At 52.9% G+C, this 57,671-nt stretch carries 40 protein-coding genes, 3 tRNA genes and 1 riboswitch (1 of these 44 cut by a window edge); of the genes, 24 read left to right on the top strand and 19 right to left on the bottom strand.

Features of this window, described 5'->3' with window-relative positions; genetic code table 11:
* The 3 genes from Q31b_RS14645 to Q31b_RS14635 form a co-directional block, all read left to right on the top strand.
* Window positions 1–1,371 carry the 3' portion of an ammonium transporter gene (locus tag Q31b_RS14645; RefSeq protein WP_146600495.1) on the top strand. The gene continues 42 nt to the left of window position 1, outside the view, so the window shows 1,371 of its 1,413 coding nt (coding positions 43–1,413); the start codon falls outside the window, past its left edge; the stop codon is at window positions 1,369–1,371.
* Window positions 1,372–2,030: 659 nt separating this feature from the next.
* Window positions 2,031–2,369: a P-II family nitrogen regulator gene (locus Q31b_RS14640; RefSeq protein ID WP_146600399.1), complete on the top strand. Its 339-nt coding sequence runs from the start codon at window positions 2,031–2,033 to the stop codon at window positions 2,367–2,369.
* A gap of 209 nt (window positions 2,370–2,578) precedes the next feature.
* Entirely contained in the window at window positions 2,579–3,856 is a 1,278-nt protein-coding gene (locus Q31b_RS14635; protein ID WP_231617579.1) for a DUF481 domain-containing protein, read from the top strand.
* 126 nt (window positions 3,857–3,982) lie between these two features.
* Here Q31b_RS14635 and Q31b_RS14630 read toward each other — a convergent pair whose 3' ends face one another.
* The 4 genes from Q31b_RS14630 to Q31b_RS14615 all read right to left on the bottom strand — a co-directional run bounded on the left by Q31b_RS14630 (window position 3,983) and on the right by Q31b_RS14615 (window position 11,187).
* Window positions 3,983–5,440, bottom strand: a complete 1,458-nt coding sequence (locus Q31b_RS14630) for a sigma-54-dependent transcriptional regulator (RefSeq protein WP_146600398.1) — start codon at window positions 5,438–5,440, stop codon at window positions 3,983–3,985.
* A 105-nt stretch (window positions 5,441–5,545) separates the two neighbouring features.
* Window positions 5,546–8,794: a carbamoyl-phosphate synthase large subunit gene (gene carB / locus Q31b_RS14625; protein WP_146600397.1), complete on the bottom strand. Its 3,249-nt coding sequence runs from the start codon at window positions 8,792–8,794 to the stop codon at window positions 5,546–5,548.
* Window positions 8,795–8,876: 82 nt separating this feature from the next.
* Window positions 8,877–10,541: a peptidase U32 family protein gene (locus tag Q31b_RS14620; RefSeq protein ID WP_146600396.1), complete on the bottom strand. Its 1,665-nt coding sequence runs from the start codon at window positions 10,539–10,541 to the stop codon at window positions 8,877–8,879.
* A gap of 563 nt (window positions 10,542–11,104) precedes the next feature.
* A tRNA-Ser gene (locus Q31b_RS14615) sits at window positions 11,105–11,187 on the bottom strand.
* Window positions 11,188–11,701: 514 nt separating this feature from the next.
* On the opposite strand from Q31b_RS14615, the gene polX reads away from it, so the two are divergent.
* Entirely contained in the window at window positions 11,702–13,408 is a 1,707-nt protein-coding gene (gene polX / locus Q31b_RS14610) for a DNA polymerase/3'-5' exonuclease PolX (protein ID WP_146600395.1), read from the top strand.
* A gap of 2 nt (window positions 13,409–13,410) precedes the next feature.
* Here polX and Q31b_RS14605 read toward each other — a convergent pair whose 3' ends face one another.
* From Q31b_RS14605 to Q31b_RS14595, 3 genes are read right to left on the bottom strand one after another with little or no spacing between them, the layout of a single operon-like run.
* Window positions 13,411–15,000, bottom strand: coding sequence for an aldehyde dehydrogenase (NADP(+)) (locus tag Q31b_RS14605; RefSeq protein WP_146600394.1), 1,590 nt, complete (start codon window positions 14,998–15,000; stop codon window positions 13,411–13,413).
* Between the two features lie 38 nt (window positions 15,001–15,038).
* Entirely contained in the window at window positions 15,039–16,364 is a 1,326-nt protein-coding gene (locus tag Q31b_RS14600; protein ID WP_146600393.1) for a dihydroorotase, read from the bottom strand.
* Window position 16,365: 1 nt separating this feature from the next.
* On the bottom strand, window positions 16,366–17,394 hold the full coding sequence (locus Q31b_RS14595; RefSeq protein WP_146600392.1) for an aspartate carbamoyltransferase catalytic subunit: 1,029 nt from the start codon (window positions 17,392–17,394) through the stop codon (window positions 16,366–16,368).
* Between the two features lie 375 nt (window positions 17,395–17,769).
* Between Q31b_RS14595 and Q31b_RS14590 the strand changes: the two genes are divergently transcribed.
* The 6 genes from Q31b_RS14590 (at window position 17,770) to Q31b_RS14565 (ending at window position 22,822) form a co-directional block, all read left to right on the top strand.
* A tRNA-Ile gene (locus Q31b_RS14590) sits at window positions 17,770–17,843 on the top strand.
* An 85-nt stretch (window positions 17,844–17,928) separates the two neighbouring features.
* Window positions 17,929–18,001 (top strand) — tRNA-Ala (locus Q31b_RS14585).
* A gap of 701 nt (window positions 18,002–18,702) precedes the next feature.
* Complete coding sequence (locus tag Q31b_RS14580) at window positions 18,703–18,894, top strand: hypothetical protein (RefSeq protein ID WP_146600391.1); 192 nt, start codon at window positions 18,703–18,705, stop codon at window positions 18,892–18,894.
* A gap of 187 nt (window positions 18,895–19,081) precedes the next feature.
* On the top strand, window positions 19,082–20,128 hold the full coding sequence (locus Q31b_RS14575) for a hypothetical protein (protein WP_146600390.1): 1,047 nt from the start codon (window positions 19,082–19,084) through the stop codon (window positions 20,126–20,128).
* Between the two features lie 1,358 nt (window positions 20,129–21,486).
* The gene (locus tag Q31b_RS14570; protein ID WP_146600389.1) at window positions 21,487–21,723 is read left to right on the top strand and encodes a hypothetical protein; all 237 of its coding nucleotides are present in this window, start codon (window positions 21,487–21,489) and stop codon (window positions 21,721–21,723) included.
* 202 nt (window positions 21,724–21,925) lie between these two features.
* The gene (locus Q31b_RS14565; RefSeq protein ID WP_146600388.1) at window positions 21,926–22,822 is read left to right on the top strand and encodes a metallophosphoesterase; all 897 of its coding nucleotides are present in this window, start codon (window positions 21,926–21,928) and stop codon (window positions 22,820–22,822) included.
* Between the two features lie 272 nt (window positions 22,823–23,094).
* Here Q31b_RS14565 and Q31b_RS14560 read toward each other — a convergent pair whose 3' ends face one another.
* The 4 genes from Q31b_RS14560 to Q31b_RS14545 form a co-directional block, all read right to left on the bottom strand.
* The gene (locus Q31b_RS14560; protein WP_146600387.1) at window positions 23,095–24,711 is read right to left on the bottom strand and encodes an Hsp70 family protein; all 1,617 of its coding nucleotides are present in this window, start codon (window positions 24,709–24,711) and stop codon (window positions 23,095–23,097) included.
* Window positions 24,708–25,520 (bottom strand): hypothetical protein, encoded by an 813-nt coding sequence (locus Q31b_RS14555; RefSeq protein ID WP_146600386.1) that lies wholly within the window; start codon window positions 25,518–25,520, stop codon window positions 24,708–24,710. Before Q31b_RS14555 ends, Q31b_RS14560 begins: the two co-directional genes overlap by 4 nt.
* Window positions 25,521–25,723: 203 nt before the next feature.
* Entirely contained in the window at window positions 25,724–26,140 is a 417-nt protein-coding gene (locus tag Q31b_RS14550; RefSeq protein WP_146600385.1) for a DUF2780 domain-containing protein, read from the bottom strand.
* A 667-nt stretch (window positions 26,141–26,807) separates the two neighbouring features.
* On the bottom strand, window positions 26,808–29,918 hold the full coding sequence (locus tag Q31b_RS14545) for a histone H1-like repetitive region-containing protein (protein WP_146600384.1): 3,111 nt from the start codon (window positions 29,916–29,918) through the stop codon (window positions 26,808–26,810).
* Window positions 29,919–30,072: 154 nt separating this feature from the next.
* On the opposite strand from Q31b_RS14545, the gene Q31b_RS14540 reads away from it, so the two are divergent.
* The 6 genes from Q31b_RS14540 (at window position 30,073) to ruvX (ending at window position 34,657) form a co-directional block, all read left to right on the top strand.
* Window positions 30,073–30,399, top strand: coding sequence for a tetratricopeptide repeat protein (locus Q31b_RS14540; protein ID WP_231617578.1), 327 nt, complete (start codon window positions 30,073–30,075; stop codon window positions 30,397–30,399).
* Between the two features lie 258 nt (window positions 30,400–30,657).
* Window positions 30,658–31,455: a DNA repair protein RecO gene (gene recO, locus Q31b_RS14535; RefSeq protein WP_231617577.1), complete on the top strand. Its 798-nt coding sequence runs from the start codon at window positions 30,658–30,660 to the stop codon at window positions 31,453–31,455.
* Complete coding sequence (locus Q31b_RS14530; RefSeq protein ID WP_231617576.1) at window positions 31,452–32,735, top strand: tetratricopeptide repeat protein; 1,284 nt, start codon at window positions 31,452–31,454, stop codon at window positions 32,733–32,735. The genes recO and Q31b_RS14530 overlap by 4 nt, the downstream gene beginning before the upstream one ends.
* A complete protein-coding gene (gene lptE / locus Q31b_RS14525) occupies window positions 32,732–33,289 on the top strand; it encodes an LPS assembly lipoprotein LptE (protein ID WP_146600383.1) in 558 nt (185 codons plus the stop codon). Before Q31b_RS14530 ends, lptE begins: the two co-directional genes overlap by 4 nt.
* On the top strand, window positions 33,286–34,140 hold the full coding sequence (gene folP, locus Q31b_RS14520; RefSeq protein ID WP_449289929.1) for a dihydropteroate synthase: 855 nt from the start codon (window positions 33,286–33,288) through the stop codon (window positions 34,138–34,140). The genes lptE and folP overlap by 4 nt, the downstream gene beginning before the upstream one ends.
* A 1-nt stretch (window position 34,141) precedes the next feature.
* Complete coding sequence (gene ruvX / locus Q31b_RS14515) at window positions 34,142–34,657, top strand: Holliday junction resolvase RuvX (protein ID WP_146600382.1); 516 nt, start codon at window positions 34,142–34,144, stop codon at window positions 34,655–34,657.
* Window positions 34,658–34,659: 2 nt separating this feature from the next.
* On the opposite strand, the gene Q31b_RS14510 is transcribed toward ruvX, so the two are convergent.
* Window positions 34,660–34,878, bottom strand: coding sequence for a hypothetical protein (locus Q31b_RS14510; RefSeq protein ID WP_146600381.1), 219 nt, complete (start codon window positions 34,876–34,878; stop codon window positions 34,660–34,662).
* Between the two features lie 260 nt (window positions 34,879–35,138).
* Window positions 35,139–35,528 carry a hypothetical protein gene (locus Q31b_RS14505; RefSeq protein WP_146600380.1) on the bottom strand — a complete coding sequence of 130 codons (390 nt, stop codon included), beginning with the start codon at window positions 35,526–35,528 and terminating at the stop codon, window positions 35,139–35,141.
* A 117-nt stretch (window positions 35,529–35,645) separates the two neighbouring features.
* Here Q31b_RS14505 and recG point away from each other — a divergent pair, with 117 nt between their 5' ends.
* Complete coding sequence (recG, locus tag Q31b_RS14500; protein ID WP_261343860.1) at window positions 35,646–37,829, top strand: ATP-dependent DNA helicase RecG; 2,184 nt, start codon at window positions 35,646–35,648, stop codon at window positions 37,827–37,829.
* Window positions 37,830–38,148: 319 nt separating this feature from the next.
* Window positions 38,149–39,144 carry an adenosine kinase gene (locus tag Q31b_RS14495; protein ID WP_146600378.1) on the top strand — a complete coding sequence of 332 codons (996 nt, stop codon included), beginning with the start codon at window positions 38,149–38,151 and terminating at the stop codon, window positions 39,142–39,144.
* 353 nt (window positions 39,145–39,497) lie between these two features.
* Here Q31b_RS14495 and Q31b_RS14490 read toward each other — a convergent pair whose 3' ends face one another.
* Complete coding sequence (locus tag Q31b_RS14490) at window positions 39,498–42,020, bottom strand: dockerin type I domain-containing protein (protein WP_197171535.1); 2,523 nt, start codon at window positions 42,018–42,020, stop codon at window positions 39,498–39,500.
* A 757-nt stretch (window positions 42,021–42,777) separates the two neighbouring features.
* A complete protein-coding gene (locus Q31b_RS14485) occupies window positions 42,778–43,674 on the bottom strand; it encodes an HDOD domain-containing protein (protein ID WP_146600376.1) in 897 nt (298 codons plus the stop codon).
* A gap of 315 nt (window positions 43,675–43,989) precedes the next feature.
* Between Q31b_RS14485 and Q31b_RS14480 the strand changes: the two genes are divergently transcribed.
* Window positions 43,990–44,454 (top strand): hypothetical protein, encoded by a 465-nt coding sequence (locus Q31b_RS14480; RefSeq protein WP_146600375.1) that lies wholly within the window; start codon window positions 43,990–43,992, stop codon window positions 44,452–44,454.
* Here Q31b_RS14480 and Q31b_RS14475 read toward each other — a convergent pair.
* The gene (locus Q31b_RS14475) at window positions 44,448–45,410 is read right to left on the bottom strand and encodes a cation diffusion facilitator family transporter (RefSeq protein ID WP_146600374.1); all 963 of its coding nucleotides are present in this window, start codon (window positions 45,408–45,410) and stop codon (window positions 44,448–44,450) included. The genes Q31b_RS14480 and Q31b_RS14475 overlap by 7 nt on opposite strands.
* Before the next feature lie 753 nt (window positions 45,411–46,163).
* Here Q31b_RS14475 and Q31b_RS14470 point away from each other — a divergent pair.
* From Q31b_RS14470 to dnaB, 3 genes are all read left to right on the top strand, one after another.
* Window positions 46,164–47,240: a GNAT family N-acetyltransferase gene (locus Q31b_RS14470; RefSeq protein ID WP_146600373.1), complete on the top strand. Its 1,077-nt coding sequence runs from the start codon at window positions 46,164–46,166 to the stop codon at window positions 47,238–47,240.
* A 355-nt stretch (window positions 47,241–47,595) separates the two neighbouring features.
* Complete coding sequence (locus tag Q31b_RS14465; RefSeq protein ID WP_146600372.1) at window positions 47,596–49,329, top strand: DnaA/Hda family protein; 1,734 nt, start codon at window positions 47,596–47,598, stop codon at window positions 49,327–49,329.
* 138 nt (window positions 49,330–49,467) lie between these two features.
* Window positions 49,468–50,910, top strand: coding sequence for a replicative DNA helicase (dnaB, locus tag Q31b_RS14460; protein WP_146600371.1), 1,443 nt, complete (start codon window positions 49,468–49,470; stop codon window positions 50,908–50,910).
* Between the two features lie 201 nt (window positions 50,911–51,111).
* On the opposite strand, the gene Q31b_RS14455 is transcribed toward dnaB, so the two are convergent.
* Window positions 51,112–52,536 (bottom strand): class II fumarate hydratase, encoded by a 1,425-nt coding sequence (locus Q31b_RS14455; protein WP_146600370.1) that lies wholly within the window; start codon window positions 52,534–52,536, stop codon window positions 51,112–51,114.
* A gap of 82 nt (window positions 52,537–52,618) precedes the next feature.
* Entirely contained in the window at window positions 52,619–53,896 is a 1,278-nt protein-coding gene (locus Q31b_RS14450) for an HD-GYP domain-containing protein (RefSeq protein ID WP_146600369.1), read from the bottom strand.
* Window positions 53,897–54,179: 283 nt separating this feature from the next.
* On the opposite strand from Q31b_RS14450, the gene Q31b_RS14445 reads away from it, so the two are divergent.
* Both Q31b_RS14445 and Q31b_RS14440 read left to right on the top strand, forming a co-directional pair.
* The gene (locus Q31b_RS14445) at window positions 54,180–55,241 is read left to right on the top strand and encodes an ABC transporter ATP-binding protein (protein ID WP_231617574.1); all 1,062 of its coding nucleotides are present in this window, start codon (window positions 54,180–54,182) and stop codon (window positions 55,239–55,241) included.
* Between the two features lie 326 nt (window positions 55,242–55,567).
* On the top strand, window positions 55,568–56,446 hold the full coding sequence (locus Q31b_RS14440) for a universal stress protein (protein WP_197171533.1): 879 nt from the start codon (window positions 55,568–55,570) through the stop codon (window positions 56,444–56,446).
* Between the two features lie 63 nt (window positions 56,447–56,509).
* Here Q31b_RS14440 and Q31b_RS14435 read toward each other — a convergent pair whose 3' ends face one another.
* Window positions 56,510–57,028: a DUF6580 family putative transport protein gene (locus Q31b_RS14435; RefSeq protein ID WP_146600366.1), complete on the bottom strand. Its 519-nt coding sequence runs from the start codon at window positions 57,026–57,028 to the stop codon at window positions 56,510–56,512.
* A 130-nt stretch (window positions 57,029–57,158) separates the two neighbouring features.
* A riboswitch (cobalamin riboswitch) is annotated at window positions 57,159–57,445 on the bottom strand.
* Between the last annotated feature and the right edge of the window lie 226 nt (window positions 57,446–57,671).

Below are 57,671 nucleotides of genomic sequence, written 5' to 3'. Positions count from 1 at the left end.
CAGGATGAGCCAGTTGCAGTTTCCATGGATGTTGAAGTCGCTACCGACGCGGGCGCAGTCGATGCCGCCGTTGAAGAGGCCGCACCGGTTACCGAAGGTGCCTCGCTCGACTATACCATCAATACGTTGATCATGTTTCTCTGTGCCGTCTTGGTCCTGTTTATGCAAGCAGGTTTCGCGATGGTGGAAGTCGGTTTGAACTCCGCCAAAAACACGGTCAACATCTTGGCCAAAAATGTAATGGATTTGGGGGTCGGGGTGATCCTGTTCCTCTTTGTCGGTTGGGGGATCATGTATCCAGGCGACTTCAATATTATCGGCGATGGGATCCTCGGCTATGCGGGTCCTTGGGTTGATCGTGATGTGACACCCAACTTGGAGTACGGTTTCAGCCATAGTGCCGACTTCTTATTCCAGGTAGCGTTTGCTGCCACCGCGGCGACAATCGTTTCGGGTGCCGTTGCGGGACGGATGAAGTTTGGTGCGTATCTGATTTACAGTGCGTTTCTGACGGGATTGATCTATCCGATCAGTGGTGGTTGGAAATGGGGCGGCGGTTTCTTGGATGCGATGGGCTTCCAAGACTTCGCAGGAAGTGTCGTTGTTCACGCGGTCGGCGGCTTCGCAGGATTGGCTGGTGCGATCGCTTTAGGGCCTAGGCTCGGACGTTACACATCGGATGGGAAAAGCGTACCGCTTCCTGGGCACAACATTGCCTTCGCTGCACTTGGTGTCTTCATCCTTTGGGTGGGTTGGTATGGCTTTAATCCTGGTAGCCAATTGACTTACTCGGGTGCTGCCAATGCGGAAGCGACAACCTATATCGCACTCACAACGACTTTAGCTGCAGCTGCGGGTGCAGTGACAGCACTGGTTACTGGCTGGGCATTGTTCGGCAAGCCCGATCTGACGATGGCACTCAATGGTGTACTCGGCGGTTTGGTTGCGATCACAGCGAACTGCGATCGCGTTAGCCAGGGTGAATCACTTCTTATCGGTGCCATCGGCGGTGCCTTGGTCGTACTCGGTATTGTGCTGCTTGATAAGGTCAAGATTGATGACCCCGTCGGTGCATGGCCTGTTCACGGTTTGTGCGGTGTTTGGGGTGGCTTGGCGACCGGCTTGTTCGGCGAGCTGCCGGAAGTAAACGATGTCTTGCTGAGCCGTGGTGAGTTCATCTGGGTTCAGTGCTTATCGACGGGCGTCATCGTTGTATGGGCCTTTGCGACGATGGCTATTCTGTTCTTCGCACTCAAGGCAATCGGATTCTTACGAGTCTCTGCAGAGCACGAAGCGGCTGGCTTGGATATTTCCGAACACGGAATGCATGCCTACCCATCAGACGTGATCGCCGGCGGTGCGGTCAACTAGTAGCAGCGTCTCTCCAAGACGCTAAAAAAGCGGCAAGCCAGTAGCAGCGTCTCTCCGAGACGCTAAAAAAATTGCGAGCTAGTAGCAGCGTCTCTCCGAGACGCTGAAAAAGCTGCGAGCTAGTAGCAGCGTCTCTCCGAGACGCTAAAAAAATTGCGAGTCAGTAGCAGCGTCTCTCCGAGACGCTAAAAAAATTGCGAGTCTCGGAGAGACTCGCCTACGAAATAAAGCTGCGAGTCTCGGAGAGACTCGCCTACGAGAAAATACGGTGAGTCTCGGAGAGACTCGCTTAAAACCTACCCACCGCAGCTCCGTCGGCTTCACACGAGATAGGATCTCACAGGTGTGACCGGCGGAGCAGCCCGGTGTGGAAGCCAATGCTTCCAGGGTTCAGATAATCTATTCATTAAACGCAACTTCTTGGCTCTTGCCTGGGCCAGAAGGAGCCCCAATGGCTCGTGGCGAATGTCCGCCTCATTCGTCCGAGCCGGGGTTTTTTCACCCTTGTCTTCCAAGAATTTTGTGATTAGCCGGTTCGCCTGCAAAGGCGAACCGGTTTTTTGTTAGGTGTTTTTTCGCTTTCCGCTAGGGCTACAGAAAAACGATGCGAATGGCTATCATTGAATTTTACCGAATACTAGGTCACAAGTGAATTTATCGTGAAACTGATCATCGCCATCATTCAGCCCACTAGGCTTGAAGCGGTCAAGGAAGCGTTAACCAGGGTGGACGTTTACCGTTTGACGGTAATGGATTGCCAAGGATTTGGTCGCCAGAAAGGACAAACAGGAATTTATCGTGGTCACGAAGTCAGCGTGAATCTGCTCCGCAAAGTTCAGCTTCAAATCGCGGTCAATGAAGAGTTCGTCAAACCGACGGTCGATGCAATTTTAGAAGCAGGCCAAACTGGCGAGATAGGTGACGGTAAGATTTTTGTTTTGCCAATGGATGATTGCATCCGCATCCGCACCGGTGAACGTGGTAGCGAAGCCATTTGACGCGATGCCGACGAACTTCTTCAAGGTGTGTCGGCACACCAGCTATCTGCTCGACAGATGCGCATTCACATACGACCAACCCTAATTGTTTTCTATTGACGTTGCACTCGAGAGATCCAGAAAAATCGATGGTGACAGCCTCCACGGCTTTCTGATAAACAGAAGTTTGCTCAATGAAATGATCTCCCTTTTTTATCAGGTGTTCCTCCGTGACAAACGCTCGCCAAGAGAATCGAGCCATTGGTATTGCTTGTCTTGTCTGGACCGTTTTCCTGGCGGTATCCAGTCTATCGACCTCCGTTTCGGTAGCTGCCCAACCACCCAGTGAGGTCGACGGCAATTCGATCGCGGAAATACCGCTCTGGCAGCAAGGTGTCTCGACCTGGAATGGCTCTCGGTATGCCGAACCGACCCCAATTGCTGATTCGCCAATTGCACAGGTTTCGGTGGAGGCTCCGACTTCAACCGCACCCTATACCGTCCCCTTTGATCCTTCCATGCAAGCGATTGGAATCGGGGCTACCAATGACAGTACGCGGATTGCCAGAACGGGGATGCCACCCGAATTGGTTGGTCCGTCAGTGAATGATTTCGAGATGCTCGGGGAACCGAAAGCAATCTATTGGGACGATTCGGCACCAATTGGCCAGGGATTAGCACCGCCGGTGGTCTCGAACGGGGCCTCCAATGGCGTTCCAGATTTAAACATGGAGGACAACGAGTCGACCTTCACCCCGCCTCGCGAAACCGATTTTGAATCGGAACCGATCGTTATTGAAACTCCTCCATTGCAAGAAGAGGTATTGCGTTGGTATCAGTATCCAATTCGATGGATGAAGGGCTGGGATAGCAATGCCGAATTCGGACTTGATGGTAGTAGTGGAAACGCGGAAACGCTGGCGTTACAAACCGGCTTGGAACTCAAACGCAAAACCGACCTCTATACTTTCTCCATCGATACCGATTATCGGATCGCAACAAGCCGTCGCGTGACGACCGAAGACAATGGACGATTCAACATTGACTATGACCGCATGTTTAGCGAATCGGCTTGGTCATTGTTCGGGAAGTATGGGATGGAATGGGACGCATTCAAGGCGTTTGACTTAAGGCTCAACCTTAACGGAGGTATTGGGTATCATTGGTTCCGCACCGACGATACGACTTTGGTAACTCGCTTTGGTGCCGGTGCATCGCGAGAAATCGGAGCACCGATTGACGAGTGGACTCCTGAAGGCGTTTTCGGAATTGAAGGCGAACGACAAATCACCAGTCGCCAAAAAGTGAAGGCCAAGATCGATTACTTCCCCTCTTGGGAGGACTTTACCGACTATCGTCTGGTCAGCGATGTGTCGTGGGAAATTTTACTCGACGGCAGCGATAACTTGAGTCTGAAGTTAGCGGCGACCGATCGCTATGACAGCACCCCGCAAGGAGCCAAGCGAAACGACGTCTACTACTCGTTGCTATTGCTCTACAAGTTTTAAAAAGGCAGCCAAATGACGGGTATAACGCATGCACCGGCGATTAGATAACGAGGGTGGAAGTCAGCGATCTCGTTAAAGATCCTCATGTGTCAGGATCTTTAACAAGCTCCGCTACCGATGTCGTGGCTATTTCTTTTCCTTGCTATACTGATCCAAACGTCGATACAAGGTACGCGGTGCGATGCCGAGTTGCTTGGCGGTTTCTTCTCGATTGCCACCTGTCATTTTGAGTTTTTCTTCGATCACCCAACGCTCGATCTCAGCAAGTGTCTTGTCCATCAAGTTGGACGGACCTCCCATGTCAGCCACTTGCTCGGCAGCTTGCTCTGCTGATTCTTCGAGTAACTCAGGTGGCAAATCATCGAGGTCGAGCGATTTGTCATTGTCCAAAACGATCATTGTTTCGACAAAGTTGCGCAATTGTCTGACGTTGCCAGGCCAATCGTAGGCATAAAAACGCTTCGTCACAGCGGGTGTGAAATGAGCCGATGGTTTATCATGTCGGCGCAGAAACATTTTTCGAAAATGATCCATCAGCGTGATCACGTCATCTCGGCGTTCTCGCAATGGCGGCAATTCGATCGTGACCACTTTTAAACGGAAGTACAAATCGTTGCGAAACACACCCGACTCGACCATCTCTTCAAGTGGTCGATTGGTTGCGGAAATCAACCGTACGTTGACTTTGATCGTCTTGTTGTCACCGACACGCGAGATTTGGTTTTCCTCTAAGACGCGGAGCAACTTGATCTGCGTGTTCATCGGCATGTCCCCGACTTCGTCGAGGAATAAAGTACCGCCGTTGGCGTACTCAAAGGCACCGACGCGATCGGCAACCGCATCGGTGAATGATCCCTTGACGTGACCAAACAACTCACTCTCGACAAGATTTTCCGAAATCGCCCGCGTGTTAAGCGAACGCATTCGCTTGTTTCGTCTCGGACTATTCTGGTGGATCGCCTGTGCAATCATCTCCTTGCCCGTCCCGCTTTCACCGGTAATCAACACCGTGGCGTCGGTTGCCGCAATTCGCCGCACGCGGTCGATCACGTCTTGCATCTTGTTGCTGGTGTAGATGATGCCCTCGAACCCAAATCGCTCATCGAGCCGCTGCATTAATTCGGTGTTTTTGCGTTTTAATGCAACAGCATCCGCTGCTTTTTCGACGACTGCGCGTAGTCGATTAGGGGTAATCGGCTTCTCGAGAAAGTTAAAGGCACCTTGCTGCATCGCTTCGACGGCGATCGGAACCGTCGCATGTCCGGTCACCATGACGACTTCACAATCCGGCAATTGCTTGTTTGCCAGCGCCAAGATCTTCATGCCATCGACATCGTTCATTACCATATCGGTAATGACGATATCGAATGTTTCTCGTTCAATAATCTTTGCCGCCTCTGGGCCGCTGGTGGCGACGTCACAACGATAGCCAACCTTTTCCAGACTTTCAGTCATTGCGCGAGCATGCGCGGCTTCGTTATCGACTACCAACAAACGCAAATCGCCAGGCGAGTAGCTCTTGTCAGCCTCAGGGGAGGCGTTTGCTGTTGGCTTTGCTCCATCCGCTTTCAATTCGTCTTTCATACGTCTTGGCTAACTCGGGGCTATTCGATCGATCGATGACAGGAAACCAGGTGAGGACATATTTCACTGTTACACAGGCCGGAGGCCGAAACATAAGACCTATGCTTAAGAATTGGCATAGCGGTTTTGAAGGGATTCGACTTCGAGCGATCCTTCTTTGACAGCTACCATTGCACGGATGGCGGCGTCCGCTGCATCGACGGTGGTGATACATGGAACACCTGCTTGCACCGCTGCGGCACGAATCTTTCCTTCATCCGTTCTCGCTCCTTTGCCACTCGGCGTGTTGACAACCAATTGGACGTCACCATTCTTCAAGTAGTCGATCAGGTTGGGATGGCCCTCGGCAATCTTTTTGACTTGCGTGACCTTTACGCCGGCCTCTCTCAATTTGGCTGCTGTGCCGCTGGTCGCCAACAATTCAAAGCCGAGGTCGCATAATTCTTTGCCGAGCGATCCAACCGCATCCTTATGCCGCGGTGCCAAGCTGATGAACACCTTGCCGCTATCGGGCAGTACCGAACCCGCTGCAATTTGACTCTTTGCAAATGCCAGCGAGAACTTTTCGCTAATTCCCATCACTTCGCCGGTGCTTCGCATTTCAGGCCCGAGCACGATGTCAACGCCAGCGAATTTGCGGAACGGGAAGACGCTTTCTTTGATCGACACGTGGCGTGGAATCGGCTCTGACGTAATACCTAGCTCCTTCAACTTCTTACCCGTCATGACCTTGGTTGCAATGTTGGCAACAGGCACGCCGGTCGCCTTGGCGACAAACGGTACCGTACGACTCGCGCGCGGATTGACTTCCAAGATATACAACGTCGGAGTTCCATCCTGCATCTTGATTGCATATTGAATATTCATCAAACCAACCACGTTAAGCTTCATCGCCAACTTGTTGGTCGCTTCGCGAATTTCCGCCAAAATGGGCTGAGTTAAACTGTAGGGCGGAATCGCGCAAGCTGAATCACCGGAGTGGACGCCGGCTTCCTCGATATGCTCCATAATGCCCATAATGACACAATCGGTTCCATCGGAAATCGCGTCGACATCAACTTCCGTGGCATCTTCCAAGAAGTGATCGATGAGTACCGGTTGGCCGTCCGCGACGATGAACGCTTCGGCAACGTATCGTTCGAACTGAATGGCGTCGTAGCAGATTTCCATCGCCCGTCCGCCCAACACAAAGCTGGGACGTACCAGAGCAGGAAAACCAATCTTTTTCACTTCTTGACGGGCCTCGTCCATGTTGCGGGCGATTCCGCTCGGCGGTTGCCGCAGCCCCAATTCCTCGATCAGCTTTTGGAACAATTCACGATCTTCGGCAGCTTCGATCGTCTCGACACTCGTTCCGATGATCGGGACGCCCGCATCCTTCAATCCACGAGCCAAATTGAGTGGCGTTTGACCACCAAATTGTACAATCACTCCATCGGGCTGGACCGCATCACAGATGTTCAAGACATCTTCGATGGTCAGCGGTTCAAAAAACAGGATGTCGGACGTATCATAATCGGTACTGACGGTCTCAGGATTGCTGTTCACCATGATGCTTTCAATGCCGATTTCGCGAAGCGCGAAACTGGCGTGACAGCAGCAATAGTCGAACTCAATCCCCTGCCCAATTCGGTTGGGACCACCACCTAAAATGATAATTCGTTTCTTGTCCGCCTTGGGTGGTAACTCGTCTTCCTTTTCATAGGCACTGTAGTAGTACGGCGTGTAGGCTTCGAATTCGGCAGCGCAGGTATCGACGCTTTTGAAGACTGGCTTTACTCCTAAACTCAATCGTTTGTCGCGAACCTTCAATTCCGTACTGGACAACAATTTTGCCAATTGCCGATCGGAGAAGCCGTTCCGTTTTGCCTGCCACATGTCGTCAAAGGTCATTGCCGACAGTGAACCGATCGCTATCAAGCGATCTTCTTCTTCCACGATTTGGAACAAGTGGTCGAGGAACCAACGATCGATATTCGTCAATTCAAAGATCTCGTCCATCGACAAACCCGCTTTGATGGCATAGCGGAGATAGAAAATACGTTCGGCACCAGCCGTGCTGAGTTTTGCTCGGATGGTATCCCCGTCCGGTTGAGCATCCGTGCCCCACAAATCCTTGTTGTCACAACCAAATCCAAACGCACCGACTTCCAGGCCCCGAAGCGCCTTTTGCATCGACTCTTTAAATGTGCGTCCGATCGCCATCGTTTCGCCGACACTTTTCATTTGAGTCGTCAACGTTGCATCGGCTTCGGGAAATTTCTCGAAAGCAAAACGAGGCATCTTGGTGACGACGTAATCGATTGTCGGTTCGAAGCAAGCCTTGGTCTTCTTGGTGATATCGTTTGGCAATTCCCAAAGTCTGTAGCCGACGGCCAACTTGGCAGCGACTTTGGCGATTGGGTATCCGGTCGCCTTACTGGCCAACGCACTCGACCGACTGACTCGAGGGTTCATCTCGATCACAATCATTCGGCCCGTATTCGGCTCGATCGCAAATTGGATATTGCTGCCGCCTGTTTCCACTCCGATTTCACGGATGACTGCCAATGAAGCATCACGCATCCGCTGGTACTCTTTATCGGTCAGCGTTTGGGCGGGCGCGACCGTGATCGAATCACCTGTATGAACCCCCATGGCATCAAAGTTTTCGATGCTACAAATGATGACCACATTGTCGTCGCGATCGCGAACGACCTCCATTTCATATTCTTTCCAGCCAATAATCGATTCTTCGATCAAGACCTCGCTCACCGGTGATTGATCAAGTCCCGATTGTACGAGTGAGTCGAACTCGTCGCGGTTGTAAGCGATGGCGGAACCCGATCCCCCCATTGTAAAACTGGGACGAACGACGGCGGGCAAGCCGACTTCCGCAAGCACTTGGCGGGCTTCGGCCAGCGTGGTGATCGTTCGACCCGTACAAACGTCGAGCCCAATCTTTTCCATTGCCTCTTTAAATTGGTCCCGTTCTTCCGCTTTCGCGATCACTTGAGCATCGGCGGCGATCATTTCGACGCCGTATTTCTTAAGCACTCCGTTGGCTTCCAGGTCCATCGCCAAATTCAGGCCCGTTTGACCACCTAAGGTTGGAAGTAGGGCGTCAGGACGTTCCTTGGCAATGATTTTTTCCACGATTTGCCAAGTCAATGGCTCGATATATGTCGCATCGGCAGTTCCTGGATCGGTCATGATGGTCGCAGGGTTACTGTTGACCAACACGACTTCATAGCCTTCTTCACGCAACGCTTTACAGGCCTGGGTTCCTGAATAATCGAATTCACAGGCTTGACCAATAACGATGGGACCGCTGCCAATAAGCAGTATTTTTTTGATGTCGTCTCGACGAGGCACGGAGTCTGTTCCGGTAAAGTGAGGAAGTAAATTTCAAATTACCAAACAGAATAGCAAACAAACCCGACTTTCCGAAGTGGTCTCACTTCAATCGTTCACCGAGCTTTTTCGATTTCATCAATTCTCGTCCTTTTTCGTAAGCAGGATCTTGCCAAAAAACGAGGCAGCCATTGCAGCCCTTTCCGCAGCAGCCCTTATTCCCCATGCGAATAAATCTTGGTTCACGGCGAGTCGCCTCGTTTTGTCGAGCCTCTTTTAGCTCGATTTGGTGCACTTGATAAAGCTCTTGGTCGCGGCTCGATTTGCCGTCACCCATTTCATGACGACCCGTTTCAAGGCGACGGGCAGCTCGGTCCATCTTGACGCGGGCATACTCTGATTCGGTGAGCGGTTTCTCTTTGCGAATCACCGTATGAATGGGCAACCGATCCAAGATGGTTGCAAGGTCTTCTTGGTCAAAAAGGGAAAGAGCAATCCGTAGCCGTAATCCTTGCCCTGGATGCACCGTATCGGCTCGATTGGATCGACCCACAATTTCAAACTCGTAAAGTCGCAGCCGTATGACTTCCGCATCCGACGGCGGAACAAACTCCAGCACTTCTCCGGCATCGAGGCGATTGCGAACATCGACGATAATGGCCTCCCCCCCTTGATTGCGTTCGTGGTCGACGATGTAGCCTGCGAAAGCCACATCGGCGACTTGCCCGGTGTGCTGGTAGCCGTGAGCCAAGTGGGTTAGACGCCCATCGTGAAAGGCGAGCGTGTAGCCGCGGCTGGGCACTCGATCAAGTTCCGCAATAAAGGGGGCGGGCGTCCAGTTTTCTGGATCTCGCGACCACGCATCGATCGCCATCCGGTAGGCCCGCGTAACGACGGCTACGTAGTACATGCTTTTACCACGACCCTCGACCTTGAGCGAATCGATTCCCAAATGTAAATACTGATCCAGTTTTGGCAACAGACAAAGATCTTTGCTGTTCAAAATGTACGATCCACGCTCGTCTTCGACGATTGGCATCAAATCGCCTGGCCTTACTTCTTCTTCCAGCAAATACTCGAACAACTCACGATTCGAATCGTCGACGACGAGCTCTTCGATTGTTCCGTCTTTGAGCCTCAGGTGCAACTTGTAGTTCCAGCGACAACTATTTGCACAATTCCCTTGGTTCGCCCCACGCTCGCACATAAAGTTCGACAGCAAGCAGCGTCCCGAATAGGTCATGCACATCGCTCCATGCACGAACGCCTCCAGTTTGATGTCGGGGCAATCGCGACGAATCTCGGATAGTTCTTCGAATGAGACTTCACGTGCCAGCACCACCAGCTCGGCTCCCTGCGATTTCCAAAACTTGACGCCGAGCGACGAACACACATTCGCTTGCGTGGAAACGTGTAGCGGTAGATCCGGTGCTCGGCTGCGAACATATTGAAACACGCCCGGATCGGCCACGATTAACCCATCAGGCGCCACCGTACGAACGGTGGCGATGAAGGTGTCGAGTTTCCTGACGTCCTTGTTGTGGGCAAATAGATTGAGTGTCAAATAGACGCGAACGCCATATCGATGAGCAAACCGGACTCCTTCGACAACATCTTCAAGTGTGAAATCCGATTTTGTACGTAAGCTCATGTCCGGCGTGCCCAGATAGACGGCGTCGGCTCCGTAAAGAACGGCAACCTTCAGTTTTTCAAGCGAACCGGCAGGGATGAGTAGTTCGGATTTGCAGGGGGGGCGTCGTGAAGACATACTTCTATCTGATTCAGATGCGAGAGGAAAATGTTCTCTGGTGCTTTGTCACCGCTTGATTTTGGGCATGGCATAAAGAGAGGCTGGGGAATCTTGCCCCCAGTAAGCTGCGGCTGGAAGCCACAGCCACAAAAAAAATCTTACTTTATCGGCCTTGTCGGAATGTGCTTCTACCGCGACAAACGCTGCGACGATTGGACCTCTGGCAGGCTAGATGGACGAGTGCGGCGAGCCTTTGCTGGCATCACCTCGCTCAATAAGAAGGCTACCACAACGACCCGATTTGGGCCACACTTGCCAAGACAAAGAATAAAAGCGAACTGACGCCACCGAATCCAAGTGGTCAGTCAGAAGTCGTGATTCCAACTGAAATTTCTGGCACCTCGACCGCGAAATCATCGCGAATGATCATGAACGCTGCTACTCGAGAACGTGCGACAAGGTTCGTTTCGATTTGGCCTCCCACCCATGAGCGACGGGGAGGATCGAGTTACTTAAAACGAAAAACGACGTGAATCCCAAAAAAATAGCTACTTGCCGCAATGCGACAAGTAGCTAAGTAGCGGAGGGCACGAGACTCGAACTCGCAGCCCCTTACGGGGTACCTCAGTTCCAATGAGGCCGCTCACCAATTCGCTTACCCTCCGAATTGACCATGGGGCCTATTCTGTGCGAAATCGCCGAAGTCTGCAACGGGACATCCTGACCGAAAACGATTGCGGGTGAAAGACGCAAAAAACGGGCCCAACCGACAACGCGTACACCCTGTATGGTCTTCGTGCGACTGGATGCTCGCTGCTCAATGCTTACCTTCAAAAAAAGGTTGGGCTATACTCTCGACGACCTTTCGCAATGGGGGATCGATTTCGTGATCGCCGTTGTTCGCTCCGCCATCGTTCGCGACCAGGCGTTGATTCGAGTAGTAGCCGCGTCTCTCCGAGACGCGGAATTCCATGTCTCGGAGAGGCGCGGCTACGTGATGGTGCGGAATTTCGTGTCTCGGAGAGACACGGCTACGTGATGGTGCGGAATTTCGTGTCTCGGAGAGACACGGCTACGTGATGGTGAATTGTTTCACCGCTTGGGAGCGAGTGGTGAAAATGCTTTTGGTGAATCGTACTGAATCGATATCCTGTAAACGGCAGATGGAAATAGAATCGATGGAAAACACAACGATTGCAGATCTTTTTGATGAGATGGCGGATTTGATGGAATTTCGCAGCGAGAATCCGTTTCGAATTCGGGCTTACCGAGGCGGTGCCCAGGCGATTCGCGATCTCGATGAGCCGATTGCGGCAATCGCAGACGATCCCAATCGAGAGCTTGCCGACTTGCCCGGTATCGGCAAAACGCTTGCTGAAAAAACAATGCGATTGCTCGAGTCGGGCACCTTCCCACAACTTGAAGAACTGCGTGAAGCCATTCCTCCCATCGTCATTCAAATATCGCGGATTCCTGGATTGGGGGCCAAAAAGGCGGCTAAACTCTACGAATTACTCGACATCGAATCACTCGACGACCTTAAGCGAGCATGCCAGGAAGGTTTGGTCAGCAAGCTAAAGGGCTTTGGTGCGAAAACCGAGACCATGATTTTGGACGGCTTGCAAATTGCCAAACAAGCCTCCGAACGTATCTACTGGGCCACCGGCGATGAACTTGCTACCACCATCGGCGACTACATGAAAACATGCACGGCAATCGAGATGATTGAGTGGGCAGGTAGCTATCGCCGAGGTCGCGAAACGATCGGCGATTTGGATTTGTTAGTCGTTGCCAGCGACCGAACCGCTGCAATGGACTTCTTTGAATCGTTCTCGGGCCGTTCAGGGACGATCATGCGTGGCGATACAAAAATCTCGATTCGAGTCGCCAAAGCCTTTCAAGTCGATATGCGTTTGGTCGATGCAGACCAATTTGGAGCGGCGCTACAATACTTCACCGGTTCCCAAGCTCACAACATTCATCTCCGCAAGCTCGCCAAAGAACGCGACTTGAAAATCAATGAGTATGGCGTATTCCGCAATGATGACGGTTCGAAGGTTGCCGGCGATACCGAACAAAGTGTTTATCAGTCCGTTGGATTACCATGGATTGCACCCGAGCTTCGTGAAGACCGAGATGAATTCGAGTGGGCACGCAATGATGCCTTGCCCGAGCTAATCGAACTCTCCGATATCGTCGGCGATCTGCATATGCATACCACGGCGACGGACGGGAATGCCTCGATTCGCGAGATGGCGGATGCGGCGATCAAGCGAGGACTTCAATACATCGCAATTACCGACCACAGTAAACGAGTGACGATGGCGTCCGGCTTGGACGCCGAGCGACTGCGTCAACAATGGTTGGCAATCGATGAGATCCGCAAAGAGTACGATGGACGCTTGCAAATTTTAAAAGGAATCGAGTGCGACATTTTAGAAAAAGGGGGCATGGATCTTCCGGACGATTGCTTGGCAGAGGCCGATTGGGTTTTGGCAAGCGTGCATTACGGGCAAAAGCAATCGCGTGAGCAAATATCGGAGCGGATTCTTGGAGCGATCGAAAACCCGCACGTTGACTGCATTGCCCACCCCACCGGACGACTAATCAACCGCCGGCCCGCCTATGATGCCGACATGGAAGCGATCATGAAGTCGGCAAAGTCGCATAACAAATGGCTGGAACTAAACGCCAACCCGGCCCGTTTGGATTTAAACGACATTCATTTAGCCGCCGCCCGGCGGCATGGTATTCCCATCGTCATCAATACCGACGCTCATTCCGTCGATGGATTGAACGTGATGAAGTATGGAATCAAGCAAGCTCGCCGAGGCGGTTTGACAAAGAGAGATGTTGCCAACACAAAGTCTTGGATCGATTGGTGATTCTATGCCAGATCGGCTTGAGTCCAGTCGCCGTCGACCAGTCGCCATGTTTTGCCAGTCGGGTTTTTATCTCGTAGCAACTCGGGTAAGCGATTGCCGCGAATGTTATCGAACGAGGTCAATTTGGCAAAGCGAACCAGTGACGCGGGAACACCGACAGCGGTGAAACCGGGATGTCCGGTCGCAGGATAGGGGCCGCCATGGTTCATCGCGGGGCTAACGGCTACGCCAGTCGGCATCTTGTCATTGAGCAGACGTCCAACCTTTGGTTTGAGTTCAAATTCGATCGCCTGATAAGCGTCCTCGTCGGCGTCGCCGGACTCGGTGTAGATCGAACCGGTCAAATTACCTTCCAATTGCCGAATGACTTGAGTTAATTCGTCCAAATCATCAGCGACGACCAATAGCGTCGCGTTGCCGAACGCCTCCGTTTGATAACCTTCGGGATCCTTTAGGAAATCGGCGCCATCGGCACGAAGTAACGTGTTTGCATAGGCACAGCGATCAGCAGCCGGATCGCCACCACCGGTAACCAGTGTTGCTCCAATTCCGCACAGTTTTTTGACACTTGCGGACAAGCTATTCGCCACAGCGGGCGACAAGAGCGTTCCGCTACCTGCAGCCTCGAACCGCTCTTTGACCGCATCGATAAAGTCTTCCGACTCGTCGCAATCGATCAGCAAAATCATCCCGGGGTTGGTGCAAAATTGGCCTGACCCCATTAGCACGCTACCAACAAATTCTTCCGCTAACGCATCGCCACGTTCTTTGAGAGCCGCCGGGGTGATCGCAACGGGATTTACGCTGGAAAGTTCCAGGTAGATTTGTTTGCCAGCAGTTTCCGCAGCGGCTTTCAGTTTTAGCCCCGCGGATCGGCTTCCCGTGTATCCCGTTGCGCTGAGTCGCGGGTCTGCGACGAGTCGTTCGCCATCCGCATGGGAACTGCGATAGATCAATTGAACGGTTGCAAGCGGAAGCCCCGTTTGCTTGAGGGCTTCGAGTGCGATTTCTGCGAACAAACGAGTGGTTTCGGGATGGGAGCTATTGGCTTTGCCGATGACCGGATTCCCCGCTGCAATCGCAGCTGCGAAATCGCCTCCCGAAACGCTTCCAAATGCAAATGGAAAATTATTGGGTCCAAATACGCAAACGGGACCGAGTGATTCGAAACAGGATCGAATTCCGGCCTTCGTATCAATCGTCGCCATCGCCCAGTCACCGCTTTGGCAGGCAGCGGCCGCGGCCCGCAATTGATTACTCGTGCGCGGCAACTCGACGTCTGCCAAGCGAGGTGACTTGGCTAACCCGGTCTCTGCGAATGCTGCTTCGACAAGCGATTCTTTCGCTGCATCGATTCGGTCGGCATAAGCATTCAAGAATTCGGCTATCTTCGCAGAAGGTAGCTTTCGCAGTTCGATCGCGGCTGCCGCAGCGGCATCGAGAGCCGCATCACAGTCCGACCAATTGCTAATCGGAAACGTTTGATCGAGCAATTCATTCTTATTCGGATCGGTAGCTTGAAACGTCTTGTCGTGATCCGATGAACGCCATTGGCCAGCAATCAATACGGGTTGAATCGTTGAAGATGTCATGGTTGATAACTTTGTGAGTTTTGTAGAGGTAAGGATTGTTACGATTGGTCAGAACAGTTGGCGATCCGATTCAGGTCCGGAACCAATTGAAAACGGACAACGCCGCCAACAATGGTGTGGGTCACTCTCGCCTTCAGATCATGTCCGTCGAGTGGACTACTGATACAGTGGGATCGAAAAAGTGACGGATCGACCGTCCATTGTTTGCTGGGATCGATGATCACGATATCGGCAGCAGACCCCACGGATAGCGTACCGCCAGGCACCGAAGCGATTCTTGCAGGCGAACACGAAAGCCGATCGATCGCAGTCGACCAGTCAATGACGTTTTCTTCGACCATAAATGTCGCTATGGTCGAGAGTGTCGTTTCGAGCGCGGCAGCACCAAACGGCGCGGTATTCAGGTCATTCATCTTCTTTTCGCGGCTCCGCGGCATATGCCCGCTTTGAATCGCATCGATCGTGCCGTCGGCAACCGCTTCTTTGAGCGTTTGCACGTGCCGCGGACTTCTAAGTGGTGGGTGGACCTTAAATCGCGAATCGAACGATTCCAGCATGCGATCGTTCAGACACAAATTGTGAGGACAAACGGACGCGGTCACTTTGATCTCACGCGACTTGACGCGACGAATCATATCGACCGCACCCATCGTGCTGACGGGGCCTACGTGCAGTCGACCATCGGTGGCTTCGGCAAGCCGCACATCTCGGGCAACAGCCAAATCTTCGGCCTCAGTCGGTAAGCCCTTTAATCCGAGCACCAATGAAACCTGGCCATCGTGCATCACTCCGCATTCCGCCAATTCAGGGACTTCCGGCCGATCGATGATCAAGAGTTTGAGCATTCGGCAATAATCAAGCGACCGTTTTAGGAGCGCATCGTTGACCATTGGTTTGGGAGCATCGCTAATCGCGACCGCACCGGCACCCGCGATCAGACGAAGCTCGGCCATTTGGTCGCCTTCTTGGTTGCGGCTTAAGCATCCGATGACATAAAAACGCACACCATTCGCCAAAGCGGCTTTCTGACGCACATACTCAACGGCTCCAGGCGAATCAACAACCGGTGTCGTACTGGCGTTACACAAAATCGACGTATAACCACCTGCTAAAGCAGCATCGCTGGCCGATTGAATCGTCTCGTCCTCTTCAAAGCCGGGTTCGCGAATCTCGACCCCAAGATCGACTAACCCCGGTGCCACAAGGAGTCCCGAGGCGTCAATCGTAGGACACCCCCTTGGGATCACTTCATCCTCCGGGTCGATCGCAGCGACGATACCAGCGCGGATCAGCAAGCGAGCTTGGCGATCAATTCCTTGGCTCGGATCGATTAAACGGCCGTTTTCAATCAACAAGTCGGACATGCTATGACCAAGGTTTTTCAGGATGAGTTGGGGGTTCGTTGAAGCGAGCGGATTGTCCGGCAGCGGCTTGTCGATCCGATGCACCGGCCAGTAACCAAAGGGCGGCCATTCGAACCGCGATGCCATTGGTCACCTGCTCGAGAATCACCGATTGAGGACCATCGGCGACTTCAGGTGTGATTTCGACACCTCGATTGATCGGCCCCGGTGCCATAATCAAAATGTCGTCTTTTGCCCTCCGCATTCGCTCGGCTGTCATCGCATACAGAGCCGCGTATTCATGAACGCTGGGGAAATAACGTGCTTGTTGTCGCTCGAATTGAATTCTCAGCAAGTTCAAAACATCGCATCGAGGCAGGATCTCGTCCAGGCTATGAGCAACCTCGAACCCGATTTCCCCCCACCGTGGACTGACCAAAGTCGGAGGACCGCAAACGATCACGTGGGCACCTAATTTACTCAAACCCCAAAGATTGCTGCGGGCGGTCCGGCTATGGGCAATATCGCCGACCAAAGCGACGGTCAACCCGTCGAGTCGACCGCGATGCTGACGAATCGTCAGCATATCCAGTAATCCTTGCGTCGGATGTTCGTGAGCCCCATCGCCAGCATTGAGCACGCTGCATTCAAGTTCTCGCGACAACAAGTGAGGTGTCCCAGGAGTATTGTGGCGAGTGACGACCCAATCGACACCCATCGCTTGGATCGTTTTGGCCGTATCGACAAACGTTTCACCTTTGGCAACGCTGCTACCCGTACTGCTGAACTCGAGCGTGTCGGCCCCGAGTCGTTTCGCCGCCAAGGAAAAACTCGACCGCGTCCGCGTGCTGTTCTCAAAAAATAAATTGGCACACGTTTTCCCCTCTAAAAGAGATAGCTTTTTACGGCCACCCTCCGTTCGATCCTTCATCGACTGGGCCGTGTCGAGCAAGATCTGAATCTCATAGGGCTCGAGGCATTGAAGTTCCAGCAGATCACGGCGATGCCAATCGGCAGGAAAAGGGAAGTCGCAAGTACCCGTATCAGGCATCTTCTTTGATCTTCTTTTAGGGCGTGAAGGTTACAGAAGCATCTCGAACGGTTACGTTACGAAATCTGACATGTTTTTGCGAGGACCCCAAACACGTTTTTCGCTAAGATCGTTGGTGGCAAGCAGATTCAGGTTTCCGATCAGCCTATGTTGCTGAAATAATTGAAGTGATGACGCACCTTCAGCCGAAAAGATATATTCGCAAGAACTGGTTTTAAGGGTTGAATCGAGGCTATAGGCCGAAAAGAGTCGAGAAAACGTGAAATTCGAGGTCACTTCCCTTTGACAGGCTAACCAGTTTGCGTAAACTTTGGCCGTGACAAAAGAATCGCCAACCCGAAAGTCGATTCGAGACAGATTGTCACAGAGAAATTCGGGCGTATAGCTCAGTTGGTTAGAGCGCGTCGCTGATAACGACGAGGTCCCAGATTCGAGTTCTGGTACGCCCACTTGGGAAGTTTGAAGAAAGAAGAGTGAAGGGTGAAAAGCCCAATTGACATTTCACCCTTCACTCTTCAAACTTCTCACTTCTTCGGGGGTATAGCTCAGTTGGGAGAGCGCCTGCTTTGCACGCAGGAGGCCGTCGGTTCAAGTCCGTCTACCTCCACCTTTTTAAACCCGTAAAACACGTCGGAAACGTCATTTCCACTGTGTTTTGCGGGTTTTTCTTTGCGCTTTGCGGAAGTTTGCGTGTTCCTTGCTGCGCCGGATTCTGCGCCACTTTTCGTCGTTTCCGAGGTCAACTGCGCCGGATTCTGCGCCGCCTTGGCGAAGTCTTCCTCGGTCACAAGCAGCTAATTTTTCATGGCGACCGCTTCACTGTTGCCAATCCACGCACAAACAACATGCCTCGGGAAATCGCGTTCGAGCTCAGTCTGACGACTTGCTCGCATGGAATGGAACCACCTCGCCTTCAGTTAGGGACAGAGCATTCAGTTAGGGACAGAGCATGATTCTGGTGTCAGTTAGGGACAGAGCATGATTCTGGTGAGCATTCAGTTAGGGACAGAGCATGATTCTGGTGAGCATTCAGTTAGGGACAGAGCATGATTCTGGTGAGCATTCAGTTAGGGACAGAGCATGATTCTGGTGTCAGTTAGGTGTCAGTTAGGGACAGAGCATGATTCTGGTGGATTTGCCTTTTCCCTAACCGAGGTATACGATTTCTGGTGATTCTGCTGACGCTTTTCTCTCGGGAGGTGTGTTCAGTTAGGGACAGAGCATGATTCTGGTGGATTTGCCTTTTCCCTAACCGAGGTATACGATTCCTGGTGATTCTGCTGACGCTTTTCTCTCGGGAGGTGTGTGATGGTTCGGTTGGCACGTAGCGAAGTGTTTGATCCGCAAGAGGTCGTTATCGCCCATCTCTACAATCGGACATGCCGACGCTGTTTCCTGATGGGAAATGACCAAGTGTCCGGCAAAGGTGGTCAGTTAGGGACAGAGCATGATTCTGGTGGATTTGCCTTTTCCCTAACCGAGGTATACGATTCCTGGTGATTCTGCTGATGCTTTTCTCTCGGGAGGTGTGTGATGGTTCGGTTGGCACGAGGGACAGTTAGGGACAGAGCATGATTCTGGTGGTCAGTTAGGGACAGAGCATGATTCTGGTGGATTTGCCTTTTCCCTAACCGAGGTATACGATTCCTGGTGATTCTGCTGACGCTTTTCTCTCGGGAGGTGTGTGATGGTTCGGTTGGCACGTAGCGAGGTGTTTGATCCGCATGAGGTCGTTGTCGCCCATCTCTACAATCGGACCTGCCGACGCTGTTTCCTGATGGGAAATGACCAAGTGTCCGGCAAAAACTTCGACCACCGGAAAATCTGGATCGAAAAGTATCTGCAACAGTTTGCCAAATGCTTTTCTGTAGATTTGCTAGCTTTTTCAATACTAGACAACCACCTCCACTTGATCCTAAGATCGCGGCCCGATCTGGTGGCGACCTGGAGCGATAGGGAGGTGGCTCGGCGCTGGTTGATGCTCTGTCCACACCGCCGCAAATCCGACGGGTCGCCTTTGCCGCCAAGCGAGCCAGAACTCAAATCGATCGCTGGTTGTCCAATCAAATGCCAAGAAATCCGCGAGCGGCTGAGCAGTTTCAGTTGGTGGATGCGGCTGTTGTGCCAACGCGTTGCGATGCGAGCGAATCGCGAGGAGCAGGAGTCGGGCCGGTTCTTCCAAGATCGCTACCGCGCAACTCGATTGACGGACGAAGCATCCCTGCTGGCCTGTGCCGCCTACGTGGATTTGAACTTGATTCGTGCCGCGATGGCGGAAACGCTGGAGCAGAGCGATCATACGTCGGTGCAAAAACGAATCGAGGCGATGAAAAGCGAGTCACCAAGCGAAGACAAGCCGGATGCTTTCTTGGCACCTCTGTCGATCGATGAGCAGCTTGATCCCGTAGGTCCCTGTGCTAGCGATAGCAGCAAGCGATGTAGTGATAAAGGCTTCTTACCGATTTCGCTCGTGGATTACTTGAAGCTACTCGATTGGACAGCTCGGCAGGTGGCGCCGGGCAAACGCGGAGTGACGCCTTCGGCTGCACCACCGATTTTGGTTCGGTTGGGACTCGAGCAAGCGACTTGGTGCGAACTGGTGAAGGACTTTGGGAAATTGTTCTGCAGCATTGCAGGACGCCCCGAGAGTGTCGATTCGATGCGTTGTCACCGTACGCACCGCCGCTACCATCTCCGCCGCCGCGCCCGCGAGCTATTGACGCTCCCGGACTGAGCGCCCCTTCTTCGATTTCCCTCCTTTTCGTGACGCTCTTTGAGCTGCCCCAGGAAGATGGTACGCACTCGTTGCGGCCATTTCGAGGTGAAAAGCCTATCTCACTGGCATGCATGCACGCTATTTGACGATCAGTTGCAATAGCAAGCAAAAATCCCGACAGCGTCCGTCTGGGGTGTCGCCTCATCACCTGAAATGATGCTCTGTCCCTAATGCCGTCCCCGACAGCGTCCGTCTGGGGTGTCGCTGTATCACCTGACATGATGCTCTGTCCCTAATGCCGTCCCTATGATGCTCTGTCCCTAATGCCGTCCCTAATGCCGTCCTGGGTGGCTTACACCACCGGCAAAGATGTGTCGGCCTCCGGCCTTGCGGCGACCCAAACGCCTTGGATTCGGTGGCTTACACCACCGGCAACGATGTGTCGGCCTCCGGCCTTGGGGGGGTATCGAGCTTGAGTCCGGTGGTTTACACCACCGGCAACGATGTGTCGGCCTCTGGCCTTAGGGGTATGAGAGTTTGATTCGGTGGGTTACACCACCGGCAAAGATGTGTCGGCCTCCGGCCTTGGGGGTATGGGAGTTTGAGTCGGTGGTTTACGCCACCGGCAACGATGTGTCGGCCTCTGGGCTTGGTGACCTGGGTGTTCTATTGGTGGCCTGCCCTCTATGCGGGCGGAAGCGATATGTCAGCTCCATGGCCAAGTTCTTATCGATTTGTTCGAGAGTCGTTGTTGTTTCAGCCCAGAGGGCGGCACATAAACTGCCGGGGTCGTCAGGCCCCGGAAACTTGCTAGTTTTTTTCCCTAGCCCAGAGGGCGACACATTTCCATCTTCAATTCTACCAGAGATCGTGCGGAACCCACTGACATCTTGATCGCGAAGAAACTGTTGATGCGAAGCCATAACGGAGTTCATTGGGAAATATGTGTCGGCCTCCGGCCTTGGGGGGTATTGGGGGCTTGAGTCCGGTGGTTTACACCACCGGCAAAGATGTGTCGGCCTCCGGCCTTAGGGGTATGGGAGCTTGAGTCCGGTGGTTTACACCACCGGCAAAGATGTGTCGGCCTCTGGCCTTAGGGTATGGGAGTTTGAGTCCGGTGGGTTACACCACCGGCAAAGATGTGTCGGCCTCTGGGCTTGGGGGTATGGGAGTTTGAGTCCGGTGGGTTACACCACCGGCAACGATGTGTCGGCCTCTGGCCTTGGGGGTATGGGAGTTTGAGTCCGGTGGTTTACACCACCGGCAACGATGTGTCGGCCTCTGGCCTCAGGGTATGGGAGTTTGAGTCGGTGGCTTACACCACCGGCAAAGATGTGTCGGCCTCCGGCTGAAAACCATGCGACATCGGTCGAGAAATGATGGATGATGTTCACGAATCGGCCCGTCGTCGGAACCGAAGAAAGAGGCAGAAGGAAGAGTCCAATATCGCGTACAGTCGCCGCCGTCATTTCGGCGAAACACCGTTCCCGGTCATCAAGGTGATGTTCGATCTGCCTCACTTCTTGCTCCGAGGCATCGAGGGAGTCGAGCAAGCGTGGCAATGGGTATCGCGACTGCCATGCCCCAAAAAAACTTCCGCAACTTCCTTTTAACCCACAAATTCTTTGGAAGAGCCATGGTTTAAGATTTGCATAAGTGGTGAAAAATATTGGCGGATGCACGGTGGCCATCCTTGTCGCTAGAATGCATCACAATCCCGAATCTCGGAGCTTCGTGCTTCGGAATTGCCATTCAGGGTTGTTTGCCGTACTCTATCTCGCGAAACACGGTAGGCCAACGAAAAACAGTTGACAAATGGGAGTCAGGCAAACTTATCCAAGTGGGTATTTTCTATGTTCTGAGGATTGCGGTTCGGGTCCAAGGATTCTAGCCTTTCGGATCATTGTGATAGAAAACGGTTCGTCCGTCGAACTTGCCCCCAACGCGGAAACTTACGACCTAGGAACCGACATGATTTATGAATGGCCCTCAAACCGCCGTATCGCCCAAGCTGTTTTCGTATCGGATCTTCATTTGATGAGCACCCGAAGCACCGCTGAGGAGCATGCGTTCTTGATTGAGCAGAGCGTCCAACAATCGGAGGTGGTTGTTTGGGGAGGTGATTTGTTTGATTTTCGCTGGAGCCGATTCAAGGCCGAACGGGATTCGGTTTCCTTCGCCATCGAGTACCTTCACGATTGGTTGATACGATTTCCGAACCAACAATTTGTATTTCTGCGAGGCAATCACGATGCGAGTCCTCTATTTTTGAATCAGCTCGACAGGTGGGCCGATCAGCACGATCGATTTACGATCGCGGGGGATATTCTTCGCATTGGAGACGTCGTGATGTTACACGGCGACCAGATTGAAGGCCGTGGTAAACAGGCTCGCTTTGACCAATATCGCCAAAAATGGGCAGAGAAAAAACGGGCCTCGATTTGGCGATTTTCACCCTATGATGCCATCGTCACCGCTCGTGCTCATAAGCTTGCCGCGGCGCTCGCTCATCGAAATCGCTTGACCGTCAAACGTTTGTCAAAATACTTGGCACTGCACGACCTTGGCTATGAACAAGGGGTACGCCGAGTTGTGTTCGGACATACCCACCGCGTCGTCGATGGGCATGAGCTTGGTGGACTTCGGTTTTACAGTGGCGGTGCAGCGATTCGGCACGTACGGTTCGAACCAATCGATATCCCGTTTGAGTAAAGCGGCATCGCCGCAATGTCGATCCGCTCGGAGTGCCGAGGGATTGTCAACGCGAAAATTGGCAAAAAAATCGTACTCGAAATCAATGAAATGGTGCTCGTACTGCTGTTCGGAAGCTCAGGACACTTTGAGTATGTGTGCGAGTGCGGGTGCGGGTGCGGGTGCGGGTGCGGGTGCGGGTGCGAAAAACACCTTTTTTCAGATGTTTACCAGCAATCGGCGGTGGCATTTACCGTGAAACGTCATTTTCTTGGTCTGTTTCCTGGGGCTGGCTAGTCCAAGCCGAGTGCTTCGAAAATGTCTTTTGATGCATCTTGCCAACCATCGATCTCATCGGCTGACAAACCCGCTTCTCGTTTGATTTCAATACGATTCTTTTTGCCCGTTGCGACGACGATCGCCTCTGCTTGAATGATTCCGTCGTTGTTGTAGCGAAGGATCACGTCGACGGGCGAACCTGCTGGTAATCCGTTCGGTAGGTCTCGCACCGAAAACGTTCCGATGGTGGTAGCGTTCTGACCTCGTAGATCGCCCCCTTCGATCACTTTAATGACAACGCTTTTTTGATTCGGCTTGGCGGTTTTGAATCGGGCCACATTCATTGCGGGGAGGGGGGTATTTTTGGGGATAATCACTTGCCCTTGCGGTCGCCCCGTTTTTAACTCGACACCCAGTACACCTAGGTGATGCGCATTGACATCGGTAATCCGCATCGACCCGTCATGGCCAGATTCCGTTGCCTCATCGAGATCAAAATCCAATTCGTCGCGTTCCGACAAGATTCGACCATAAACGGCTGCACCATAAGCAACCGCTTGGTCTGGAGAAACCGATTGGTCAAGAATACTCTTGGTTTCCTTCCGCAGCATCTCGATCACCTGCGGCATTCGTGTTGAGCCGCCGACAAGTAACACGCGTTCGATTTGGGGCCACTTTAGCTTGCTTTCCTCAAGTACTTTTCGGAGTGTAAAACGTGTTCGATCGAGCAAGTGTGCCGTGAGTGAATTGAAGAGAGCACGATTGATGTGGGTTTGCAAGACGTGTTCGTCAAGTCGAATCTTGACGGCCACCTTTTCTCGCGAGGTCAAGCTATGTTTGATCTCTTCGGCTTCCTTCAACAGAATGCCACGCGAGGTTTTGATTTGCTGGTCGGTCGCTTTGCACTGTGTCTTAAATTGTTCGGTAATCCACTGCAAAATGCATTCGTCCCAATCGATACCACCGAGTCGCGAATTGCCATCGACTGCGATTACATCGATCGACTCGCCCTTGATCTTCAAAACAGATACGTCAAACGTACCGCCACCGAGATCGTAGACTAAAATGGTTTGAGACTTTGCAAAGACACCGTCTTCGTTCATCAAGCCATGTTCAACACCATAAGCGAGTGCTGCGGCGGTCGGTTCGTTAATGACTGCTTTGACGTTGAGACCTGCCAACATACCGGCGTCCATTGTCGCCCGTCGTTTCGGTTCATTGAAGAAGGCGGGTACGGTGATGACTGCGTCTTGTATCGTTTCGCCGAAATGCCGCTCGGCATCGCGTCGAAGGCGTCCTAGAATGAACGATTCAATTAACTCCGCCGGATAGTCGACTCCATCAACCGATATAATGTATCGCTGGGTACCGATTTCTCGCTTCGCAAATTGGACGACACGATCGGGTGTAATGGCCAACGACTTGATTGCGTCTTTTCCAACCAAAACGGTGCCACCTTCAAACGCCACTGCACTCGGAGTCGTCATATCACCATCACCATTGATGATGGTTTGTGGGTAGCCATTGCCATCGATAAACGCTACGACGCTACGGGTGGTGCCCAAGTCGATGCCCACGGTTCGTGAGACAACAGGCGGTTTGGCAAAAGAGGATTTTGGGGAGATGTTCATTTGGTCGAAGTATTTGGTTCCGTTGAATTCAATGGCCGATCGTTCAACGGGCGTGTTTGCCCGTTGAACTGGCCCGTTTGCTCGTTCCAGCCATCATTGATATGAAAGGTTGCCTTGTTGGTCGCAAGCCAATCGATCGGTATCGCGAAAAGCAGAGCGGGTATCACCAATTGGATCAATAGCGTTAAGCACCCATACGAGGACGAACGACGGCGTTTTCTTGTTCGGATCACGACCGGCTGGTCCGTGTCCGTTTGTGGCTCCGTGACACCACGGTCTTCACTACCAGGATAATCCGATTGTTTTGTCGTAGGGTCTGGGCGATGCCGGCTGATTGACTCAAACAGAAAAGCGAACGTCCACTGGCTATCGGTGGACTTTGGATGCCAAAGTTCCGTTTGATCGGCGATCCGCCCCCATTCGGCTGCTTCGATAAGATCATCCAGTGAAAAGGGACCAAAGATTTCGTCGGGCGAATGTCGAAGGTACCAGCCTTCACGATCGAGTTCGTGATTGGATTCGGCTTCCACGGATGGCGTCAGCTGTGCTCGCAATTCGGCATCGTAGGCAGCTTTTTGCTCTGGATCGATTAATTGCAGTCGTACTCGAGACAACTGGTTAGCCAGTTGCTCGGCCTCTCGTCCATGTTCGCCGTTAGCGAAATGGTGCAGATAGGCAAGATGCTTGTCCGTTGCGGCATCGATGACATCGAGGTCCGATTCAAACAACGAAATGCCCAGCAATCGATAATGGTTTGGCGGTTGTTCGTCGGCAGGAATCCCAAGCCATTTGTGCAGTGGATCGAACATCGAGCTACGGGGTCTTTGGCTTTCTTTGTTTTCAGACGGGGTGATCACCGTTTCATTCTAGTCTTCGAAGGCCAACGATATGGTTGATCCGAAGTCACTTTACAAAAAAGCCTCGTCGGAAGCATCTGTGGGCGAAATTCGGAAAACCATACGCGGCCTATTTCCACCCACTCGTTCTTTCGAAGAGCCATAAGAAAAGGCGATTAGCCGACCAGTGTTTTTAGCATCGGAACTTTGGCTAGAATTTGCTCCAGCACTTCGTCGCCAAGTTTGTCCTTGATGAAGTCGATTAACGTTTGCGCAAAACCGCCCATTTGGTCGGAGTTGAGGCCAGCCGATTTTAGACTTGCACCAAGCTCCATTGCTTCGCCGGCGCCTCCGCCGAACATCTTCGATGCAGCCCCCGAGAGAGCTCCCATCATCCCACCGCTACTGCTAGTTGCTGCATCCTTTGCAGCTGACGCCGCGTTTTCGGCGCCAGGAATGGCGCCGGAAACTTTGCTAAACAAATCGTCGCCCACCTTTTCCTTTAGCATCGCCATCGCTTGGCCAATCGCGGCATTGGCGACTCCCGCAGGAATCCCTAATTGAGTTGTGAGTTTTTGGATTAGCTCGTCCATCGTCGTCGTTCCGTTTGTGAAGAGAAGTTAGATACCTGAACGAGTGTTGCATTGGATGTCTGCTCGGTCAAGGAGTCCCCCACCCAGGGTTGCGGTTTGCGACGTTTCGCCCGCAAGCTCTTAATCCTGGGCGATGTTGCCTAGCCCGGATGATTCATGGGCTTGCAAATTGTTTTGCTAACGTCTACGCCTTCAAGCGTTTACGTTCATTGCTCGAAAAACAGTCTGCGTATTAGCCGTTTTGGCGTTAGCGGGCTGTCGATTTAATCGGTTTGACTCGACTGATTGTTTAACGCCAAGCCATAGGCGACCAATTATGGAAAAGCTGACGCCTTCGGCTAAGCGTTAAACGATTAAATCGACAGGCCGTTAGCCACGGTTCACACGACAAATCACGGAACCTTGGCTAACGGCCTGCTGATTTAATCGGTTTGACTCGACTTATCGTTTAACGCCAAGCCGTAGGCGACCGCTTATGGAAAAGCTGACGCCTTCGGCTAAGCGTTAAACGATTAAATCAGCAGGCCGCTAACGCCAAAACGGCTAATGAATCATCCGGGCTAGCGCCGTTGGCGTATTTGACGAATGCAGGAAGGAAAAGGAGGTAAGCTCCAGCTGCGAAAAAACAAAGCGTTTGAGCATCCCAGACGTAGCCTACCATTCCCCCCTACCGCGATTCGCTGTCACTGCTGCGGCGGCTGACTCGGTCGCTTTGTGGACTCATGTAGTGAGTCGCTTCTTCGGCGACCAAGACGGTGTCGCCCGAGCGAATTTCGGTGCGGAACCGGTGGTGACCAGCTCGGTCGGCCTTCGCAACCACGCGAAGTCGGACCTCTTGTCCAGCAGCGATCGACTTGATCGGATCGAACAAAACTTGCCCGGTCAACAATTCACCCGTTTGGCCTTCGATTCGATTCGGTTCGATGCCATGGCTGAATTGAGCGATCGCCCGTACGTCGGTGGCCTCTTTACTACCTCGGTTACGCACGACGATTTCGTAGGTAACATCGCTTCCAATCGGCGCGGGCGCGGGCGGATCGTTGATCGATAGGACCAAGTCAGCGATCGATTCGACTCGCGTTGCCAAGGCCACCCCCGTTTCCCCAGCGGCAGTGCCCTTGCAATCGAAGACAAACTTTTGGTTTCCGGTTGCAACCATTTCACAGCGAAATTGATAGCTGGAGGTCGCACCAGGGCGAAGGGTTGGAATCGTCCAAGCGAGCGTACCCGCATCCAACTTTGCCTCCTCTAAACCGCCAAGATAGGTAACGCCACCGGGCAGCCGCAGGGTTGCCACAATTTGTTCGCTTGTGGCCGTACCTGTGTTTTGGACTTCGAGGTTGTAAAGCGATTCGGTATTTTGATAGCGAAGCTCAGGACCGGTAAGTATCGCTTCGAGTTTTGCTGCCGAAACGCGAATGGTCTTTTCCGCTTCCGCACGCAGATCCAAATCACCCGATGCGAGACCGTGGATTTTTAGGTCGACAAGATCTTGGGCGGTCAGTTCGACTTCGAATTGAGCTTCCTTGCCCGCAGGGATATCACCAATGCGTTGGGTTTGTGGTGTGGCTGAGTTAGGTGAAAGGGTGAAGACAACGTTTGCTGCGGTTCCATCCCCTGGATTCAAGACACGTACCGTGTATGCTTGTGACTCGCCATAGACCACTTCTTCGGGGCCATCGATGGTCAAATCCAAACGAGGTTCGTGAACCTTGACAGTCGCGACGGCTGGCTCGGGAACGAGCGTCCAATCGACGTCCAAGTCATGAGTCCCACTGCGTTCGGCACGAAGCTTGACAAACATGCGCTCGACCGACCCGGCTGGTAAAGATTTGATTTTCCAAACCAGACGCTCACCTTGCTTTTGCTTTTCATTCTCGACGATTCCCTCGGAAACTTCATGCCCGCTGATTTCAGCCCAGTCAGGAATATTGGCACGCACGACAATCGCGTTGGCGTTGATGGCACCTCGGTTTTCGACGCGAATTTCGTATTGGCGTGTTTGACGAATCATGACTTCGCCCGGTCCGAACGTCATCACGCGAATGCCTGGTAGCTCCGACGCGATCGATGATTCCCCCGCGACCAATTGGCGACCATGGATGCTCTCCGACGGGGATTCACTCATGCTACGACGTGACGAGGTCGATGAATGGTGGGCGACCGAATGAGCGTTGATGCTTTGACCGAAGGTCGCTTTGGTCCCGGCGATGCGATCACTTTGGGCATTCGCGAAACCATCGGAATCACCATCGGTGTTGGTCGAGGCAGCGAGCCCTGATCCAATCCGTGTGGATGTCGCTGGCGTTTGAAGCTGCATTGATCGACCATTGACCACGCGGTCATCGCTGTCGGATCGCACAAACTGATTGGGGCTAAACGCTGCAGCCGACGGTCCCGCAGGTTGCGAATGGGGGTTCGTTGGCAACTCGAAGCCCGGTGTGGCTTGCCACGACTTGCCGTCGTCTACGGCCAACTTCTCCGCAGCCGCTGCCTGCTCGGCGGCCAGTTTGTCGGCGGCCAGTTTATCGGCGGCCAGTTTATCGGCGGCCAGTTTCTGAGCTGCAAGCTTTTGGGCTGCTAGTTTTTGAGCAGCTCGCTCTTGCGCAGCCAACTTTTCGGCAGCCATTTTCTCGGCAGCGATTCTGTCGGCAGCGATTCTGTCGGCAGCGATCTTGTCGGCGATTGCCTGTTCCGCTGCTCGCTTTTGGGCAGCCAATTTGTCAGCCGCTCTGTTTTGTGCAGCGAGCCTTTCCGCGGCAGCGGCTCTCGCTGCAGCTAGCTGTTCGGCCTTCTTCAAGTCTTCTTGCGCTTGCAGGGACTCTTGAATGGCTTGGTCCGACGACTGGATCTCTCGGCGAGCAACCCGTGGTACCAGTTCGATGCTGTTTGGCACCGACGCATTACGATTCTCGGATGATGCGGATTGTGCTAACTCCGATGACGTTTTGATTGTCGATGGATCAAAGGTATCGAGCAGGCGGCGTCCACTTCGGCGGCTACTCGTTTCGCTTGATAGCTCGGCAATCGTTCGACGACGTGAAACACTTGGGGCGGGGGTCGCCGAAGCAATCGGCTGCGACGTCGCTGGCGGCGATGTCTCCTTCGCGACTTGACTTCGCGGTTGAGGAATGCCAGTTGGTGGGGTGGGAATACGGGACGCTGTTTGCCCCGATGAATACGATCCGGATGTTTCACTACGACTTACCGTGTGTGGCTGAGGCGATCGGCCGCGGATGATTCGTGCATTCGGGTCGACCGTCCCTGGATCACGAATCGGTGTGCGAGTTTGTGTTTCACTCGATGGGTGTGCCGTATGGTAGGGAATCCCACTCCAGTCGGCAGGTTGACGCGGGGAGGTCGAATCGCCCGACCCACTGAGCCTTACCGGAGCGCTTGGTTTCGAGCTGATTGATCCTCCAAACAGTCCACTGAGCAAGCTTGGAGCCTGAGTTTTCTGAGTTTGTTGGTGGTTGTGACTGTGATTGACAGACTGCGACTGGGTTTCATTGTTACTTCCGAATCCGAGTGCGTTGAGCAGGCCACCGCGGCTTGAGCCTGCAACGAGTTGGATTTCGCTGGGTTGTTGGCCCTCGTTCGAAGCAAGATCCCTTGACGCGGCGGAAGATTCTCCTACAGCATGGACGACCGCGGGGGAGCCAAAATCGGGCGTTTCACCGATTGCCGGCTCAGCGGTCAAGCTGTTTGTTAGTAGGAATGCAACAGGAAGTGCGACCGAGGTCACTGCCACAAGCATTTTGCGAAGACTGCGCATCATGCATTCATCTCACGTTTTGTCGGAAAGAGTTCGATACGTCTTGGTTGATCGGCAAACCGTGCGGTGCTAGATGAATAAAATTTGCCGGTTATACCGATCTCATCGATTTTCGGTATAACGACGGTTTTTATGACTACCGAACGGAGAGTAGGGGATGATGAGCCGAAGAGAAAAGATCGAGGCGATGTTGGCGGATGAACCAAGCGATACGTTTTTGCGTTATTCGCTAGCGATGGAGCTAAAGAGCGAAGGGGAATTTGATGACAGTTTATCGCGATTGGACGAGTTGACGCACGATTCGCCGGCTTACGTCCCCGCATTTTTTATGGCCGCTCAAACATTGGCCGACTTGGACCGAGTCGACGAGGCGCGGACCTACCTGCGCGACGGAATAGAGCAAGCAAGAGCTCAGGGCGACGCACATGCAGCGGCAGAAATGAGCGAATATTTAGCTGCGTTGGGAGACCGAGGAGAGTTGTAAGCTGGGTCTTGGGGGGGGCGCAAAAGCTTCGCTTTCGAGCAGCTTAGAGGTTGCCTCCTATTCATGCCTGCATTCGTCAACTACGTCGTTAGCGCAAAGTAGAGATATCTGGAACAAAAACTGCGTAAAGCAATTTTCACGTAAACCGCAAGTTTTGAGCACTCCAGACCCAGCCTACAGCCAATTCCTGAGGTGCCCAATTCCTGAGGTGCCCAATTCCTGAGGTGGTAGCCTGGAAACCCGTTTTTTAAATTTTTCTTGTTATTCGATGATGCCAATGGAGTGCTTGTGTCGGCGGAACAGAGCTTAGCCATCATTATCCGAACGATCGAGTTTAGCGAAACCAGCCTCATTGTGACGCTGTTTAGCCGCGAATTGGGAAAGTTGTCGGCCATCGCGAAGGGTGCCAGGCGTCCCAAAGGTCCTTTCGAAGGATCGCTTGACTTGCTAAGCGTTTGTCGTGTAGTTGTTATTTGCAAGCGTTCGGATGCACTTGATTTGTTAACCGAAGCGAAGCTACATCGACGATTTCGAGGAGCCGAACGCTCGCTCGAACGAGTCTACGCGGGCTACTATCTTGCTGAACTATTGCGATTATTGACTGATGACTACGACCCTCACCCCGAAGTTTACGACTTGACCACCACGACGCTTAACGAAATCGATGGTATGGGAGATGTCGCCACGGCCGTGCTCTTTTTCGAAGCACAATTGCTTCGCATGATCGGTCATGCAGCGTTAACCGATCGTTGTACCGAATGCGGAGGAGACGTCGATTCGTCGCTTTCACGAATGCCGTTTTCGCTGCTTTCAGGCGGTGTCGTATGCAAACCTTGCTCGAACCGACAAAGCGGTGTCTTGTCGATTCGGCAAACGGCCATCAAAGAATTGAGGAGGTTGTTCAGCGTCGATGCAAACTTACAAACTCGCGTTCCGAGCCATCTTTACAGCGAGCTTCGCGCCGTAATGAGCCGATACATTCAAACAATCGTGGGCAACGTGCCCCGGACGCAGTCTTTACTGCCTGACTCGATGAGGACGGAGCCGACCGAATGATACGATACCACCAAGCAGCGCTACGACGAATCATGCCCAATTGCTTTTTATGCTCGACGCTTGTATCCCTCGTCATTCTGTCAGGTTGCCAGAGTTTTGGCGGGAAGAAGAACGACCTTGGCGCATTGACCGCTGCGCCCCCAAATGCGGACGAAGGTGCTTCGCCAATACAGCAGGTTTCGTATGTCGATGCCGCTCGAGAATCAACGAAAAAAGTCATTAATTTTGTCGCCTTGCGCGAGCAAGAGGATTTAGCCAAAGGGAAAGAACTTTACCAAGCCGCTGACAAAAAGTTTCGTGAAGCAAAAGAATTGAGTGGGGACGAGGCAAAGAAAGCGTTTTACGCTGCGTCAAAGCTGTTTCGGCGAGCTTCCGAAGCTGCACCGGAAACCGCTCTTCAACAGGACGCAATGTTCATGCGTGCCGAAAGCGAGTTCTTTGCAGACCGTTTGAACGATGCGGCAGAAACCTATGGAACGCTTCAGAAAACGTTTCCACGTAACCGACACAATGACTTGGTAACCGCTCGCTTGTTCACGATTTCTAAGTATTGGATTGAAACGGTCAAAGCAGAAGAAGGCAGTTGGAACTTCGTCAATCTGACGGACCACAAGCGTCCCCTCACCGATGCCGATGGGCACGCAATCCGTTTGCTTGACCAAATCCGCTACGATGATCCGACCGGAAAATTGGCAGACGATGCCACCATGGCTGCCGCTGCAGAACAAATCCGCCAGAAAAAATATAGCAAGGCCGACGAGTTTCTGACGGATTTACGCGAGACCTACACCGATAGCGACCATCTCTTTTTGGCACATCTGTTAGGGATCCGCTGTAAATTGGAAATCTACGCGGGGCCAAAGTATAGCGGCTTGATCCTTGAGGAAGCCGACAAACTCGTGAAGCAAACGCGGGAACGGTTCCCTGATAAAATGCAGGACGAGAAGTATGCCGAAATCCTCGCTCGAGCAGCCGCTGAGATTGACTTCCATCAATCCGAACGCATCGCATACCGAGCGGAGTTTCGTGAAAAGAAACAGGAGTATGGTGCGGCTCGATACTACTACAACCAATTGCTCGAAAAACATCAAGGCTCGCCACATGCGGAGGTCGCACGCGAACGATTGGCAAAGATCGAAGCGTTGCCGGACGTACCGGTGCGAAGATTGTCATGGTTGAAAACCGTTTTTCCCGACTCGACCGCTTCGAGTCCGCTCGAACCAACCTTTGACGCGGATGGCAATCGGAATCCCTCCGGAGGCGAAACGTTGCTGCGATGAGCACACGATTTGATTTGACCGACCGGCTTGGTCACTCGCTAGCCACCGCCCTTTGGGTTGCCGTTTTCATTGCCATCGGCGGGTGCTCGCTCTATCAATACGGACCCTCATCGCTGTATCGTAGCGATATTAAAACGATTCATGTACCGATCGTACGCAATGCCACCTTTCGCAATGACTTGGGTGTGCGTCTGACCGAGGCAATTGTCAAGGAGATTGAAGGGCGGACGCCCTACAAGGTGACCGGAGACCCCAATGCCGATAGCACGTTAGTGGTGACCATGACGTCAGAAACAAAGCAGGTATTGACCGAATCCCCTTCGGATGATCCCCGGGCACTCGACGCGAACGTTGCGGTTCAAGCGAATTGGCTTTCTCGCCAAGGCGAAATGCTGATGCAAAATACGGTTGTTCCAAATAGTGGCGCCTTGATCGGCTTCAGCCAATCCGCCCGATTTGTCCCCGAAGCCGGGCAATCGATCGACACGGCAACTCAGGTGGCAATTGAGAATCTTGCTAGCCGAATCGTTTCTCAAATGGAATTGCGTTGGTGAGCCCAGCATCTCGATCAACGTCCTGGAATATTGGCACGCGTCGATTGGTGTTCGAGACCATTCCTTTGGTGATGGGGATTGTAAATGTAACGCCCGATAGCTTTTCCGATGGTGGGAAACACTTCGCAAGCGACGAAGCGATTCGTTCAGCATTGCAGATGCAAGCGGATGGAGCGGATATCGTTGATATCGGTGGCGAAAGCACCCGCCCCTACAGCGATCCCGTTGACACCGCAGAGGAACTCCGCCGTGTGTTGCCCGTGATCCAAGGATTGGCTGGCAAACTCACCATCCCCATTAGCATCGATACGTCGAAGGCCGAAGTGGCTCGCCAAGCAATCGCCGCAGGCGCCGAGATTGTCAACGACATCACAGGACTCCATGGGGATCCTGGTATGTTAAACGTTGTGAGAGAAGCGGGGGTTGGAGTTTGCGTTATGCACATCCAAGGCACACCGCAAACGATGCAAGACAATCCAACATACAATGATGTCGTCGCCGAGATCGAAGCGTACTTGATCGCAACGCGAACCATGTGTGAAAGTGCCGGAATCGATCGAGACCGGATTTGTCTTGATCCTGGAATCGGATTTGGAAAGTCACACGAGCACAACCTGCAATTGCTTCGTGCGACCGAGCGGTTCGCCAGTTTAGGGAGCCCGCTCCTGATCGGACATTCGCGAAAAGGATTTATCGGCAAAGTACTCGCTGACAAGATGGCAGACCGTGACGCGGCGGGAATCGGTATCTCGTTAGCCGTCGCCGCTGCGGGGGCCAGTGTTGTTCGGGTACACGCGGTAGGCCCGACCGCTCAAGCACTCAAGTTATTCCAATCTTGTCGAGACGTCTAAGATGACACCATCAACACCACCGGCCGATCCGTTTCCCGAATCCGGTCGAATCGCGGCAGTCGATTTTGGAACCGTTCGTATAGGGATCGCAATCTGCGATCCTGATCGCATTTTATCGAGTCCCTACGAGGTGTTCCCAGCAGCAAATTGGAAAGAGAACGGTGACTATTTCTGCAACTTGGCAAAGTCGCAGCGGGTGGTCGCCTTTGTCGTCGGATTGCCGATCCATTTGGACGGAGGCGAAAGTGAAAAGAGCAAGCTGTGTCGCGAGTTTGCCGTTTGGTTGGCGGAGTCCACGCAGTTGCCGGTCCAACTATTTGATGAACGGTTTACCACCGTCGATGCGAACGAACGAATGTCCATCGCTGGCTACACCCGCAAGAAAAAGAAGAAGCGAGTGGACGCGATCGCAGCGCATGTCTTGCTCGAGTCGTTTATCGAAGCGTGCCGATACCGAGGCGAAATCGCTGGGCAAAGAGCATCGACGGAGGAGCAGGGGGGCGAGGAGATTGGCTAGCACTATGCTGCTTCGCCACAACCCAACGCGTCCATCAAGTCACCAAATCGCTTGTTCGCTTCTTCGCGGCGACGAATTCGTTCCGAAACACTCCATTTCGAACGAATGGCTAATACTCGTCGAGAAACTTCGATATCCGAAACCAGATTTGCTTCCATTGTCTCATTTTGAGGCATTGTGATGATATCCGAGACGTTTTCGTTGTAGGTGGCAGTAAGCATCGGTGATTCCTTCCTCGTTCGTGTTTAACCGGCCTTCTGAGTTGAGTGAGAAGGCTTTGTGATTCGCATCCGTCGCAAATACGGCACATGCCGCTTGTGACGGTTCTAGGGAGTAGCAATCAGTGTGCCAAAGGTGTGTTGAAAATGCAATTTATCGCAAAGAAAACAGATTGTAGAGGGTGAAACACCGTGTTTCGTAGAAAAAAATGACATTTGCCAATTGTGAGTGGGTTCGGCATTCATGGCTAAAACGTGTCGGATCATTCCTCCATCCATGTTTTTTCTTCAAACGCATGTAGATCTTTCAAAATGCGATCCGGCAGCATCATGACTTGATAATCCGATACCGTCGTTTTGATTGCTTCACGCTCTCCGCCGACCAAGCCGCCGACCAAACCGACGAGTTGCTGCCAAGTTTGCAGCGTACATAATCCTTGAAGTTCGGCGTATTGCAATCGTCCCTGTGCGTCGTACAGCATTCCGTAGACCTGTTCCTTTGCATCGAGCGACCAAACAAAGGAACCGTCAGGCTCAAAGTGCAACCTTGGTTCTTGTTCGAGCCTCGCTTGGGCCTCTTCGAAGCTGGTTTCGATCGGTCCTTTTCCAGGCCCATAAAAATAAACGTGAAAGCGTTCAAGTTTCTTATCCATTGTCAATCCTTTATCGTATACGCCCGGCGGAGGACGGTTTGGTATTGAAGGGCAATTTCCGCTACCATACCTCAATCGCAGCGTTGAACCGAGATGGACGAATATCGGAACTGACAGATTAATTCTTTTGGCGAAAACTCGATTACCTTAACGACACCGGTCCGCTCACTACCGGGGATGGGAGAAATGCGTGCGCGGCGACTCGAAAAGCTGGGTCTCAAAACGGCTCAATCGATCATTTTCTGTTTGCCTCGTGATTACGAACGCCCCGCACCTCCGAAACGAATCGACCAACTTCGCGACCGGGAACCCGCATCCCTGATCGGGACGGTTACCGATCGAGACATCACCTCGCGGACGCCTGGTAAATCTGTTTTTGCTGCCCTCGTTGAAAACGAAACCGGTGCCGTTCGGATTCTGTTTTTTAATCAAGCTTACCGAATGGAGCAAATACTCGTTGACCAGAAGGTGATGATCTCCGGCACACCCAAGCTAAACGCAATGCGTATGGAGTTTGTTCATCCACAGGTTACGGTGTTTGATTCGGACGAAGACATTCCGACACCGAGAATGTTGGCACTCTATCCGTTGACCGAAGGGCTGCGGCAAAAGGATTTGCGTTTTTTGGTTGCGGAAACGCTTGATGCCGTTTCCGACCAATTGACCGAAGTGATGCCTGAACCGCTTCGCCACTCCGCCGCAGTCCGGCTAGGGGAAGCGGGGATCGAAACCCCCACCGTCCTGCCAAACATCCAGACCACCTTGAGAGAACTGCATCAACCGAGCAGCGAGTCGTCGATGCAATTCGCCCGCGTGCGGCTCGTCTTTCAGGAATTGTTGGTAATGCAATTGGCGCTTGCGATGCGACGCCGACGTTTGACGAGTGCACTGAAATCTCCACCGTTGCCAACAACCGCTCTGATCGACGCACGGATCCTTCATCGGTTTCCGTTCGAATTGACGGGCGACCAGATCAAGGCGATCAAGGAGGTCAGTCGGGACATGTCGTGCCAATTTCCGATGAACCGACTATTGCAGGGGGACGTCGGTAGCGGCAAAACGGTCGTCGCGATGTACGCGATGATGTTGGCAGTTGCCAATGGACACCAGGCTGTGATGATGGCCCCCACCGAAGTGCTGGCCCGGCAACACTACCACACGCTGAAAAAAGTTTTAGCCGAAAGCCGAGTCCGAATCGGACTGCTTTGTGGATCGATATCGAAGGCGGAGCGATCCAGGACAATCGACGCGGCACACCATGGCGAAATCGATATTCTCGTCGGCACACAAGCGTTATTGTACGGTGACATTCGAATGAAGAAACTCGGGCTATGCGTGATCGATGAGCAGCATAAATTTGGCGTCAACCAACGAGTTGCGCTTCGAAGCGGCGGAGTCGATCCACATTATTTAGTCATGTCTGCAACGCCGATTCCCCGATCGATGGCGATGACATTGTTCGGCGATGTGGAATTGAGTACGCTTCGTGAAAAACCGCCATCGCGAGCACCCGTCCATACCTACCTCGCCCACGATGGGTGGAAAGATCGATGGTGGTCATTCGTTATCGAACGATTGAAAGAGGGCCGCCAGGTATTTGTGGTGGCACCGCGAGTCGTTGCGTCCTCAACGGAGGTCGAAAGTGAGCCGCTGGGAAAATCGCATGAAGAGGAAAGTCTTGAAAACGAAGATGTATCGTCCGTCGAGACGATCTTCAAAGAACTGAGTTCGACCACATTATCCGAGTATCGCATTGCGCTGTTGCACGGCCGAATGCCGGCGGAAGAGAAGCAGGCTACGATGCAAGCGTTTGCGGATGGTGAAATCGACGTTTTGGTCAGCACCACGGTGATTGAAGTTGGGATAGACGTGCCCAATGCAACGGTGATGACGATTTTCGGAGCCCAGCGGTTTGGGCTGGCCCAACTTCATCAGCTTCGCGGTCGGATATCACGAGGCACTCATGCGGGGCATTTGTGTGTCTTCACCGATGGCGACTTGCCACCTGCGGAAAACGAGCGTCTCAAGCTGCTTGAAAAGACCGATGACGGCTTCGAGTTGGCCGAAGCCGACTTCCGTCTCCGTGGTCCTGGCGACATGCTCGGCCGCAAACAGAGCGGGATGCCGCCGCTGCGGATTGCCGATCCGCTCCGCGATATCGATATTTTGACGGTGGCCCGGACGATGGCTCAAGAGATGATTGATGAAGATCCCGATTTGGAAGCCGCAGAAATGAGCGAACTGAAATCGCAAGTGATTCGGCGTTACGGAAAACGGCTTGATTTGGGCGACGTCGCCTAGACGCCCTTCGCGGCCTCGCGGATCTCGCCTCGATGCGTCTGCGATTTGTCATTGTCCGTCGTTTGGACTCAATCGCGACAGCGACGTCAGCACCTAGCCCACGGCAAAAATCCTCGATCTCTACACGAGCCAGCGAGTAAGATCGTTGATTGTTCATTTTGGGACGTTCGATTATTTCGTGGTGCATCCATGTCGAGAAGCGAGACGCACGCGATGGAAAAACAGCATCAACCCGCCGCTAGCAGTGAAACACCATAACGTTTATCTTTTTCAATGAACTATCTCTTTTGTTTCGCGAAATCCATAGGTAATGAATCGAATGGCGTCTTATGATGTGCTAGGTGTTGGAAATGCATTGGTTGATATTCAAGCGAGAGTGGAAGATTCGCTGTTAAACGAACTCGCTCTTGAAAAGGGAATCATGACCCTTGCCGATGATGTGAAACAAGCCGATGTCCTCAAAAAACTTGTTGGCTATCCCTTAAACCTTTGCGCGGGCGGATCGGCAGCCAACTCGATGGTTGCCCTTGCCGATTTTGGTGGCTCGGCGGCGTTTGTCGGAAAAGTTGGTGACGACGACTATGGAAATTCGTTCCAAAGTGATCTGCAAAAACTCGGAATCCATTTCAACGCCGAGCCAAGCGATTCCGTGCGGACGGGGACGTGCGCGGTGCTGATCACCGAGGATGCTCAGCGGACGATGCTAACCAATCTTGGCGCTGCTGCAACGGTAACCGAAAACGATATTTGCGAAGAAACGCTCAAGGCCGCGAAGTATGTATACATCGAGGGATACTTGTTGACAGGTGAAACGACAAAAGCGGCCGCATACCGAGCGATGCACCTGGCAAAAGAAAACGGTGTCAAAGTCGCTTTCACAGCCTCCGATCCGTTCTTGGTCAATATGATCCGTGACGAAATCTGGGATTTGATCACGGGCCCCGTCGATCTTTTTTTCTGTAACGAAGAGGAAGCCATCAGTCTCACCGGAGAAAGTGACCCGATCAAGTGCGCAGCAAAGATTCACGAACACGCTGAAAATGTCGCCCTAACTCTCGGCGGAAAGGGTTCTCTCGTTATGCACGGTGGCGAAGCGTTTCCCATCGAAGGAGTCGAGACCAAAGCAATCGACACGACGGGGGCTGGCGATATGTACGCGGGAGCTTTGTTGTACGGGATCACCAATCAAATGGATTGGCGACATGCGGGCCACTTGGCGTCTCATGCCGCCGCCCGAATCGTATCGCAAATGGGGGCGAGGCTCGATCGAAAATTCACGGCCGCAGAAATCGAAGCACTGCTCCGCTTGGCCTAAGGCGGATGATTCATGGGCTTGCAAATTGTTTTGCTAACGTCTACGCCTTCAAGCGTTTACGTTCATTGCTCGAAAAACAGTGTGCGTACTAGCCGTTTTGGCGTTAGCGGGCTGTCGATTTAATCGTTTAACGCTTAGCCGAAGGCGTCAGCTTTTCCGTAAGCGGTCGCCTACGGCTTGGCGTTAAACGATCAGTCGAGTCAAACCGATTAAATCGACAGCCCGCTATCGCCAAAACGGCTAATGAATAATCCGGGCTAAGGCGAAGAACGCCGCCGTGCTGCTCCGCTCGGAGAGCAGAGTGACAATCGCCGCGAAAAAAAATGAATCCACGCAGGAATGGATGCAAGGGCTCAAAAGAGTTGCGTTTCGGCAAAAAACGGTTCATGGATGAGACGTCGTTTCACGTCGTCCGTCCGGTCGACGATACTAGCGATTGGCGTCGCAGCCAGTTGCTCCGGCGCGGTGCTGTCCTTTGATGGAGACGTTTCGATTAGCGAGTTGATTACGAGGAGTGCATCGAGTGCGGTAAGCTTATAATCCCCGTTTGTATCGTAGTACAGGTTGCTATAAATCGTTTCGGTTTCAGGATCGAGATCTGTATCACCACCACGATCCGTCAATTGGTTGATGACAATCAGTGCATCGAGTGCCGTCACCCCTTCTTTACCATTCACATCAAGTGGTTCGGTTTGGTTTTGGAAAAAACTCGGTTCATCATCGATCAATTCGATTCCCGCTTCGTCACCAACATAACCTGAGGCAGTGAACGTGTAGGTATACGTTTGCGTCGGTTCAGGATCATCGTCATTGATTGGAACAAGATTCACAACCACGCTTTGCTGCTGAGCGGGAATGACGAGTTCGGCATCGAAGTTTAATTCCGATGCGTTACCGCCGCGAACATTGATCGTTAAACTTTTGTCGATGTTCGTGTTGCTGCGGGACAATGTCAATCTTGCACCTGTCGTCGCATCTTCACGGACCTTTGCGAGATTCAGTAGGGCGCGGAGTGTTTCGCGGTCGCTCACGATCAAGTCGACCGATCCCTCGTCGACGCCCACTGCGTTTGCACGCAGCGATACCGTTTGGGATCCGTCGAGCAGGTTGTCGTCGACGGCATCGATCGCGACCGTGGTCGATGTTGCGTTGGCAGGAATCGTCACCGTTGACGGCAGCGTCGCTTCGCTGGTATCGCTTGATGAAAGGTTTACCACCGTTGCGGTATCAAGAGCTGGCCCCGAGCGACGGATCGTCAAAGTCGCTGCATTTGCATTGGCGTTTTCAACGATTGACGTTTTGCTTAGGGACAATTCGAACTTAGGGGGGGCAACCACGGTTACCCGAAACGTTTCCTCGTCGCTTCCGCCATTATCGTCGGTAACGTTTACCCGAACCGTATAATTGCCTGGTGTTGAATACGTATGCGATCCATTCAAAGACGCTAACGTTGTTCGCGATGAATTCCCGTGGCGGTCGATGGTTGCGGTGCCGGAATGGACATTGCTACCATCGCCCCAATTGATCGTATAACCGAACGTTTCGGTGGTCGCAGGATCGGCGTTCAATTGTCGGAATCCTTTATCCGATATCGATCCGATGTCCGTGATGCTGAGCGGTACACCGGCAACGGCCGACTGATTGGCGGGGACCGTCAAAACAGGTGCGACATTGGTAACGACCGCCGTGGCTGCTGAGAGGACGGTTTCCCCCAGCTCGCTTCCTTTCAAGATGATTTCGGCTGCATAGCGACCATCATCACCATAGACGTGCTCCGCCGTGATGGTGACACGAGAATTGACACGGGACCAGCCAATGTCATCGAGGGCAGCGGTATCGAGGTCGGTCGGATTTTGTCTTTTGCCACGAAGCAATTCCTCTCGCATGATCGTTGCTTGGTTTTGTTGGGTAAGAATCGTTTCGCCCCAGTGATACGCCCCTTCGAGCGGTACGTTGCCACTACCGTTGTAAGCGGCTTTTGCCTTCGGGCCCGTAAACTGACTTCCGGAGGTAAAGGTATCCCACGACTTGTTGATTCCTGCCTGCCCAAAACCCATGACGTGTAGGAATTCATGCATGACCACGGTGACGAAGTCCGTTTGATTGGAGCCAATATCATTTGGATCACTTCCAAAATACCAGTCGGTCCCTTGGTTATCGAAAGCGATGGACCCTCCCCAAGGTCCGAAATCGGTTGGGTTATTCCCGCTCGCACCCGTTTCGCCGCGGAATTGAACGTCATCGCGAAACGCCAAAATTTGTTGCAGTTCTGCTTGTGAACTTGGCGTAACGGTGGGGAACGCGAATCCACCTGGCCCCGCCCGGCCACGCTCGTTACCAGCCAAATCTCTGGCACCAACAAAGACGACGATCTCGTTTGCATTGACTTGCAAATTTCGGGCAGCAGCGAAATTGGTTGTGCCGTCTGAATTGAGCGTTGTTTGCCCTGTCGATGGATTGATAAATTGGGCGTTCCATGTTTTCTTGCCGCCCGGTACGATTGCTTTCAAATCATCATTAAAGGACCGCAGGACAGCGTCCGCGGCGTCTTGCAGCAAAGCACGACGCGATGAATTCGCACCCGAGAAAAAGCCGCTGGTGTCAAGGGAATAATCGAACCGAACCTTCAATTGTCCAGTTGCGGGTTGTGTGCTGACGACGGCATTGGAAGTTGTGCCGTCTCCCCAACGAACCTGGGCCGATACCGTACCGAGCAAACCGAGCGCATCGACGCTGCGGGTCAGCTCAAAAACCTCCCCCTCGGCGACGAGCATACGGCGGATCTCCAGCGTCTCAAAAGAGGCACGGCGATTTCTCGCGCATTTTGCGGGTTTGCGGACGCGAGGCTTTGCTGGCGAGAAAAGGCGATCAAACATTGACGAATTTATCAAAGAATGGTTTGGCAACGGATAAGGCAGCGCCATTGTAGCGACGGGGTTTGGATCTTGGCGAGCGCTAAAATAGAGCGAATTCGTCAATGCTCCACGCAAATGCTTGGAAGTTGGGTACTTCCTGGTCGCGATGCGACTACCTCGGTCGAGCAGGGCCGGACCTGGTGTATTCAACCGTTAGTGTTTTCGGGTAGGCCCATTACGTTGGATTGGTTCCGGTTGGCCACAAAAGGGGCTCCCGCCGTCGAGCCCTGTTCAAAACCATTTCGTCAAAAAGACGGCTCCACCGAAGAATCCGTGGGGTGATTCATCAATCCCAAGTACGGATTGGTAGGTTTTTCAGGCATGGCAGGGAAAAAAGACGTTTTGTCTGACGTTCAAAAATAGACCTCGGCAAAACAACCTGTTTTCTCGAACCTGAGCGAGACGTTCGTCCCGCCCTGACCATGTTTCCTCTGCCGAGACAAGCTCGACGGAAGAATCTTTCATGTTCCATGTTTCAAAATTCCTTCCGTCCACGCCATTCGGGGCAAGCTCGGAGGAAGCAGAGCACGTTGCCCGTGAAATTCAGGCCGTTTACATAGGCACACTCCATTCCAGGCAAGCTCCATTTTAGGCACACTCCATTCCAGGCAAGCTCCATTCCAGGCAAGCTACGTCGTGGCATCAAGTGGGACAGAAACGGGTAGAAATGAAATGTGCTCAAAAGCGAAGCATTTGAGCCTTCCTCAGGGCGGTCCTATCAGTCTTCCAAATAGCCGAAGAGCGACCTAGCAGGAATGGGGAGTTTTAGCAGCGGTGCAAATTCGGCGGTTGATTCATCAACTTCATCGAATAGGCCTCCAAGCTCGGTATCGTTTGAATTGGAAAGCTGTTTGAAGCCGTTCACGAACTCCGCTTGCTCGCTCCAATTCTGATCGCAGCAGGAAGGTAGCAGCGAAGCGAGTGCGACACAGGCGCTGCCGTAGGCGGCTGGGCCTTGACCGAGCAGGTCTTCGATTTGCGTGTGCTGTTGAATCAGTTTCACAAACTCACTCGGCAAACTCCAACGACTTGCCAATAGGGCAGCGGCATCAGCGTGGTCCCAGCCGAACATTTCTTGTTCGAGTCCACTCAGGCGGCGACCTTCGAAGGCACGACGCTCAACAAGAATCTGATACTTCTCTGGTAACTCTTTGAGCAGCAGCGGAATGGCCATGTCTTGCAACAAGGCACCTGCAAACAAGTCTTCTGCGTTGTCGACTCTTAATCTTTTCCCCAACTTACGGGCAAAAATTGCTCGTCGCAGCGAATCTTGCCAAAGCGACTTCAAGTCGAAAGGCCCGAATTTTGGATTGGGAATCACACTAAACACGGCGTTCCAAAGAGCGAAATTGGTGATCGCTCGGCTGCCAACTAACGTCAACGATTGCTGCACACTCATGATTTCGCGGCTGAAACCGAAGTAGGACGAGTTGACGAACTTTAAGACTTGCCCCATCAATCCTGGGTCCGCTTCAATCGGTTTGGCAAATTCTGCAGGACCCACATCGTCACGCTGTGACAGTTGCAAAAGCGCGATCGCACTATGCGGCAGCGCGGGCAAGACGTCACTATGAAAGACGTTTTCTAGAGAGGTGGTATCGATTGTCGTTGTCATCAATCTAAATTGCGTAGGAGGAATACAGATAACGGACTAGTCAAAGTTAGGCCCAAAAGAAGTACGAAGCAAAAGAATCTACACCTCAGTAGGGGGCTTTTCATTGCAAGCTTGCCGATTGTAGCGGTAAGCCACATTGTCGCTTTGCTTCTTCATTGGTTGTTTTTTGGCAACAATAGCTCGTTTCGCTTTCCCAACACTCACGCGTCTCTCATTTTGCTATGCTTTTCGTAACGTGTTTACCGGAACAGACTTACTGGCGATGGGACCGCGTTCTCTGGGCTGCTGGATCGCTGTTTGCATCGTTGTCGGAGCATGACAAGAATATGGATCGACGCCGAAAACCTCAAACTGCTGAATCGAGCACTTTGGACCAACACCAAAGTCGTCGCCGCTTTCATGACGTTGATCTTTGCTGGCGGATTTCAAGGGAGCCGATCGGGCGACCACGGGGCAATCTCCGCCCCGCAAGCACAGATCGCAAGCTACTCTGAAGAGCAGGTTGAATCGATGCGGAGCGTACCACCTTCAGGATGGCGACGGACGAACCGCGGATGGGAGCACACATCGAACTGGACCATGCCGAACCATTTTGGTGCCAATCGATCGATCAGCGAACTAATCGCGACGCAGCAGGCCAGCGAACCGAAATGGCTGCAGCTGGTATTGAGCACCGTCCGCCGAATCCCACCGTTGATGATCGCAGCCATCCAAGTCACAGCGGTTGCAATTCTAATGCTCTCTCATCGCGGCCATCGCATCGATGCCCCGAGTCAATGAGTGACAATGGTTCTGGTCTCGAGGCAGCAGTGTGCCGCCGAGCCCTCCAATTCAAACTCAAGCGTCGAATGGTCAATGTCGTGTCGTTCAGCGAGCATCTTTTTAATACAACCCTTGATCGACTCTAACTCGATTGCTTGGTCCGCAGCGATGACGACATGCGCTTCAAGTGCAGCGTTTTGTTCGTCGAGTTGCCAGACGTGAACATGATGAATACCGTCAACGCCTTTGATCGCATTGACATTCTCGATCAGACCGTCCATGTCTAAATCAGACGGGGCGGCTTGCATCAGGGCGCGTATGGCCTGGGGCATCAACGTGTAGACTTGGTACAGGATGTAAGCCGCAATCAGCAACGTGATTGCTGGATCGACCCAAGTCCAATCCAACCAGATAACTGCACCTGCGGCGACCAAAACGGCAAGCGAACCGAAAGCATCGACGAGGTTGTGAACGAACGCAGCACGCACGTTCAGCGACCCACGACTCATCGCCCACAAGAGTATCGCCGTACCAAGGTCTATGACCAACGCCAATGCCGAAGTGGCAGCCATCAACCATCCGATGATTTCCTTTGGATCAACGAGGCGGTGGATCGCTTCGTATACAAGGTAGATCCCGATGGTCCCAAGCAACGTAAGGTTAATCAATGCGCCGATCATCTCTGCCTGGCGATAGCCAAAGGTGTAATCCGCGTTTGCTTTTCTTCGAGAGATGCGTCGGGCTGCGTAGGCGATCAGTAGCGCGTTGGCATCGCTAAAGTTATGAGCGGCATCGGAAAGCAATGCCGTACTGCCCGAGACAATACCCGCGATCACTTGAGCAACGGTCAAAATTTGATTCAGTACGACTGCCCATAAGAGCCTTGAATCGGGAATTGCTGCTACCTCGTCACTGCGGGTTAATCCGTGTGAATGACCGGCATGATCGTGATTCGTGTGATGACAATGATTCATTTTTCGTACCGTTCCTCTTCACCCGTAGCTTCACCCGTAGCTTCACCCGTAGCAAAACTCGCCGAGGGTTTGGGCCCATTCCTTGTCTCGTCGAATGTCTAGACGACCTCCGCTACGAACGCACTTCAGAAGCAATCTTCAAACGAGGCATCAAACCTATAAAAAGCGGTTCGTCCAAGTGGCCGTCGTTCTCCGCACATTGAAGCATGGGCCGACGGATTTTGGAAGAGCCGCAAAATCACGCTCGACGATTCTTCCGCATCCTTGGTACGGGAGCATGTTCGTCGGCAAAGATGACGACGCCGGCATCGCTACTGTGCTAATTGATCCAATCAACCGCGCAGCCAAAATCGGTGAGGCCACGATCGGTGATTTCGAAACGGACGCGCTTGCTTTCTATTCGGGTGCTAGAGGCGAACCAACTTCTTCAAAATTGCCACATGGGCTGACGAGAAGAGGCAAGTGCTGCGTCCCGATCAAAAATTGGGGTTGGTCGTAGTGGACGAGGTTACGAGTCCCATACTGCACAGCGGTCCAAAAGGACTCGTTACCTCGTCCACTACTCTAAAAACTCTAAAACGAGACCTTGACACACCCCTTAGGTCCAATCGGGAAAGGAAGTAGGCAGACGCGTAAACGACGGTAGCGAACGTTGACGGGTATTCCGACGGGGGCTAAAACCTGCGGGCGCTCGTGTGTACATCCACCCTCGTATTTTAGCGGGCCAGCCTTACCTATAAGCAAAGCAAGTTCATGTCAACGATCCAAACACGCCGGATGACGCTCGACTCGTTGCCCGGGTTATTGCCGAAACTTTTGCAAAATATCTCGATTGCTCGAGGCCAGATCGTTGTCGACCAATTGCGACACTGGATTGATGATGGAAACGCGGAGGGGATTCTGATCATCCTGGCAAGTTACCGCGATCAAGATGAGTCGGAGGAACGCGACATCGCGGCCGCGGTTGTCATTGCTCCCGCGATCCCCCAAGCGGTTAAGGGCGCCGCACCTGCCAACGACGCGGCTACGCTTTTGCACGCCGCGTGGTTGGTCGAGCGAGATCGGCTGCCCGACTCCGTGCGACGCGATACCGCCATCGCGATTCAGACGCGGCTCGATTTAACGCTCGCCAAACGCGGCATCCGTTTTTTGCAGTGGGCAAGTGATGTGGACGACTTGTCGGAGGCAGCCGAGCAGACCGAAAGCTGGCGAGACGCGCTGGGATTCGAATGGGCGGCCGACCTCGATTACCTGACGGTCGATTTCGATACCATTTCGCCGCCGCCGACCTCCGCGAGTTCGCCGAATACAAAATTGGCATTTCAGCAAACCGAATGGGACGGTGGTTTGCTGGTGAACGAAGATCACTTTGCGTCACTCGTCGAGCGAACCTACGTGGATACGCTCGATTGCCCGATCCTTCTCCACTACCGATCGGCCAAACAAACATTGTTGGGCTACCAGCAATCGGCGGCGTTCGCGCCCGAAGCCTGGTTCCGGCTGTATCCCGCGAAGGATCACGCGAAAAAAGACCCCGTGGGGGTGCTGATACTGGCCCTGCATCCTGCGGAGCAAGCAGGTGTCAACGTTGCTGAACTGGTTTACATGGGTATCGTCCCCGAGGCCCGCGGTGGTAGCTTGGGTAGGTTGCTGATGAACGGGGTGATTGAAACGGCTAAGCAGCTGGGGGCAAGACGGCTGATTTTGGCCGTTGATAGCCAAAACGTCTACGCCCGGCGAGTCTACGATGCGTTCGGGATGAGGTGCATGTTAAAGGAAACCGTCGCGGTGAAAAAGCTCGAGGTTGCCGACATGTTGGGCGCCCCCTAGAAAAGCAAGAAACGGTCCACTGCGTCGCCGCAAGTAGTTGTCTTGTAGACACTTGCGTTCCTATTTCCGTGATGAAGATTTGATGGGCGTTTTGTTACCAACATGTTATCCACCAACCTACCGATTTGAGTTTCTGCGACGATTGGTCTCGGCAAGAAAGGATTAAGATGCCGTATCGTGGTCTTTTTTGGGTTGTGACGCTCCCTTTTGAAGCCCCCAAAGAAAAGTTTAGAGAGAAGGCCCAAATGCGTTTGACTTGTTTGCTAGCAACCATAGAATCTGGCCTCTCGCTCGACACAAAAGCGTCGCGACGACGCTTTCCACTTGTCGCTAAGATTTTGCTCGCGAAATATCCATGAAGGAGGATTGCGCAACCGATATGTCTGCATCGCAAGGCTGCATCGAGGACAAGGCTGTCATCGAAAAATTCAAGGATGCTTTGAAAGAACGTATCGGTGCAGACCGATTTCGCTTGTGGTTTCATCATGGCGTTTCGATCTTGGTCGAGGGCGACACGGTGGAGGGCGACACGGTGGAGGCCTCGGTCGGTGGAGAACCTGCGAATCCATTCGATACGCCGTCGGGGCGAATCGTGATTTTGGTCAGCGGTCAATTCGCTCTCGACCGAATGCGGCAAAACTTTATGCAGCCGATCCGAGCGGCTGCGGCCCAGGTCTACGGATCGACGCACCGGGTTGCTTTGGAGCTGGAACGAAAAGACGCGGTCCAGCCGAATTTGCCGCTTGGCGATGATTCGATCGATCGAGTCGACGCGATCGATTCGGATGAGTCGATCGTGGCCGACAAGGCGACGTTGACGAGCCGCAAAGTTAGGCCTGGAAAACCAGCTGCGAACCGTTCACGTCAATCCGCAAAGTCGCTCTCCTCGCTCTTGTCAGCCGGTGCGGGAACCACCCGCAAACCGAAGTCACGACGGTCGGTTTCACTCGTTGATCAACCGAGGCTGCCGAATTTCGAAACGGCCAATACCGACACCGAAGCGACATCTGGCCAAGCATCATCAAATCCATTGTCGCCTGCTGCGGCGGCCCGAGCGATGATGACGCTAAGGACATTTGTCAGCGGTTCGTGCAATCAACTCGCACATACGGCTGTGATGATGGCATGTCAGAACCCGTCAGCCGCGACTCCCTTGTTTTTGTATGGTCCATCGGGGATTGGAAAGACGCATTTGGCTAACGCGATCGCCGATCAATTTCGGCGTGTCCATCGAATGCGGCGAGTGATGCAAATCTCGGGTGAAAAGTTTACCAATGATTTTTGCAAGTCGGTTGGTAGTTCTGGTTTGCCCGCATTTCGCAAACGATACCGTGATGTGGATGCGTTGATCATTGATGATGTTCAATTCTTGAGTTCGAAGAGTGCGACGCTTCGCGAGATGCTTTATACCGTAGAAGCTTTGATCGAAACGGGCCGGCCGATCATCTTTACGGCCAATCAAGCCCCTTCTGAGATCGACGGGTTGTCGCGAGAATTGATAGGGCGGATGGCGAGCGGCTTGGTGTGTCCCATGCATGCTCTCGACACTGCAACCCGATTGTCGGTTCTTCGCGGGTTGATCGAACAGCGATGTGATGCCGAGTGGCCTGAATCGACGATAAACCAAATCAACGCTCAATTGGCTGGCGATGGACGCCTGCTCAGCGGCGTTGTCAATTTGGTGGCAACACTGCAAAAAATGCTCGAGCGGATGCCGACGATGGAGGAGATTCGGCAATTTGGTGGCGACTTGCTAAGAACGGCTCAGCCAACGGTATCGCTGGCTTCGATTGAGCGAGTGGTTTGTGAAGCGTTCCAATTGCCAGTCGAAGATCTGCGCGGCTCGTCGCAGGCCAGGGCGGTTTGCGAACCCAGAATGCTGGCAATGTATCTATCGCGACAATTGACCTCATCGGCCTACGCACAAATTGCTGGTCATTTCGGGGGCCGATCGCATTCAACCGCGATCGCGGCAGAGCGAAATGTCAAGAAATGGCTAGACAACGGAAAATCAATCGGGCGAGGCAACAACGCTGTTTCCGCCCGCGAGGCGATTGACCGCATTGAGACTTTGTTGAGAACCGGGTAGTCTGTGGCCTAGGCTGCCAGCCGGTGGCCTAGGCTTCTAGCCTGGGGAGTTTCTAGCCTGGGGAGGATCGTGTTCCCAGGCTGGAAGCCTAGGCTACGTTTTTTTTTCTTCTCCTCTTCTTCGCCACGGATCGGATCGATGATATCAGACGACGGCCCCTACCAAAACAAGAAAAAGAAACGCGCAGTTAGTGCTAGCGAGATATTGCAGCGACAACCGCCGTTTGATCTCGAAGCGGAAATGGGCATTTTGGGCAGCATCTTGTTGATGCCCATCGTGTGCGACGACATCGCCTCATTAAAAACGGACGATTTCTACGACGAGGCAAACCGAACGATCTATGAGCATCTCCGCGAGATGCACGACCAGGGTGAGAAGATCGATATCACGCTGCTCGTTTCCCGGTTGAGGACGAAAGGGGATTTTGAGAAAGTCGGTGGTGCAGGCTATTTGGCAAGGTTGTCGGGTGCCGTTCCCAATGCAGCTCACGCGGTTTATTACGCCAGCATTGTCACGGAAAAGGCGGTCTACCGCAAACTGATCGAATCGAGCACCGAGATACTTCGCGATGCCTATGATCAATCGAGTGACGCTCGAGAGCTTTGTGCTCAGGCGGAGCAAAAAGTATTTGCGATAATGGATGGTCGCAGCGGCAATTCCGTAAGCAGTCTCAACGACGTTTTGCACCAGGCGATGGATCGCATGGAAGCTCGCATGAGTGGCGAGCATGTCGATGGCGGCTGTGAAACAGGTTTCACCGATTTTGATGCGATGACTGGCGGGCTACACAATGGTGAACTGATCATCTTGGCCGCGCGTCCGTCGATGGGAAAAACGGCTTTGGCGATGAATGTTGCGGAAGTCGCTGCGATTGAACAACGGACTCCGGTACTCTTCGTTTCACTTGAAATGTCAGGCATCGAGTTGGCGGACCGGATGCTATGCTCGTTGGCCCGCGTCAATGGTCACAAGCTTCGCAACGGATCGATTTCGTCGGACGATCGAGAACGATTGATCGGCAAAGCAAATGAAATTAGCGAAGCGCCGCTGTTTGTCGATGATTCGCCAAGTCGAACGGTGAGCGAGATTGCAGCGGGGGCACGCCGGATAAAACGCCGCGAAGGGGCGCTCGGGTTGATTGTAATCGATTATTTACAATTGATTGAACCCGATAATTCGCGTGACCCTCGGCAAGAACAAGTTGCCAAGATCGCAAGACGCTTGAAAGGAATGGCGCGAGAGTTAGAGGTTCCATTGCTGTGCTTGTCTCAGTTAAATCGGCAAGCCGAAGATAGCAAGGATCACCGTCCACGGCTAAGTCATTTGCGGGAATCCGGAGCGATCGAGCAGGATGCCGATGTGGTTATGTTTGTGCACCGCGAAGAATACTACCATCGCGGTGAGGAGAAAGCACAGTATGCCGGTCAAGCTGAGATCATTATTGCGAAACAACGTAACGGGCCCATCGGGGATGTCCCGCTCACTTGGGAGGGTGACTTCACGAAGTTTAGCGACCGGGCACCCGATCGGCACAGTGAGTTTGATGACTATGCTGAATTCAACAGCCCAGCTGGCTTCTAGAGGGCGGGCGCGTTGAGGTTTCGTGCTTTGTCCAGATTAAACAACAGGGGGCGGTACAACGTGACGATAGCTTCCAACCCCAGTTCTGCGGCTTGGAAGCCACTGCCACAAAAAAGCATCCTAAAGTTGTCTTTTGGCGAAGCACTCGCCTTTGAGCGATTCCCTGAGCCATCTTGATTGGCTAAGGACAACACTCGAACGTTACTCTTGGGGCTCGGTCATCTTCCATGGATCGAGTGCTTCTCGCAGCGTATCCTCAGGAAGAATTCCGTTGGCACGGCACAACTCACGTATGGTTTGCCCTGTGTTGAAGGCTTCTTTCGCTAGCTTGGCGGCTTGTTCGTAGCCGATTAGCGGGTTCAAACTGGTGCACATCGACAAGCTTTTCTCGACGCTTGCTTCACATTGAGCCTCGTTGGCTTCCATCTCATCGAGACAGAACTCGACGAACGAATCCGTGCCACTTGAAAGCAGGTGAATCGATTCCAGAATGGTATGGCACATCATCGGCATCATGATGTTTAGCTGGAAATTGCTGCCCGCTGCGCCGCAAATTGTCATCGCGGTATCGTTTCCCATCACGCGCGCCGAGAGCTGCATCATCGACTCGCACATGACAGGATTGACTTTGCCAGGCATAATTGAGCTTCCTGGCTGCCGACTCGGCAGTTGAATTTCATAAAATCCGCACCGTGGACCGCTGCCAAGCCAGCGGATGTTATTGGAAACGTTGAACAGAGTTTGCGCGATACACTTGAGTTCGCCGTGGGATTGAACCAGTGCATCACGTGCCGCATTGGCTTCGAAATGATTGATCGCTTCGATGAAGGGAATCCCGGTTTTCTTGGCCAGCTCCATCGCAACCCGGTGCCCAAATTGTGGATGCGTGTTGATACCGCTGCCGACAGCCGTCCCGCCAACGGGAAGTTCGAGGACGGCATCGCGAGCCGTTTCCGCTCGTGAAATGGAAAGCTGCATCTGGCGGGCGAATCCGCTAAACTCCTGACCAAGCCTGAGCGGGGTTGCGTCCATCAAATGAGTACGACCAATTTTCATCACCTTGTCCCACTTAGCCGCTTTCTCAGCCAACGCGGTATGGATACCCCGCAAAGCGGGCAACAGTGAATTTTCGATTTCTAAAGCGGTGGCGACATGGATTGCCGTAGGAAAGGTATCGTTCGTACTTTGCCCCATGTTGACATGATCGTTTGGATGGACAAGCTTCTCCGTATCGGACCGATTGCCGCCTGCCAATTCAGTCGCTCGGTTGGCGATCACCTCATTGACGTTCATGTTGCTGCTGGTGCCCGATCCCGTTTGAAACACGTCGACGGGAAATTGATCGCCAAGTTTCCCCGCGGCAATCTCTTCACATGCCAATAACATCGCTTCCACCTGGGGATCGTCGAGAGGATTCTTGCCGCTCGAGGTTAACTTGCCCAGATCGCGGTTGGCAACACCACAAGCATATTTCACTAATCCCATCGCCGAAATCATTGCCGGAGGTAACCTCCACCCACTGATCGGAAAATTATCGACCGCGCGTTGGGTTTGGGCTCCGTAATAGGCATCGGCGGGCACTTGGACTTCGCCCATGGAATCGCGTTCGCTTCGAAATTGGCTCATCGTTATTGGCTTGATAGGATTTGAGGTTTTTTTGATGCCTCTTACAAGAACCTATCGGGCGGTTTCATGCAAGAACCACGGATCAAATCAATAAGGTTTGTTCTGCCAAATTCCACTCAATCGTCTGCATACGAGAGACCGGAATACGCATCTCTTCGACACGAGTCGATGGCAACGGCCGTACGATCGGGTTGGACTCGGTGACCGCAATCCGTTCACCCTGCGAATCAACCACAATGGGGGTGGCATAGCCGGCGGGGCTGCGGCGAATAACCGTTGCTTGTTCGCCATTTTTTAATTCGACATTGCTGCCGAGCGGGAACATCGTTTCCACTTTCAAAAATGCATGGACCGCTTGCGGATCAAAGATACCCCGAGCGGCGTGATGCAGAATCACCCCCAAAGCATCGTGTGGCAAAATAGCACATCGGTTCGTCGATGCTGACGTCAATTGCAAGTAGGCATCGGCCACATTCAGTATTCGAGCGTAAAGATGGATTCGTGGACCGCGGAGTGCTCTCGGAAATCCTGATCCGTCATATTGCTCGTGAACTTGTTGGATAGCGATTTGTACCGCGGAGGAGATGTCTCTTAAATTGGCAAGGCAGTCGTTTACCATCAGCGGATGCTTGCTATATTCCCACCGTTCTTCATCGGATAAGGAACTCGTTTGATCCGAAAACCTTTTGGGCATCAACATCAAACCGACATCATGAAGTAGTCCCGCCAACCCCACGTCCAATGTTGCTGGACCATCAAGTCCCATTTCAATTGCAATCGACATTCCCAGCACTGACAAGCAAACCGCTCGCTGCCTGAGATCGTTATTGCCGTGCGATAGCACACCCATCACTCCAACGGTTTGATCATGGTCATCAACCATCGAGCGAGCATAAGCGTCCGAGATCGTTGCAAATCCCGAGATCGAATGAACCTGATGATCGAGAATGATCTGTTCAAGCTGGTCGAATCGTTTCTTTGCAGCAGCCACGCCCTTGTGAAGCGTTTCGATTCGTTTGTCGCTGAGCGGTTCATCGATTCGATCAACCAACAGATCTTTCACGGCAACGTTGGGCACCCAAACACTGGAAAAACAGGGTTCGTTCGATTCGCCCTTGGAGGATCGACCCTTGGTCGTGGCGGTCTTGGGATGACCGTTACCGGTCAATCGATCCAAATCGCTGGGGTCTATTTCGATCGAATGGACCCCCCGGTCACGAAGTCCGTCAATCACGCGCGTCGTGATACGGGTGTTGCTGCCAAGCAACAGGATGCCTGAAGCATCCTCGATCGGGTGACTACAAACCGTACCGGGCCGCAGTCGATCGACCGAAACGGAAATGGAGCCTGGACGCGACATGGGCTGAAAAAAGCCTTAGGATATTGGACGTAGAGATCGATCAATGGAATCGTAGGTCGCGTTTTCTATCGCTGCAAAGCATCTCTCGCCAAAAACTCCGTTTTAATCCGTGATTGACCGCATGCCCAGCGGGCTCCGCCTTTTGCAACGCATCGACGCGGTCTGTTTGGGCTACGGTTAAACAGAAAAACCGACAAAACTCCTCAATTGCTGCCCTTTTATGCCGAAGCTTTGCCTTGCCGATCTCCAAAAGTCATTTCGTGGCAAACCGATACTCCGCCAGTTGAACCTTCAGACCGTTGATTGTGAGTACTTGGTGCTGCTTGGACAAAGTGGCTGTGGTAAATCGACGACGCTGCGGTTGATCGCGGGATTGGAAACGCCTGATCGAGGCAAAATCTGGATCGACGGCAAGAACGTTACCAAACAAATCGCCCGTCATCGAGACGTTTCGATGGTTTTTCAAAATGATGGTCTGTATCCGCACATGACGGTCAAGAGAAACCTCTGTTTTGCGAATCGCCAAACACTCGATCGCCGCACACTCGATCGCCGAATCGAAGAAACCGCGAAGCGGCTTGGGATCGTGCACCTACTTGAGAGGCGGGTTGATCGGCTTAGCGGCGGCGAATTGAGGCGAGTTGCCGTCGCGAAATCGGTCGTCCGCCAAGCAAGCGTTCGGTTGCTCGATGAACCCTTATCAGCCATCGATGTTTCGTCTCGCCACACGCTACAACATGTTTTAAGACGGTGGCATGAAGAGAGCCCAGGATTGACGATTCATGTAACCCATGACGGTCAGGAAGCGATGCGGATGGCAGACCGAATCGCGATTATGGATCGAGGTCAAATCACCCAGATCGATACGCCTGAGAATATCTACAACCATCCAAATTCGATCGCCGCCGCACGCTCGGTTGGTGTTCCTCCCATCAATTTGGTTAAAGGCCGGCTGGAGCAAGATCACCTCTGCCTGCAATTGGGCGCAGATTGCAATCGGATTGTTCCGCACTCGCAAAAACAACCCCCTACGGAATCACGCAGCGTTATGATCGGTATTCGTCCCGAATCGATCACGGTTGGAGTTCTGCCAAAATCAAGCGTACCGGCATCAACCGGGGAAGCATCGGGCGAAATCGTGCTTTGCGGGAAATGTACTTGGGTCAAACATTATCAAGGCCAGCGCCATGCGCAAGTCCAAGTCGGAAGCGTTTTCCTGGAGACGCTAAGTACCGGTGAAGCTCGATTCAACGTTGGCGACGAGGTACAGCTAAGCATCGATGTGGTCTCGTTTCATCTATTCGACGCCGTGGAAGAGGTTTTGGAAGTAGAGGCCTATAAATAGAGGCCTAGGGGTGCCCAGCGATTGGCATTGCGCCTAGCCCGGATTATTCGCAGCGTGTTTCTCCAAGGGCTCACACAAACTCTTGGGCTCGAACGAGCTACTCAAATGACGACGCATCACAAGAATCATCCGGGCTAGCGGTAGTGGGTCTTGACGCAATGGCGTTCAAAAGCAGTCACAGTTGTGACAAATTGGACCACCACTGCGCACACCCGCACGGGCTAAGTGGGTTTACACAGATCGATTACCGCGTTTCGACCTTTGGCATCTCGCTTGCAATGGAGAGGGGCATGGTTCTTGCTTCAGCACATGAACGGGAGACGATCATGCAAAGAGTACTACTGGCCACCGATGGTTCCAAAGCTTCCGAGCGGGCAGCCAGTTTGCTGGCCCATTTGCCCCATGGACAACCACTTAGCTTAAACGTCGTCACCGTCACGGAGGGGGCGGTTGTTTATGGTGGTTTCTCGGCAGGTGTTCTGTCGGAACAGGCGTATGCGCTCGAGAAAGCGGACGCGGAAAAGGACTACCAAAAAGTGGCGGAGATGTTTGATGGAGCGAATGCAACGGTCAAGCACATCATGAAGGAGGGAAGAGTCGGCCCAGCGATCATTGAAGCCGCGAACCAGTGCGGTGCGGACTTGATCGTTGTCGGTGCGACGGGCGTGTCACAGATAAGCCGTGTTTTACTGGGAAGCGTCAGTGATGAGGTCGCCACACACGCTCGATGCAGTGTGTTGGTTGTCAGGGAAACCGGGCTTGACCATGCCGAGAGACCGATTCGGATTTGTTTGGCATACGACGGAGGCGATGCGGCACAGGCAGCACTGGAGGAGATCGCCGATATCCCCTGGAAAACGGGTAGCGATTTCCATGTCCTAACGATCGCCCCCCATTTGGACAACTTTTTCGGAGAGCTACGGCCTGACAGCGATACAGCGGTTCGCTGTCAGCAAAACCTAAAACGGGCTACCGATCAGTTGATCGACATCGCTCCAACGGTGACGCCTCACTCATTCGCGAGCGAACACGAGGGAGAAGCGATCGTCAAGTTCGCCGAAGAGAATGGCATCGATTTGCTTGTGATTGGCGAAACACCACGCAACACCCTGAGTCGGTTCCTCTTGGGCAGTACAACTCGCTACGTATTGAGGCACGCCCCTTGTAGCGTTTGGATCACTCGCAATCGCATGAAAAACGAGTAGGCATTCTCATCGTCGAGCAACGAGAGCCGCGCAGGGCTCTCGCATAGACTCAACGGAAAGACATTAACAGCCCAAGCTTAGGCTCGGTGCGAAACGACTCGGCGATAACTTTTCAGCCATTGCCATTGCTCCAAATAGCACTCCGCTGAAGACCAAGTCGCCTGCGAGCGTGAACCCGAAGAACGGGATCGCCGCAGCGAAGCATGCCGTCAAACCAACTGCCGAGTGGTCATACATGCTCCACCAGCAGGCGAGGTTGGTGATGACAAAGAATGCGACCGAGCCCAACAACGATGCACCGATCACGCGGGTCGACGACGAACCGGCGCGGCGACCGAGCCAAACGTAAACCATCATGGCGCCGTAAACAACCGGAGCCCAGCCGTGGAATCCAATCACCAGATCGCTCAGTAGCATTGCCAACAATGGTAATCCATAGGCCCAGCGTCGTCCCGTTAGCGATGCACCGCCAAACAAGGCCACAGCACCGAGTGCGGTGAAATTGGGTGGATGGGGTAGCAAACGAGAGGCGACGGCGACAAGGACCAGCGATCCGATGAGTAGGGTTCGTTTGTCAAACATTGTTGGGTTCCATTTTTCAAGTAAAGGTGACAGCGAATGGGCACAGGACGCTTTCTGAGTCGAACAAAGCAAATTTACTTCGTCATGAAAGCAGAAAGACTTGCAACGATCGCCTCAATCCAAGAAGGCAAAAATCGTCTCGCGCGAGGTAGGTCTTCTGACTCGCTGCCTCAATCGGTTACCCATCAACCTTCTCATTCGCAGTGCCTAAAAAACAATGGCAGCGAACAATGGCACTTCAATAGAAGGAGTAATCGATCGCAACTCCGCTAAGAAAAATCTTCTATCGAAGGTTTTTCGTCGAAGGGTTGCTCAGCAGCACACAGCGGCTGGACCGTCCCGGAATTGCACCGGAGTTCCCTGTTCATTCGGTGCCGACAGAAGCCGGACCGAATCACCTCGGACACATCTGAAGTCTTAACGCCCCAGACCAATGCTGTCAAGCGTGGATTGTCATTTGTTAAGGGGCGGGTGCATGACCGGGTTTGTGGGGAAGATTGGCCTGGGCTCAAATTGACATGGGATTTACAATAGGAGACGTGCAGCCCGGAAGGCTGGGAGTTTTAGAGAACACATTTTAGGTAAATTGCCATGGAATCGGCCTCCAACAGTCCCTCGGCGGACGAAATTGCTAGCCTCGTTG

The organism is Novipirellula aureliae, from assembly GCF_007860185.1.
Classification (GTDB): domain Bacteria; phylum Planctomycetota; class Planctomycetia; order Pirellulales; family Pirellulaceae; genus Novipirellula_A; species Novipirellula_A aureliae.
This window is presented reverse-complemented; position numbering and strand designations above follow the sequence as displayed.

Bases quoted from the DNA above. Each gene is read 5' to 3' on its own strand.
- Q31b_RS14465 (WP_146600372.1), top strand. From the start codon at position 47,596: ATGAAGGAGGATTGCGCAACCGATATGTCTGCATCGCAAGGCTGCATC.
- Q31b_RS14435 (WP_146600366.1), bottom strand. From the start codon at position 57,028: ATGTTTGACAAACGAACCCTACTCATCGGATCGCTGGTCCTTGTCGCC.
- Q31b_RS14530 (WP_231617576.1), top strand. From the start codon at position 31,452: ATGATACGATACCACCAAGCAGCGCTACGACGAATCATGCCCAATTGC.
- ruvX (WP_146600382.1), top strand. From the start codon at position 34,142: ATGACACCATCAACACCACCGGCCGATCCGTTTCCCGAATCCGGTCGA.
- Q31b_RS14560 (WP_146600387.1), bottom strand. From the start codon at position 24,711: ATGAACATCTCCCCAAAATCCTCTTTTGCCAAACCGCCTGTTGTCTCA.
- Q31b_RS14600 (WP_146600393.1), bottom strand. From the start codon at position 16,364: ATGTCCGACTTGTTGATTGAAAACGGCCGTTTAATCGATCCGAGCCAA.
- Q31b_RS14450 (WP_146600369.1), bottom strand. From the start codon at position 53,896: ATGTCGCGTCCAGGCTCCATTTCCGTTTCGGTCGATCGACTGCGGCCC.
- Q31b_RS14620 (WP_146600396.1), bottom strand. From the start codon at position 10,541: ATGTCTTCACGACGCCCCCCCTGCAAATCCGAACTACTCATCCCTGCC.
- Q31b_RS14540 (WP_231617578.1), top strand. From the start codon at position 30,073: ATGATGAGCCGAAGAGAAAAGATCGAGGCGATGTTGGCGGATGAACCA.
- Q31b_RS14555 (WP_146600386.1), bottom strand. From the start codon at position 25,520: ATGTTCGATCCACTGCACAAATGGCTTGGGATTCCTGCCGACGAACAA.
- Q31b_RS14575 (WP_146600390.1), top strand. From the start codon at position 19,082: ATGGTTCGGTTGGCACGTAGCGAGGTGTTTGATCCGCATGAGGTCGTT.
- polX (WP_146600395.1), top strand. From the start codon at position 11,702: ATGGAAAACACAACGATTGCAGATCTTTTTGATGAGATGGCGGATTTG.
- Q31b_RS14470 (WP_146600373.1), top strand. From the start codon at position 46,164: ATGTCAACGATCCAAACACGCCGGATGACGCTCGACTCGTTGCCCGGG.
- Q31b_RS14630 (WP_146600398.1), bottom strand. From the start codon at position 5,440: ATGAAAGACGAATTGAAAGCGGATGGAGCAAAGCCAACAGCAAACGCC.
- dnaB (WP_146600371.1), top strand. From the start codon at position 49,468: ATGATATCAGACGACGGCCCCTACCAAAACAAGAAAAAGAAACGCGCA.
- Q31b_RS14510 (WP_146600381.1), bottom strand. From the start codon at position 34,878: ATGCTTACTGCCACCTACAACGAAAACGTCTCGGATATCATCACAATG.
- Q31b_RS14550 (WP_146600385.1), bottom strand. From the start codon at position 26,140: ATGGACGAGCTAATCCAAAAACTCACAACTCAATTAGGGATTCCTGCG.
- Q31b_RS14440 (WP_197171533.1), top strand. From the start codon at position 55,568: ATGCAAAGAGTACTACTGGCCACCGATGGTTCCAAAGCTTCCGAGCGG.
- Q31b_RS14545 (WP_146600384.1), bottom strand. From the start codon at position 29,918: ATGATGCGCAGTCTTCGCAAAATGCTTGTGGCAGTGACCTCGGTCGCA.
- Q31b_RS14505 (WP_146600380.1), bottom strand. From the start codon at position 35,528: ATGGATAAGAAACTTGAACGCTTTCACGTTTATTTTTATGGGCCTGGA.
- Q31b_RS14580 (WP_146600391.1), top strand. From the start codon at position 18,703: ATGGTTCGGTTGGCACGTAGCGAAGTGTTTGATCCGCAAGAGGTCGTT.
- Q31b_RS14480 (WP_146600375.1), top strand. From the start codon at position 43,990: ATGACAAGAATATGGATCGACGCCGAAAACCTCAAACTGCTGAATCGA.
- Q31b_RS14475 (WP_146600374.1), bottom strand. From the start codon at position 45,410: ATGAATCATTGTCATCACACGAATCACGATCATGCCGGTCATTCACAC.
- Q31b_RS14490 (WP_197171535.1), bottom strand. From the start codon at position 42,020: ATGTTTGATCGCCTTTTCTCGCCAGCAAAGCCTCGCGTCCGCAAACCC.
- Q31b_RS14565 (WP_146600388.1), top strand. From the start codon at position 21,926: ATGGGAGTCAGGCAAACTTATCCAAGTGGGTATTTTCTATGTTCTGAG.
- Q31b_RS14570 (WP_146600389.1), top strand. From the start codon at position 21,487: ATGATGGATGATGTTCACGAATCGGCCCGTCGTCGGAACCGAAGAAAG.
- lptE (WP_146600383.1), top strand. From the start codon at position 32,732: ATGAGCACACGATTTGATTTGACCGACCGGCTTGGTCACTCGCTAGCC.
- Q31b_RS14485 (WP_146600376.1), bottom strand. From the start codon at position 43,674: ATGACAACGACAATCGATACCACCTCTCTAGAAAACGTCTTTCATAGT.
- Q31b_RS14495 (WP_146600378.1), top strand. From the start codon at position 38,149: ATGGCGTCTTATGATGTGCTAGGTGTTGGAAATGCATTGGTTGATATT.
- Q31b_RS14455 (WP_146600370.1), bottom strand. From the start codon at position 52,536: ATGAGCCAATTTCGAAGCGAACGCGATTCCATGGGCGAAGTCCAAGTG.
- Q31b_RS14605 (WP_146600394.1), bottom strand. From the start codon at position 15,000: ATGACATCTTCAACGATTCAACCCGTATTGATTGCTGGCCAATGGCGT.
- Q31b_RS14595 (WP_146600392.1), bottom strand. From the start codon at position 17,394: ATGCCTGATACGGGTACTTGCGACTTCCCTTTTCCTGCCGATTGGCAT.